Source organism: Streptomyces sp. LHD-70 (genome assembly GCF_031157275.1).
In the GTDB taxonomy this organism is placed as follows: domain Bacteria; phylum Actinomycetota; class Actinomycetes; order Streptomycetales; family Streptomycetaceae; genus Streptomyces.
Genome location: NZ_JAVIFW010000015.1, coordinates 55,456 through 111,626 on the forward strand (window position 1 = coordinate 55,456; position 56,171 = coordinate 111,626).

The following is a 56,171-nucleotide window of genomic DNA, read 5'->3' on the forward strand; positions in this document are numbered from 1 at the left end:
CGCGAAGCGGCGGTCACCATGGATCAGACCCGGGCGCAGGCACGCATCGTGCTCGACGGGGCCGAGGGCCGGCTCATCGGCGCGGAGGGCGACGGCGGCCGGGTCCTGCGGCACGTACTGGACCTGGCCTGCACGGCGCTCGCCGCCGAGCAGGCCGGCGCAGCCGAGCGATGCCTGGAGATCACGGTCGCCTACGCCAAGGAGCGCATCCAGTTCGGCCGGCCGATCGGCTCCTTCCAGGCGCTCAAGCACCGGCTGGCGGACGCGTACGTGCTGGTGGAGTCGGCGCGGTCGGCCGCGCTCGGCGCGGCCGCCGCGGCCGCCGCAGGCTCACCGGAGCTGACCCGCTGCGCGGCCGTCGCCAAATCCGCCTGCTCGGAGGCGTTTTCGGCGGTGGCGGGCGAGACGATCCAGTTGCACGGCGGCATCGGCGTCACCTGGGAACACGATGCCCAGCGCTACTTCAAGCGCGCACACGGCTCGGCCCAGCTGTTCGGCCCACCGGCGTGGCACCGGGGCCGGCTCGCCAAGGACCTGGGGCTGACCACGGCCTGACCGAGCACCGCCCAAGTGGTCGTGGGGAGTGCTGGTCGCCCCGTGGGCTGCTGTTCGCCTGTCCTCCATCAGGCCCCCGAAGTTCACGGTCCTCACCGGCCCTGGAGCGGGGTCGGCGGTGAGCTCCAGGACGCGGGCGACCACGACGTATCGGCTCGACCGCGGGACGCGGGACGTGAAAGGGAACGGAATCCCGCTGACCGGGAACTGCCGCCTGCGCCGCACCGCCTCGGCCTGCCACTCTTCCGACCAGCTGTAGTTCCGTGCCCGCGCCCCGAGGGGCGAGGGAGGCAGGGAGGACGTGAGTTCATGCGCGGCGCGCCGACGATCGCCCGGCTCGCGGACTGGTCGGCAGAGCAGTACGGGGATGAGGAGGCCCCCGTCTCCGGCGAGGACCGCTGGACTTTCGCGGAGTTGCGTGACCGGGTGGCGCGGGCGGTGATGGCGCAGAGGGTGCGCCCCTTGCGACTCGGTGGCCGTGTGGGCACCCAACAGCGCCCGCTGGGTGGTGGCCGCGATGGGAGCGGTGGCGGCGGGCCCGGTGTTGGTCCCGCTGAACACCCGCTACAGGCCGCCCGAGGCCGCCGACATCCTGCGCCGCTCCCGCATCCGGCTGCTCTTCACCGAGCACGACTTTCTGGGACGGACGGCGCTGATGGCGGGTTCACCATGTACCCGGCGGAGGTGGAGCAGGTGTTGCGCGGCCATCCGGCCGTCGTGAACGCGGCGGTCGTGGGCGCGCCGGACGGGCAGCTCGGGGAGGTCGGCGTCGCGTACTGCGTTCCGGCGGCCGGGGCACTGATCGACGCGGCGGAACTGACCGCGTGCACAAGGCCCCGCGCGCCTTCCACTCCGTGGCGGAACTCCCACACAAGGCGTCGGCTGAGGTCGACAAGGGCGCCCTGCGGAGGCTGGCACGCGAACGAACACCCCCCCTTCCTTTGGTCACCAGTCAGGAGCCGGAACATGAGCGACACCAGCAACACCCCCGAGTCCGTCGACGTCGTGGTCGTCGGCGCGGGCGTCACGGGCCTGTACGCCGTGCACCGGCTGCACGGTCTTGGCTACAGCGTGCGCGGCTTCGAGCGCGGGGACGACGTGGGCGGCGTTTGGTACTGGAACCGCTACCCGGGCGCCCGTTGCGACGTGGAGTCCGTGGACTACTCGTACTCCTTCGACGAGAGCCTCCAGCAGGAGTGGGACTGGAGCGAGAAGTACGCCACCCAGCCGGAGATCATGCGCTATCTGTGCCATGTGGCGGACCGCTTCGACATCCGCCGCAGCTACACCTTCCGTACAGCGGTGACATCGGCCGAACTGGACGAGAAGACGCTGCGCTGGACGGTGCGCACGGACGGCGGCGAGGTGCTGGTGTCCCGGTTCTGCGTGTTCGCGGTCGGCTGCCTGTCCAGCACCCATCGCCCCGGGATACCGGGTATCGAGAAGTTCGCCGGCGCGACGTATCACACCGGTGAATGGCCGCACGAGGGCGTGGACTTCGCCAGCCTGCGGGTCGGTGTGATCGGCACCGGCTCCTCCGGCATCCAGTCCATCCCGCTGATCGCCGGGCAGGCCGCGCATCTGACCGTCTTCCAGCGCAGCGCCAACTACAGCATCCCGGCCGGCAACAAGCCGCTGGACGAGGAGGCCCGCCGGGAGCAGAAGGCGGGGTACGCCGAGCGGCGCCGCCTTTCACGGCTCAGTGGCGGCGGCTCCCCGCACATGGCGCACCCCGGCAGGACGCTGGAGGTGGGCGAGGAAGAGCGGCGGGCCGCTTTCGAGAAGCGCTGGGAGCTGGGCGGCGTCCTGTACTCCAAGACGTTCCCCGACCAGCTCAGCGACCGGGCGGCCAACGACGCGGCACGTGCGTTCTGGGAGGAGAAGGTCCGCGCACGGATCAACGATCCGGCCGTCGCCGACCTCCTTGTCCCCACCGACCATCCGATCGGCACCAAGCGCATCGTGACCGACTCGGACTACTACGAGACGTACAACCGCGACAACGTACGCCTGGTCGGCCTGCGCGGGAACGCGATCGAGCGGATCGACGAGCGCGGGATCGTGCTGGCGGACGGTGAGCACGTCGGGTTGGACGCGATCGTCTTCGCGACCGGCTTCGACGCGATGACCGGCGCGGTCGACAGCATCGAGGTGCGCGGCCGGGGCGGGCGGCTCCTCAAGGACGCCTGGAGCGCGGGTCCGCGCACGTACCTCGGTCTCGGCGTTAACGGCTTCCCTAACTTCTTCAACCTCACCGGCCCCGGCAGCCCGTCCGTCCTGACCAATGTGGTCCTGGCGGGCGAGCAGCACGGCGAGTGGCTGGCCGTCTGCCTGCGCCACCTTGACGAGCACGGGTACGCGGCCATCGAGGCGACCGAGCAGGCGGTGGAGGACTGGGTCACCGAGTGCGCCGACCGCGCGGCGGCCACCCTGATGGTTTCGGCGAACTCCTGGTACCTGGGTGCCAACATCCCGGGCAAGCCGCGGGTGTTCATGCCGTTCGTCGGTGGGTTCGGGGTGTACGGGCAGATCATCGCGGATGTCGCGGACTCCGGGTACAAGGGGTTCGACCTGATCCCTGGCTGACCTGTCCGTGACACGAGTGTGAGCCCCCGTCCTCCTCCGGGAGGCCGGGGCTTCACGCATGCGCGCCCGTCGTCGGGGATATCAGTCCGCGTCGAGCGCCCTGCGCAGGGCGGCGAACGCGGTCTCGGTGGCCGCGGCTACCTCGGGCAGGGCGGCGGCCATCGACAGGAAGCCGTGGAACATGCCCGCGTAGTGGTGGGCCTCCACGGGGACTCCGGCCGTGGTGAGGGCCGCCGCGTACGCCAGGCCCTCGTCGCGCAGGGGGTCGAGGCCGGCGGTGACGACGTATGCCGGCGGGAGGCCGGAGAGGTTGGTGCGGGCCAGGGGGGTGGCGTAGAAGGTGGCCCGGTCCGCGAGGTCCGGCAAGTAGCTGTCCCAGTACCAGCGCAGGTGGTCGGAGGTGAGGAAGTACCCCTGGCCGTTCTCCCGGTGGGAAGGCTGGGAGCAGGTGGGGTCGAGCATCGGGTAATAGAGCGCCTGGCAGGCGATCTCGGGGCCGCCCCGGTCGCGGGAGAGCAGGGTGAGGACGGTGGCGAGGTTGGCGCCCGCGCTGTCCCCGGCGACGGCGATGCGGCGGCCCGGGTACGTCTTCGCAGTCCACAGCAGGGCCGTGTACGCGTCCTCGGGGGCGGCGGGGAAGGGGTGTTCGGGGGCGCGGCGGTAGTCCACGGAGACGACGACCGCGCCCGTGGCGACTGCGATCGACCGGCAGAAACCGTCGTGGCTGTCGAGGTCGCACAGGACGAAGCCGCCGCCGTGGCAGTACAGGATCACCGGGGCGTCCGCGTGGACTGCCTGATCGTAGACGCGTACGGGGACGCCGTCGGCGTCCCCGTCCCGGACGCGGGTGACGGGAAGCGGGGGGACGGCTGGCCTGGGGCGGGCAGCGAAGAAGGCGCGTACCTCGGCGATGTCCGTCAACTCCGTTCCCAGCGGGGGGAAGTTGGCGGTGGCCAGGTCGATGACCTCCTGGACCTCGGGGCTCGGCCGGGTCACGCGTCCGCTCCCTTCTGGGGGAAGACCGGCATCCGTCCGGCCGACGCCCCTCCGTCCACGGCGAGCTCGGCACCGGACAGGTACGACGAGTCGTCGGAGGCGAGGAACGCGACGAGGCGGGCGACCTCCTCGGGTTCTCCCACGCGTCCGAGGGGCGCGCCTGGGTGCTCCTTGGTCCTCAGGTGGGCGGCCATCTCCGTGGCGATGGCCCCGGGGTGGACGGAGTTGACACGGATGCCGTCCGCGCCGAGCTCCAGGGCGGCCGTCTTGGTGAGGCCGCGCAGCCCCCACTTTGCGGCCCCGTACGCGCCATGTCCCCACATGCCCTGCAGCCCGGCCTGCGAGGAGATGTTGACAATGGATCCGCCGCCGTTCGGCTTCATCGCCCCGGCGACGGCGCGGATGCCGAGGAACGGGCCGATCAGGTCGACCCGAAGGATCGCCTCCAGGCGGGCCGGGTCCTCCTCGACGATGGGCGAGGTGGTGTAGATCGCGGCGTTGTTGACGAGCACGTCGAGCCGGCCAAAGCCGTCGACGGCGGCGGCCACGGCGGCCTGCCATGCCTTCTCGTCGGTCACGTCGTGCCGTATGAAGCGGGCGGCGGAGCCGATGGACGCGGCCGTCGCCTCGCCCTCCTTCTCCAGTACGTCTGTGAGGACGACCTTCGCCCCGAGGGCGGCGAGCAGGCGGGCCTCGGCCTCGCCCATACCGCGTGCCGCGCCGGTGACGAGCACGACTTTTCCTGTCAGATCGACGGACATCAGCGGTTCTCCTGGTTGCGGATGCTCGGAAGGAGCCTCGTGTCGCGCCGACACGGGGCCCCGTCGAGCCTGCCCGTACCAGGCCCTACGGCGGCAGCGTGCTTTCCCGGTGAGTGGGAAGCTCCGCGTGCCGCCGGCCGGATCCGCTGCCAGCATCGCTGCCACCTGCATACACCGGCACACGGGAGGTTCCGGAATGAGCGGACGGGCGGACGGCAAAGTCGTCGTCGTGACGGGCGGGGCACGCGGGCTGGGCGCCGCGCACGCGCGTCGACTGGTCGCGGAGGGCGCGAAGGTGGTGATCGGCGACGTCCTCGTGAAGGAGGGCGAGGCCCTCGCGGATGAACTGGGCCCGCAGAACGCCCTGTTCATGGAACTGGACGTCACCAGCGAGGTGTCCTGGAACGCGGCCGTCACACGTACGGAAGAGGTGTGCGGCAAAGTCACAGGCCTGGTGAACAATGCTGGCCTGGTCCATCGCTGTCCCATCGAGGAGCTGGCCGAGGCCGACTACCGGCGGGTGATCGACGTCAACGAGATCGGCGTCTTCCTCGGCATGAAGGCCGTGTTGCCGTCGATGCGGGCGGCCGGCGGCGGCTCGATCGTCAACATCTCCTCACTGGGCGGGATCATCGCGTTCCCGTACATCCTCAGCTACACGGCCTCCAAGTGGGCCGTGCGCGGCATGACGAAGGCGGCGGCGCAGGAGTTCGCCCCGTACAACATTCGCGTCAACTCCGTGCATCCCGGCGTCGTAGCCACCGATATGACGGCGGACTCCGAGCACTCGCACGAGGCGGTGAAGCGCCAGCCAATCCCGCGGGAGGCCCAGCCCGCCGAGATCTCGAACATGGTGCTGTACCTGCTGTCGGACGAAGCGAGCTACTCGACAGGCTCAGAGTTCGTGGTGGACGGCGGATACGCCAGCCAGTGAGCGGCTGAGCAGCGCGAACCCAGGGCTCGACGGAGGGGGTTGGCCGACGTGGTCCGCCCCCTTTCCCGTGACGGAAACCGCTCACGAACCACCTTCACGCGCCCGGTCCCCCTGTTTGCCCACCCACTCTCACGGGTTACGCGACTGCACTCGCTTGCCACCGTGGGCTTCCAGGCGGGCGAGCAGCGTTTGCGGTACGTCCTCGTCGAGGTAGACGACGAGGAGGTCTTCGTCGGTGGACTGTGGTTCAACGGCGGCGTCGTGGACGAGTTCAAGGTGCCAGGAAGCGTCCGGCCAGCCGACCATCAACAGATCGTGCTTGTCCGGTCGGCCTGCGCTCTCGGCTCGGAACAATACGCTCAGCCCAAGCCCGCTGATCCAGAAGTGTTCCGCAGCAGCGAGGTCACGCGACGGCCGGGCGATGCGGATGTGGTTCTGGTCGGTGCGCGGGCCTACGGGATGCCGTTGACGGTCTCGCACCGTGCGGCGGTGTCGGCTGTACCTGTTTCGCCGTCACAGTCGTCGGTTTGCCGTCCGCCGTCGAGGCGGTCATTGGCCGGGCCCGCTCGCAGTGTGTCGTCGCCGTTGCCGCCGACGAGCTGGTCCCGCCCGCCTGCGTCACCGACCGTCGTGGTGAAGAAGAAATCGGTGTTGTCGCCGAAGAGCTGGTCGTTGCCTCCACGACCTGTGATCAGGTCGTCCCCCGCCTCGGTGGGATCGCCGACCGTGGAACTGTCACCCAGGAGGAACTCGTCCGCGCTCCCGCCGATGATCCTGTCTCTGCCCGCCCCAAGCGCCGCGCCTCCATCGGGCTCAGCGATGTTGTGATCTCCGACCACAAAGAAGCCGCCGTCGGCGCCAAGGTTCAGGAGGTCATCACCACCACTGCCGATGGAGTTGCCCCCGAACGCTTCGCTGTCGCCGATGAGGTCGTCGAGGCCAGGGCCTCCATCGAGGAGATCATCGCCGGCACCTTCGGCGTTGCCGACGAACGCGATCGAGTCACCGATCATGGAGTCCTCGCCCGGGCCGCCGTACATGCGGTCGTTGCCACCGCCGGTGGCGGGCTCGCCGGAGCTGTCGCCGACCATGCGGTCATTGCCCGGGCCGCCGTAGACGATGTCGTTGCCGCCGCCGATGGCGGGCATGCCGCTGCCGCGCAGGAACCGGACGTCGCCACGGAGCTGGTCGTCGCCGGCGCCGCCGTCAAGCTTGTCATCTCCGAGGCCGCCGTTGATCTGGGCGTCGTTTCCGCCGCGCCCGCAGATCAGGTCGTTGCCCCCGAAACCCTGGATGATGTCGTCGCCGTTGGACCCGATGATGACGTCGCTGCCCTCGGTTCCATTGATGGTTCCCGAACCTGTGATGGTTGCCGGGCGGCCGAAGCACGTGGGCTGAGTCGCGCTTGCCGCAACCGGGGGAAGCCCCAGCGTGAGAAGCGTGGCCGTGGCGAGGCCGGTCGTGAGAACCCACCGGGCCGGGCGGCAGGATCTGCTCACCCGCGGTGGTTGGGGAACGGGACGCACGGCCATATGAAACCTCCGACTGCTGGACAAGGCCGCCCGGGTGGGGCGCTGTTGAGGCAGGGCGGATCACGGCTGCGTGATCTATTTCGCAACATATCGGGCCTTCTCGTCGAGCCGAGGGCAATCGGGGTCTTGCATTCGGGTGAGCAATCGGGCGAAGCGTTCAGCCAGTACGTCGTCGGTGACGATTCAGGCGCCTGGTCATCAGCGTGATGGCGGCCCAGGTGATGAGGACATGTCACCGCCGTGATCACCACGCTCGGCGCGTTCCTGGCCCACCAGGAGTTCCCGGCCATCGCCGCTGGATACCGCCAACTCCTGGCCTGGGCACGCTCTTTCGGTGCCCTGCGCCGAGCCGGAGTGGAGTGCACCGGTTCCTACGGATCGGCCCTGGCACGCTTCCTGAGCCGGGAGCACATCCAGGTCGTCGAGGTCAATCAGCCCGATCGCGCCACGCGCCGCAAGCGCGGCAAGACCGACGCCGTCGATGCGGAGGCCGCCGCCCGCGCGGTGCTGTCCGGACGCGCTGACGTCACGCCCAAGACCGGCGAGGGCCCGGCCGCCGACATGCGCGTGCTGCGGCTGGCGAAGGAGTCGGCCGTCAAGGCCCGCACACGGGCGAAGAATCAGCTCAAGGCCGTGCTGCTCGGAGTCGATCCCGCGCTGCGCGAGGCACTCTCCAAGCTCACCAATGCGGCACTGATCGCCAGGTGCGCCGACCTTCCCGACGCCGGCGACGCGGCCGTCTTCACGCTCCGGCTGCTGGCCCGGCGCATCCAACAGCTGACCGCCGAGGTGAAGGAGCTCGCTCGCCGGGTCACCAAGGCCGTCCGACACCGCCATCCGCAGCTTCTGGACATCATCGGCGTTGGGCCCGAGAGTGCCGCTGCCCTGCTGATCGCCGCCGGCGACAACCCGGAGCGGCTGGCCAGCGAAGCATCGTTCGCTGCCCTGTGCGGCGTCAGCCCCGTCGAACAGTCTTCCGGAAAGACCCAGCGTCGGAGGCTCAACCGCGGGGGCAACCGGCAGACCAACGCCGCCCTCTACCGCATCGTCGTGACCCGCCTCCGCCGCGATCCCCGCACACGCCTCTACCTCGAACGACGCACGAAACAAGGCATGTCGAAACGCGAGATCATCCGCTGCCTCAAACGCTACGTCGCCCGCGAGATATACCGCCACATCCAGCCGACCTCGCCCCTTGATGCCTCGTCTTCTGCCGCTTGACGCAACATAGGGGCATCCTCAACACCCACCTGGCCGCCGGGCTGAAACGGTACGAGGCCGAGCACGACTGGCTCACCACCATCCGACTCCCGCCCTATGCACCCGACTTGAACCCTGTCGAGGCCGTCTGGTCACTCGTACGCAGAGCGATGGCCAACACCGCCTTCGACACACCCGACGACCTCGATCGCAAGCTCCGCCGCGAGTTACGCAGAATCCAGCTTCAGCCCCACCTGATCGACGGCTGCCTCACCGCCACCGGCCTGACCCTTACGACCCCGACCCCACCCTGAAAACCTCAGTAGATGATTGAGTCCGATGTTCTGAGACGCCTGCCACTCTGCATGCACTTTCGAGCTCAGCTCGGCCGCCCTCCACTCGGAGGAGAGGCCCAAGTATGGATGCTCAGATCGTCCTAGGGATTCTGGCAGCGGCTGGCGCCGTGTCTATCTTCTTGTTCGCCTTGAAGGGCCTGCTTGACCAGGTCCCTGATGTGATTCGGTCATGGCGTCGCATCGTGGTTGAAGTCCGGCGTCCCCACTCGGACCCTGGGCCCGAGCAAGAGGATCACCGCCCGTCCTCTGCAGACGTCGATGGCTCGTGATGGCAGGTCAGGCAGGATGCACTCGCCCGGGATTCGGGATGGTGGGCCCTGGAAATGCCGTGACGGTGCCCTGTTGAGAGAGGTTGGCCCGCAGCCGTTCGTTGTCGAGGGTGAGGACCTGGACGTGCTGGGCAAGCGTGTCGACGGACCGAAGGTCGGTGATCTCCTCATGGCGGGCGCGACGTGCTTCGCGGAGTTGGCCCTGAAGCTCTCGGATGCGCTCGCGCAGGGTCGCGGGAACGTCGGTGCCGGGGCGTTCGTCGACGCGGTGCCGGAAGGTCTCCAGGGCGTCGGTGGCTCGGTAGGCGGTCGCCCGTGAAATGCCCGCTTCGCGGGCGAGGGAGGCGACCGTGAGGCTGCCATCGCTGTGCTGTGGTTCGCCGGTCAGGAGCCGGTCCATGGCCTGGATCAGTGCCGCGTGAACCGCGGGTGTGACGCTCATCGTGCGGTCTCCTCGGTCTGGTCGCGCATGTGTTGCAGCTGCTCGATCTGCTGGTGCACTGCGGCCTTCTGGAGGCTGGTCAGGGGGCAGATGGACAGCGCAATCTTCTCGGGCCCGAAGTGGTAGTTCTGCCGCAGATAGATGATCTTCCCGACCACCTCGACGTGGGTGGCATTGGGGCTGTGCTTCGGGGCCTTCGAGCGGGTCCGCAGGCCGTCGATGCCCTCGGCCTGATAGCGGCGGTACCAGCCGTAGTACGCCTGCCGACTGATCCCGAAGTACCGGCAGGACATGGCGACGTTGCCGGTGACCTCGAGGAGTCGATCTTCGTGCCTTCGTCGCCACCGACCTGTGGGGCTCCATGGGCGAGCCGAAGGACGCCTGGGACAGGCGGATCAAGGCCCTCGGCCCGTACGCGGTCACGATGAATGTGCTGCGCGTCACCGGCAACGCGGCCGTGAAGTTCCTGCACTGTCTCCCCGCCGTCCACGACCTGCGCACGAGGGCCGGCAAGGACATCTACGAGAGCCACGGACTGACCGCCCTCGAAGTGACCGACGAGATCTTCGAGTCGGAGCACTCGATCGTCTTCGACGATGCCGAGAACCGGCTGCACACGATCAAGGCCATGATGGTCGCGACGCTGAGCTAGTGCAGAATCGGCCCGTGCCCGTTTCCGTGCCAGATCTGCTCGCCGCACCCGCCCTGCGGCTCCGCGCCCTGAACAGCCACTGCCACGACGCGGACCGGCGGATCGCCTGGGTCTCCACGACGGAGCTGCCCGACCCGCTGCCGTTCCTGCGCGGTGACGAGCTCGTGATGACGACCGGCATGCTGGATCGGGACGACGCCCAATGGGCCAGGCTCATCGAACGGCTCGCGGAGCTGCCCGTGGCCGCGCTGTGCTTCGGCACCGGTCTCGTGCACCAGGAAGTGCCGCCCGCCGTCGTCGAGGCCGCGGACCGGGCCGGTCTCGCCCTCGTCGGCTCACCGGTCGAGGTGCCCTTCGCGCAGATCAGCCGCTGGGTCGCCGACCGGATCTTCGCGGAGCGGTACGACGCGGTGAGGTCGGCCGCCACCCTGCAGGACCGGCTCGTACGGGAGCTGCTGTCCGGCAACGGGCTGCGCGGGCTGCTGCGGCAGCTGCACCGGCAGGCTGGGGCCGGTCCGGTCGCCGTGGTCGAGCCGGGCGGCCGCGTGCTGGCACGGCACCCGGCCTCGTCCACCTGGCCCGAGGACAAGGCCGCCGGTACGGACGGCCGTGCGCCGCAGGCCGCGGGGGCGTCCGTACCCATCACGGTGGACGGCGTGCCCGTGGCCGAGCTGCGCACCCAGCGCCCCACGCCGCGGCCGGACATCCTGTCGTTCGCCACCAGCATCCTCGGCCTCGAAGTGGCCCGTCACCAGGCCGTGCTCACCGGGCGGCGGGAACTCCTCGGCCAGCTGCTCGAAGACGTCCTGCACCGTACGGTCTCCGACAGTGACGCCCGCCGCCGGCTCGCCGCGTACGGCCTTGCCCTGGAGGGGCAGCACGCGGTCGTGGTCGCGCGGATCGGCGGCGACCCCGCGCGGCTGCGTAGCCTGCCGTGGACGCTGCAGCCGCTCCTGGAGCGGGCCGGCGACCGGCTGCCCACCGCCCTGATCGAGGACACCGTGATGGTCGTCGTGCCGGACGGCGTCGACGCCGAGGGCGCTGCCCGTACCGTCGCCGACCACCTCAGCGTCCTCGACCCGCGGGTCCGGGTCGGCGTGGGGGAACCGCGCCGGGGCGTGACCGGGCTGCGGCTCGGCTACTTCGAGGCCCTCCAGGCGGCGCGGTCCGGACCGGGCGTGCACCGGGCGGCGCCGCTCAGCATCATCGGACTGCTCATGGGCAATCTGGACCTGCCGCTGCGGGAGTTGGGGCACTCCGTGCTCGCGCCGCTGCTGCGCCACGACGAGGCGCACCGGGCCGCGCTCGTTCCCACTCTGCGGGCGTACCTCGCCCACGACTGCTCGCCCGGCGCGACCGCCGACGAGCTGACCCTGCACCGCAACAGCCTGCGCTACCGCTTGCAGCTGATCGAGCAGCTCACCGGCCGTGACCTCGACCGCCTGCCCGACCGGATGGAGCTGTGGCTCGCGCTCGCGGCACTGGAGGCGGATCCCGACAGCGCACCCGCCGACCCGGTTCAGCGAGACACCGAGGAGGAGTGAGACGCCCCGCGGGGTGTCTCACTCCCCCTCAGGGCGTCTCCGTACGGCCTGGGGAAGCGTCCGCCACGCTGAGGATGGTGCGGTCCGGAACGTGGGCGGTGTCGCGGCGGGCCAGCAGCCAGTAGAGCGCGGCCGGGACGACCAGGCCGACGATCCAGGAGACGTCCGTGCCGCCGAGCGGCGCCACCAGCGGGCCGGTGTAGAAACCCGTTACCAGGAACGGGAGTTGGACCAGCAGGCCGATGCCGTAGACCGTGAGGGCCTTCCAGCGCCAGGCCCCGTAGCGGCCGTGCGGGTCGCTCAGGGCCGGCAGGTCGTACCGCTCCTTGGCGATGAGGTAGTAGTCGACGAGGTTGATCGCCGACCAGGGGGTGAACGCCGTCAGGAGGAACAGCAGGAAGTCCTTGAAGGAGGACAGGAAGCTGTCCTTGCCGAGGAGGGCGACCGCGGTGCCCGCGAGCATGATTCCGGCGATGTAGACGGCGCGGCCGCGTGGGGAGAGCGTGCGCTGGCCGCGGAATCCGCTGATGCCCGTCACCAACGACATGAAGCCGCCGTAGGTGTTGAGCACATTGATCGTCAACTTGCCGAGGGCGATGACGAAGTAGAGGAACGAGGCCATGAGGCCCGCGCCGCCCAGCCCGATCACGTACCCGACCTGGTTGTCGACGAAGGCTCCGCCGGCCGAGGCCGCCGCGAGGGCGCCGAAGGCCATCGACCACTGGGAGCCGAGGGCGGAGCCGGCGAGCGTCCACCAGAACGTCGCACGGCCGGAGGTCGTACGCGGCAGATAGCGCGAGTAGTCCGCGACGTACGGCCCGAAGGCGAGCTGCCAGGACGCGGAGAGCGAGACGGCGAGCAAGAAGAGCGGCAGGTCGAAGGCGCGGTCGGCGAGCAGAGCGGAGACGTCGGCGCGCTCCACGAGCCGGATGCCCAGGTAGACGAAGGCGAGCGCGCAGACGACGCTGGCGATCCGCCCGAGCGCGTGGATCAGGCGGTAGCCGACCGCCGCCGTGACCGCGGTGGCCAGGGCGAACACGACGATGCCCGTGGTGTCGCCGAGGTGCGTGAGCTCACCGACTGCCTGCCCGGCGAGCACGCTCCCGCTGGCGAAGAAGCCGACGTACATGACGATGACGAGGGCCAGCGGGACGACCGCGCCGCGCACCCCGAACTGGGCACGACTGGAGATCATTTGGGGCAGCCCGAGGCGCGGCCCCTGCGCGGAGTGCAGCGCCATGACCGCGCCGCCCAGCAGGTTGCCGACCAGCAGGCCGACGATCGACCAGAAGGCCCCGCCGCCGAAGACGACGGCAAGGGCGCCCGTGACGACCGCGGTGATCTGGAGGTTCGCGCCCAGCCACAGGGTGAACTGGCTGAAAGCGGTGCCGTGCCGTTCGGAATCGGGAACCACGTCGATCGAGTGCTGTTCTACGACGCCTGCCATGTGTGTACCCCTCTTCTGGAGAAGTTCGGAACGGGGAGTGGCGGAAAGGGGTGTGGTGGAAAGCGGTGTTGCAGACCGGGAGTTCGTGGCCCGCGCAGGGGTCGCGGTTGGTTCAGCCCAGGTCGCCGGCGAGCCACTGCGACACCACGTCGTCCGCGTGCTCGTTCAGAGCCGGGCTCGGAGCCGTCGCCGCAGCCTCGTCGGGCGCGGCGCACGCGGGGTCCAGGCGGGCGGGACCGAAGTGCGCCGGCTGCCGCAGGAACGGCGTGCGGCCGAGCACCGGGTGATCGAACGCGCCGATCAGGCCCCGCTGTTGGATCTGTTCGCTGCGCACCGCGTCGGTCAGCTCCCAGATCGGGCCGGCCGGAACCCCCGCCTCCTGCGCGAGCTTCAGGGCCTGCGCCGTGGTGAGCCGGGACGACCAGGTCTCGGTGATCTCCCGCATCTGCTCGACGTGGCGTGAGCGGGCGGAGTCATCACAGAACCGAGGGTCCTGCGGCAAGTCGGGCCGCCCTACCAGTCCGGCGAACCGCCGGAAGACCGCGTCGCTCGCCACGGCGAGGGCCACGAGCCCGTCGGCGGTCCGGTACGTGTCGAAGGGGGTGGAGACCGGATGCCGGTTGCCGACCCGGCCCGGCAGCTGCCCCGTGGCGGTGAGCAGGCTCATCGCGGTCACCTGCAGGGACACCAAGGAATCGAGCATCGCGACGTCGATGTACCGGCCCTGGCCACTGCGCTCCCGGTCGAACAGCGCCGCGTTGACGGCCCACGAGGCGAAGAGACCGGCCAGCAGGTCGCCGACCGACTCCCCCACCCTGGTGGGCGGCCCGTCGGACGTACCGGTACCCGCCATCAGACCGGACATCGCCTGCACGATCAGGTCGTACGCGGGGTGCTCCCGCATCGGGCCGCTCTGCCCGAAGCCGGAGATGCTCGCGTACACCAGGCGCGGGTTGAGCGCCGCGAGCGTCGGGTGGTCGATGCCGAGCCGCTGCGCGACGCCGGGGCGGAAGTTCTCGACGACGACGTCGGCGCGCTCGGCGAGGCGCAGCAGCAGCGCGTGGTCGTCCGGATTCTTCAGATCGAGGGCGATGCTCCGCTTGCCCCGGTTGAGCTGGGCGAAGTAAACGCTCTCGCCCTCTTGGAACGGCCCGAGGTGCCGGGCGTCGTCGCCGCCCGGCGGTTCGACCTTGACCACGTCGGCTCCGAGGTCCGCCAGCAGCGCCGTGCAGTACGGGCCGGCCAGTACCCGGCTGAGATCGAGCACGCGCAGGCCCTGGAGAACGCTCATCGCTTCCTCCCTTTCGGTCGGTGAATCGCATCGTGGTCTGCGGAACGTATGCGGGGCCCGAGCGGAGAGTCGATGTGCGGGTGCACGACCATCGCGCGAAGCTTCGTGCGCACGCACGTTGGCGGGCCGGGTTCCAGTACGCCGGAATGTAGGCCGTGTACGCCGGCGGAACCGGGCCGCCCCGGCCCCTGGGCACTCGTGTCAATGCCGATCCGCGCTTCCGCACCGTGGAAGATCCGCGCACCCGCCATACCGCAGCAGTCACTGCACCGCGCACCCCCGTAGAAGGAGCACACCATGACGTCCACGCCGTACCTGCTGTCACCTATGTACGACGAGTTCCGCGCGGCGGCCCGCACCGTCGCCGAGAAGGAGCTCGGGCCGCGGGCGGCGGAGGTCGACGAGCGGGGCGGATTCCCGCACGACAACTACGCGACACTCGTGGCCGCCGGGCTGCACGCGCCCGGCATTCCCGAGGAGTACGGCGGCGACGGGGTGGACGCCATCGCCTCCGCGATCGCGATCGAGGAGGTCGCCCGCGTGTGCGCCTCGTCGTCCACGGTCCAGACCTCCAACAAGCTCGGCGTCGTGCCACTACTGCTCGCGGGAACGGAGGAGCAGCAGCAGCGATATCTGCCCGAAGTCGCCGCGGGCGAGGCGCTGTTGGCGTACGCGATCAGCGAGCGTGAGGCGGGCAGCGACGTCGCCGCGATGCGCTGCAGGGCGGTGGCCGACGGCGACGACTGGGTGCTCGACGGTGTCAAGACCTGGATCACCTCGGCCGGTGTCGCCAAGTATCTGATCGTCTTCGCGGTCACCGACCCCGAGGAGGGGTCCCGCGGGATCTCGGCGTTCGTCGTGCACGCCGACGACGCCGGCATCTCCTACGGCGAGCCCGAGCGCAAGATGGGCCTGAAGGGCTCGGTCACGCGCGAGGTGTACTTCGACCGCTGCCGGATTCCGGGCGACCGCCTCCTCGGCGATCGGGGCAAGGGGCTGAGGCTCGCCCTGGGCACCCTCGACCACACACGGGTGTCGGTCGGCGCACAGGCCCTGGGTATCGCGCAGGGAGCCCTCGACGTCGCGGTCGACTACGTGCGGGAGCGGCGGCAGTTCGGCCAGGCCGTCGCCGACTTCCAGGGCGTCCAGTTCATGCTCGCCGACATGGCGACGAAGGTGGAGTCGGCCCGGCAGATGGTCTACGCGGCGGGGGCCCGCAGCCACGCGCGCTCGTCCGACCTGACGTACTTCGGGGCCGCCGCCAAGTGCCTCGCCTCCGACGTCGCCATGGCTGTGACCACCGACGCGGTGCAACTGCTCGGCGGTTACGGCTACACCAAGGACTTCCCCGTCGAGCGCATGATGCGCGACGCGAAGATCACGCAGATCTACGAGGGCACCAACCAAATCCAGCGGATCGTGATGGCCCGTCAACTGTTGCGCACCCGGTGAGCGAGGCACGGGGCGCTGCGCAAACGGAACCGTCAACTCTGAGAGAAGGTCATGATTTTGAGGATCGTTGTCTGTGTGAAGTACGTGCCCGACGCCACCGGCGGCCGGCACTTCACCGATGACCTGACCGTCGACCGCGACGATGTCGACGGCCTGCTGTCGGAGCTCGACGAGTACGCGGTCGAGCAGGCCCTGCAGATTGCGGAGGAGTGTCAACGGGCCGGTGCCGACGCGGAGATCACCGTCCTGACGGTGGGCCCGGAGGACGCCAAGGACGCGCTGCGCAAGGCGCTGTCCATGGGCGCCGACAAGGCTGTGCACGTCGAGGACGACGACCTGCACGGCACCGACGTCATGGGTACGTCCCTGGTGCTCGCCAAGGCCATCGAGAAGACCGGGTACGACCTGGTCATCGCCGGTATGGCGTCCACCGACGGCACCATGGGTGTGCTGCCGGCGATCCTCGCGGAGCGCCTCGGTGTCCCGCAGGTCACGCTGCTGTCCGAGGTCTCGGTCGAGGACGGCACCGTCAAGGGCCGTCGTGACGGTGACACCGCGTCCGAGCAGCTGGAGGCGTCGCTTCCGGCCGTCGTGTCGGTGACGGACCAGTCGGGCGAGGCCCGCTACCCGTCGTTCAAGGGCATCATGGCCGCCAAGAAGAAGCCGGTGGAGTCCCTGGACCTGGACGACCTGGACATCGAGGCCGAGGAAGTCGGTCTGGAGGGTGCCTGGACCAAGGTCGACGAGGCGGCTGAGCGTCCGGCCCGTACCGCAGGCACGATCGTCAAGGACGAGGACGAGGGCGGCAAGCAACTGGCCGCCTTTCTCGCGGAGCGCAAATTCGTGTGACGCAGCCTCGCGGGCCAGAAGTTCATCTGAGCCCCGCAGAGCCCGGTCAAGCCCCTCACCGTTTTCTTCGCAACGCAGGAGAGAAGAAGTCCCATGGCTGAAGTTCTGGTCTACGTCGACCACGTGGACGGTGCCGTCCGCAAGCCCACCCTTGAACTGCTGACGCTGGCCCGCCGCCTGGGCGAGCCCGTCGCCGTCGCCCTCGGCAACGGCGCCGCCGACACCGCCGCCGCGCTCGCCGAGCACGGCGCGGTCAAGGTCCTCACCAGCGACGCCGCCGAGTTCGCCGACTACCTCGTCGTGCCGAAGGTGGACGCACTGCAGGCCGCGTACGAGGCCGTCCAGCCCGCCGCCGTACTGGTGCCCTCGTCCGCCGAGGCCAAGGAGATCGCCGCGCGTCTGGCGGTCCGTATCAAGTCCGGCATCATCACCGACGCCGTCGACCTGGAGGCGGGTGACGAGGGCCCGGTCGCGACGCAGTCCGCGTTCGCCGCGTCCTTCACCACCAAGTCCCGCATCACGCAGGGCACTCCGGTCATCACGGTCAAGCCGAACTCGGCCGCCGTGGAGGCCGCTCCGGCCGCCGGTGCGGTCGAGGCCCTGGCCGTCACGTTCTCGGACGCCGCCTCGGGTACGAAGGTGATCGCGCGCACGCCGCGTGAGTCGACCGGCCGTCCGGAGCTGACCGAGGCCGCGATCGTGGTCTCCGGTGGCCGTGGCGTCAACGGCGCGGAGAACTTCGCGATCATCGAGGCCCTCGCCGACTCGCTCGGTGCGGCCGTCGGCGCCTCGCGTGCCGCGGTGGACGCGGGCTGGTACCCGCACTCGAACCAGGTGGGTCAGACCGGCAAGTCGGTCTCGCCGCAGCTGTACATCGCGTCCGGCATCTCGGGTGCGATCCAGCACCGTGCCGGTATGCAGACCTCGAAGACGATCGTGGCGATCAACAAGGACGCCGAGGCCCCGATCTTCGACCTGGTCGACTACGGCGTCGTGGGTGACCTCTTCGAGGTCGTCCCGCAGCTCACCGAAGAGGCCAACTCCCGCAAGGGCTGAGCTGGCCTCGAAGGAGGCGCTGGTGCCGGCCGGGACGTGGAGGTCGGTGCCCGTCGACAGTGAGGGTCAACTCGCCGACCGCGATGTCGAGGATGTCGACCGTGCTCACGGGATGGGATCGGAGGTGCTGCTGAGGCCGCGTGCATCGCCAGGCTAGTGACGCGCCGGACACCGGCGCTCACGGTGGTCATGCTCTCGCAGTCGATCGTCGCGGTCACGCTCGGCCTGATCGTCGTCGCCACCGGGAATGGAGTGCGGTGGGCCCGGTGCTGTAGTTCGCCGTCGCCGCCGGATCGGTGGGGGCGGGTGCCCTGATCGCTTTTTGTCGGGAGCGTTCCCGTGGGCCTCGCTTTCGGCTCTCGCCTGAGTCGGGCTGGCCGACGTCGCGGTTACTGTAAATGACCCGACTTCCGAGTCGGTTCGCATACCGCTGCGGGCACAACGGGCTAGCCACCCCAAGGCGCAGAGGGCATCAACCGCGCTCGCACCTCGTCCCGAGGGGCCGTCTTGCGTTTCCGGGACCCGGACGAGGTCGTTAGGCGTCGTGTGACGAGACAGCGTGGCCGGATTGGCACTCCCATGACCGTCTTCAACGTGCCCCGGCAGTCGCCTGATCTGCGACGCCAGGGCTACTGCCCCACCTGTCAGGCACTGCAGGGCGAGCGCTGCTTCGGCCGGGTCTCTAACGGCGTTCACAGCAAGCGGCTGGAGAGGAACGGCCTCGCCGTCACCTCGCTGCCGCCGATGCCCGGTGCTCGCCGACGGCGGCGCCGCCAGTCATGAGACCGCCCGCCTCACCCGGCGTCGCAACTGGCATTCACGACGCGCTGGGATGCCCCACGTGTCACACCCTGGTCGACGCCTATCAGGTCCTGGCCAGCAAGTTCCCCGGCAGCATCGCCGCGACGAACGCGATGCTGGTCGAGCAGTCTGGCTCAGCCGCCGCACTCTGCAGAATCACCGGCCGTCTCTCGTACACCGCGGCGTTCTCGCCGCGGGCGTCGGGCTGACGGGGGTGCCGCTCGCGCCCCCACCTGCCCCGGCCGGGCCGTTCCCGTCGTCGCGCGCGTGGCTGGCCGGCCTTACGGTCACCTGCCGCAGCTGCCACCGCATCCTGCAGGAGCTGGTGGAACTCGCCCACGGCGGCTGGAAAGTCCAGATCGGCATCCACGACCTGGCCGGCCGGCTGCACGTGGACGAGTCGACCGTGCGGGCTCACCTCCGGGGCGGACGCTCCACCCGGAGACAGCACAGCCTCAAGGCACAGAGGCTGGTCAAATTCGAGGCCGCCGGCCACACCGTGAGCCACGCGGTTCAGAAGAAGCGGGTGCGCGGCCCGGACATCTACACGCTCGCACCGGGCGAGAGCCACTCGACGGTCCCGGTCGGCCGGGAAGCCGCTTTGAGCGCGACGGAGCGGCAGCACCCCGCAGACGACCATGGGTTCGAGGGGGAACTGTCTGCGGAAAAGGCCGAGTTCAAGCAGGTCCAGCCCGCGAGTGACGACGAGTTCGTGGAGGGCTTGGTCGCGCGGCTGGCAGGCAGAACCACCTGGTTCCGTGACGATCACCCGCAGGCGCGGTGGTTCGTACACGTGGTGGCCGACCTCATCCGTGGCGGGTGGCCGGAGGAGATCCTGATGGAGCGGCTGTGCCTCGTACCCGTCGCACCTGCTCGGCCGGCCATGCAGCGCTGATTCCTCTCAGTGCCGAGCACCGACCGGGAAGCCGTTTTCGGAGCGATCGCAAGCTCGTCGAGTGTGGCACCGAAGGCGATGGTGGGAGGGCGTAACCCTCCCCGCACGGCGGCCGTTCGCCCGTCATAGGCCGAGTTGCCGCGTACGAGCATCAGCCGAGTCTGTTCACTTCCCACGTTCACCTGCAGGACCGTAGCCGCCGCCACTGACAATTCGACGCGGAGACCGGTGCCTATGTGATCGCGGACCGCGCGCAAGTCGCTCAGGCCTTCGAGTTCCGAAGATACGTCCCGGCTGAAATGCCGAGGCGGCCGCCAGCGCCGCCCTGCGAAGCAGATCTTCGAGGCCAACGCCGAGCCCCCCGTCGCCTGAACCAACCACACCCGTACGGAAGTTGGGAAAGACGCGTTGTTTGAAGACGAGATCTGGCCAGTCGCGGCACGGGATGCATTCACTCTGGGCCAGATTGCCGGTGCGGAGACGGGCGAGAGACCGCCCCCCGGGGGCTCCGCGGGCACTCCCCCGGAGCCCTCAAGTCCCGCCCCTGTTCGGGACGGCCCTTTGCTGTACCGGTGTGCCCTCTGGCCCGCTTCCGGGCGGCATTGTCAGACCCTCCCCTACTGTGCTGTCTCGCCCGTTTGGCGGGCCGAACTCCCGTCTTTTCATGGGCTTTTGTGAATTGCGGCGCAAGCCTCTACGGTAACTCCCGGTTTGCGTGTAAACGCCCAACTACCTCTGAAAATAGAGGGTTGGCCCCGTTAGGAGAGGTGGTCTGGCGTGCCCGAATCGGAGGATGCCCTCTTCCCGAAAGTAAGAGTGCGGGTCCGGCAGGACGCCGACCCGGTTGATCTTGAGGACGTCCTCGCCGGCGCAGCGCCGGGTGAGTGCAGGGCCGTGACGCTCCCGGAACTCCTCGCGGCTCTGCATCTCCTGGATGCCTACATCCCGGTGAACTCGGGCGCCGAGGCGATGATCCGCCGCCTGGTGGCCGCACTGGCCGCGCGTATCGGCGGCCTGGACCACGGGGCCGACGAGGAATGGGAGGACGCACTCGACGAGCTTCTCAAGGCCGGCCGCCTCAACAAAGCAGCCGTGGACGCCTACTTCACCACGCAGGTCTTCGACCTCGCGCACCCCACGCGTCCGTTGCTTCAGCACCCGGACCTCGCCGCCGAATGCTCGAAGTCGGCTAGCCCGGCTAAGCTGCACTTCGACCGGTCCTCGGGCAACAACGCCGCCTGGTGGGACCACACCCCCGAGACCCAGCCCCTGGACCCGCTCACCGCTCTGGAAGGCATCCTGCTGTGGCGCGGCTACGGACCCTGCGGACTCGGGGGGCAGCGCACGCACCGCGTCCACCGCACAACCGTCCTCGGTGGACTCATCAACCAGTAGCAGATCGCCAGTTGACACCACCATGAACCCGCAGATCAGCGGCCAAATCCTATATTTGAGCCCCACACGCTCCGGGCGGGCCGAGAGGACGATGCGCACGGGGTCCGTCTCCCAGTTCTCGAGAGTCGGGCGGTGACGGCGGAGGGCGGAGGGCTGGAGCCGCGCCCCGGCCCGGGCAGTCAGGGCACAGCATCGCCAGTCGTCACAGCGATGCGTTCGGGCCGGGGCGCGGCGGCTCGGGGAACGTGCCCACGTCAGCCGGCACGCTGTCCTCACCGCAAGCAGCGGGCAGCCGCCGGGCGATCAGGGGCCGCATGAATTTTTGGTGCCGCTCCCGGAGTTCCACTTCATCGCGCTCGCTCTCCGAAGCCGCAGTGCCCCCGCAGCCCCCTGGGCGGAGGGAGTCAGTCGTCGTAGGTGTAGAAGCCCCCGCCGGTCTTGCGGCCGAGCGTGCCCGCGGCGACCATCCGGCGCAGCAGCGGAGGCGGGGCGTACAGCGGCTCCTTGAACTCCTCGTACATCGACTCCGCGATGGACTGGGCGGTGTCCAGACCGATCAGGTCGAGCAGGCGCAGGGGTCCCATGGGGTGGGCGCAGCCGAGGACCATGCCGTTGTCGATGTCCTCGGCGGAGGCGAGGCCGGACTCGAGCATCCGGACGGCGGAGATCAGATACGGGACCAGGAGTGCGTTGACGACGAAGCCGGAGCGGTCGCGAGCGCGGATCGCGGTCTTGCCCAGCCTTGTGGTGACGAACGCGGTGGCACGTTCGACGACGTCGTCCGAGGTGATTTGGGTGGGAATGATCTCGACGAGCTTCTGCACCGGGACCGGGTTGAAGAAATGCAGGCCGACGACGTGGTCCGGCCGCCTGGTGAGCGCCGCGAGTTCCATGATGGGTATGGACGAGGTGTTGGAGGCGATGATCGCATCGGGGGAGTCGAGGACCTTGTCCAGGTGGTGAGTGTGGTGGTCTTCACCTCGAGCCGTTCGGCCACGGCCTCGATGACCAGGTGGTGGTCGGCGAAGTCGCCCAGATCACTGGTGAAGGCGAGGCGTGCCAGGGCGGCGTCCCGGTCACCTTCGGAGAACTTGCCGCTGCGGACACCGCGGTCCAGGGAGGCGGTGAGGCGGGCCTTGCCGGCTGCGGCGGCCTCGGCGTTGATCTCGCCGACCAGGACGTCGAGGCCCGCGCGGGCGCAGACCTCGGCGATTCCGGAGCCCATCAGGCCGCAGCCGACGACCCCTACTGTGCTGATTTGACCCATCGGGGGCAGTCCTTTCTCGTAGACATGACGGCTGGAGCGGTCGGCATCGTCGACTTACCACTCATCGCCGCGGGGGAGGTCGCAGGGGCGGAAAACGAGTTCCCGCGGGCCTGGCCCGACATCCACGGCCAGACGCACAAGCGCTCCGACGTGCACGGTTTCCGGGGGGACAGCGATGACCCGGGAGTGCACCCGGAATCCCTCGCTCATGGCGATGACGGCGAGGGCGCGCGGTCTACCGGCACTCCGGCCGACGACCTTGATGTGGCGGACGACGCCGGTGCCGCCACTGCGTTCCCAGGCCATGTCGGTGGAGGTGCAGATGGGGCACAGCAGGCGTCGAAAGAGTGCGGTGCGGCACCAGCGGCAGCGCTGGAAGTACAGCTCGCCGCCCCGCACCCCGTCCAGGGGTACCTGGCCGGGGCGGTCCGAGTCCGTGTGCGGTGCGACGCTCGAAACGCCGTCCCGTTCAGTGGGCTCATTGTCCGCGGTCTTGGTCGCTGCATGGAACACGGTGTCATCTCCCTGCACGCAACCGGAGGAATGGGAAGCGTTCCGCGACGGGAGGCGGTCGCCCACCTCGTCACGGCTGTGGCACGTCGGCACGTCATGGCGTCCGTGACCATCGAGAGATTATGGCACTGAGTTCCACTTGTAAAGGAACTGAGTTCCCTGTGCTGCCACGGGCAGCGAAGGGGCGGTGCGGTCAGCTTTCGTCGAGCGTGGCCTCGATCTCCCGGACCACACGCCACATCGGCGTCCGGCGTTTGGCGATCAGAACGACGACATCGTCCGTCTCCTGCCCGCCGGCACCTGGAACCTCCGCTCCCAAACCCCTGGAGTTCTGTACGAACTCCAGGGCGTGGTCCATGCGGGCCGCGACGTCCCCCCGCCCGCCGGAACGGAGCCACGACCGGAGCGCGTTGTTGTGGGCCGCAACCACCGAGGCCGCGATCACGTCGGCCCGCAGGGTTCCGTCGGACCATCCGGCAAAGCGACGCCGCAGGTAGTCAGCGAGGGTGCGCTCGTAGCGCCAGACCACGGACAGCTCGTGGGTGCGCAGTCCGGGAACGCTCTTGGTCAGGCGGTATCGCTGCACGGAGAAGGACGGGTTGAGTGCGTACATTCGCAGCACCAGGCGAGCGGCGTCGCAGACCCGGGCCACGGGCTCCTCCTCGCCGGTCCCCTGCTGGAGAAACTCTGTCATCTCGGCGAGGCACCGCTCGTGATCGGGAAAGACCACGTCCTCCTTCGACGGGAAATAGCGGAAGAAGGACCGTCTTCCCACCCCGGCGAGGGCGACGATGTCGTCGATCGTGGTCTGTTCGAACCCGCGCCCCAGGAACAGTTCGAAGGCCGCCGCGATCAGGGCGTCCCGCATCGATGGCTTCGCGGGGCCGTTGCCGACGCCGCCGCCGTGTCCCTGCACCTCACTCATGCGGGGAACATAACACCGGTCGAAGCCGCTGCCGGGTGGGCCGGGGTACTCCGACCAGAGGGCCGAGGACTGGATTCATGGCACTGAGTGTGCATACTTGAGGGTACTGAGTGCCATCTTTTGATCGCCGCTGTGGCCGGGGAACCGGCCGGGACAGACTGGGGTATGCCTGCCATGAGTCAGGATTTCGACCTGTACCGTCCGGCCGAGGAGCACGACATGCTCCGTGACGCGGTGCGTGCGCTCGCCGAGGCGAAGATCGCGCCGTTCGCCGCCGCGGTCGACGAGGAGGCCCGTTTCCCGCAGGAGGCCCTCGACGCGCTGACGGCGAACGACCTGCACGCCGTGCACGTGCCCGAGGCGTACGGCGGCGCGGGTGCCGACGCGCTCGCCACGGTGATCGTGATCGAGGAGGTGGCGCGGGTGTGCGCCTCGTCCTCGTTGATCCCGGCGGTGAACAAGCTGGGCTCGCTGCCGGTGATCCTGTCCGGTTCCGAGGAGCTGAAGAAGAAGTACATGGCGCCGCTGGCCAAGGGCGACGGGATGTTCTCGTACTGCCTGTCCGAGCCGGACGCGGGCTCGGACGCCGCGGGGATGAAGACCAAGGCCGTGCGCGACGGCGACTTCTGGGTGCTCAACGGTGTGAAGCGCTGGATCACCAACGCCGGTGTCTCGGAGTACTACACCGTGATGGCCGTGACCGACCCCGAGAAGCGGTCGAAGGGCATAAGCGCGTTCGTCGTGGAGAAGGGCGACGAGGGCGTGTCCTTCGGCGCCCCGGAGAAGAAGCTCGGCATCAAGGGCTCGCCGACCCGTGAGGTCTACCTCGACAACGTCCGCATCCCCGCAGACCGCATGATCGGCGCCGAGGGCACCGGCTTCGCCACCGCGATGAAGACCCTGGACCACACCCGCATCACCATCGCGGCGCAGGCCCTCGGCATCGCGCAGGGCGCTCTCGACTACGCCAAGGGCTACGTCCAGGAGCGCAAGCAGTTCGGCAAGCCGATCGGCGACTTCCAGGGCGTGCAGTTCATGCTCGCCGACATGGCCATGAAGGTCGAGGCCGCCCGGCAGCTGACGTACGCGGCCGCCGCGAAGTCGGAGCGCGGCGATGCGGATCTGACGTTCCAGGGCGCGGCCGCCAAGTGCTTCGCCTCGGACGTCGCCATGGAGGTCACCACCGACGCCGTCCAGCTCCTCGGTGGTTACGGCTACACCCGGGACTACCCGGTCGAGCGCATGATGCGCGACGCCAAGATCACCCAGATCTACGAGGGCACCAACCAGGTCCAGCGCATCGTCATGGCCCGCAATCTGCCGTAGTTCACCGACCCGGCACGGACCCGCGCCGGCGGGGAAAAGTATCGATCACTGTGAAGGGACGCCCAGTGAGCTTGAGGATCGTTGTCTGTGTGAAGTACGTGCCCGACGCCACCGGCGACCGGCACTTCGCCGAGGACCTGACCGTCGACCGTGACGACGTGGACGGCCTGCTGTCGGAGCTGGACGAGTATGCCGTCGAGCAGGCCCTGCAGATCGCCGACGAGGCCGATGACGCGGAGATCACCGTGCTGACAGTGGGCCCGGAGGACGCCAAGGACGCGCTGCGCAAGGCGTTGTCGATGGGCGCGGACAAGGCCGTGCACGTGGAGGACGAGGACCTGCACGGCACCGACGCCCTGGGCACCTCCCTGGTGTTGGCCAAGGCCATCGAGCACACCGGATACGACCTGGTGTTCTGTGGTATGTCCTCGACTGACGGCACGATGGGTGTGCTGCCGGCGCTGCTGGCCGAGCGGCTGGGCGTCCCGCAGGTCACCCTGCTCTCCGAGGTCTCGGTCGCCGATGGCGTGGTCACGGGCCGCCGGGACGGGGATGCCGCCACCGAGCAGCTTCAGGCCTCCCTGCCGACGGTGGTGTCGGTGACCGACCAGTCCGGCGAGGCCCGCTACCCCTCGTTCAAGGGGATCATGGCGGCCAAGAAGAAGCCGGTGGAGTCGTTGGACCTGTCCGACCTGGACCTGGAGGCCGAGCAGGTCGGCCTGGCGGGCGCCTGGACCACGGTGGACTCCGCTGCCCAGCGCCCGGCCCGCACCGCCGGCACGATCGTCAAGGACGAGGACGAGGGCGGCAAGCAGCTCGCGGAGTTCCTCGCGGGCCAAAAATTCATCTGAGCTTCGGCACCCTTCCCGACCGCCACCAGAACGCTTCGTTACCCGCAGGAGAACCATTCCCATGGCTGAAGTTCTCGTCTATGTCGACCACGCCAGCGGCGCCGTCCGCAAGCCGACCCTCGAACTGTTGACCCTGGCCCGCCGGATCGGTGAGCCGGTAGCCGTCGCTCTCGGCTCCGGCGCCGAGAACACCGCCGCCGCGCTGGCCGAGCACGGCGCGGTCAAGGTACTGACCGCCGACGCGCCGGAGTTCGCCGAATACCTGGTGGTGCCGAAGGTGGACGCGCTGCAGGCCGCCTACGAGGCAGTCTCCCCGGCGGCGGTGCTGGTGCCGTCCTCCGCCGAAGGCAAGGAGATCGCGGCCCGTCTCGCGGTCCGTATCGGCTCCGGCATCATCACCGACGCCGTCGACCTTCAGGCCGGCGACGAGGGCCCGGTCGCGACCCAGTCCGCGTTCGCCGCCTCCTTCACCACCAAGTCCCGGGTCACCACGGGCACCCCGGTCATCACCGTCAAGCCCAACTCGGCCCCGGTCGAGCCGGCCCCGGCCGCCAGCGCGGTTGAGACCCTCGCTGTGACCTTCTCCGACCAGGCCACCGGCACCAAGGTCACCTCCCGCACACCGCAGGAGTCCACCGGCCGTCCGGAGCTGACCGAGGCCGCGATCGTCGTCTCCGGCGGCCGCGGCGTGGGCGGCGCCGAGCACTTCGGCGTCATCGAGGCGCTGGCCGACGCCCTCGGCGCGGCGGTCGGCGCCTCCCGGGCGGCGGTGGACGCCGGCTGGTACCCGCACTCCCACCAGGTCGGCCAGACCGGCAAGTCGGTCTCCCCGCAGCTGTACATCGCGTCGGGCATCTCCGGCGCGATCCAGCACCGGGCCGGCATGCAGACGTCCAAGACCATCGTGGCGATCAACAAGGACGCCGAGGCCCCGATCTTCGACCTCGTCGACTACGGCGTCGTCGGCGACCTCTTCGACGTCGTCCCGCAGCTGACCGAAGAAGTCAAGACCCGCAAGGGCTGAGCCGATCGCCGATGCCATGGGAACACAGCACGGAAACCCCGAGAAGGACGGTGTCGATCCCGGCGTCCTTCAGGTCGTCGACGCGGTCGAGGCCTCGTTCGACCGCGTCGTCAGCAGCGCCGTGGATGCGATCTGGGAACAGGTGCCCGCGTACGGAGCGAGTCCGGACGAACGGCTCCACAGCGATCTGACCGCGCACGTGCGGGTCATCTTCCGAGCGCTGCTGACCAGCTTGCGGGAGGGCCGGCCTGCCCGGCGCGGAGATTTCCCGATCACCGCGGCTCAGGCGATGCACCGCGTCCACCAGGGCATTTCGCTGTCGGACTTCCTCCAGGCCTTCCGTATCGCACAGCTCACGCTGTGGGAGGGCGTGCTCGAGGTGGCGCAGGACGACCCGCGGACCCGCCAGGCCGCGCTGTCGCTCGTGGGGCACCTCATGCATGTGATCGAGGTGGGCAGCTCGGCTGCCGCGGAGGCGTACCTGGATGCCCAGCAGCATCGGCTGGCCGAGAGCGACCGGGTCCGCCGCGATCTGCTCGAGGACCTCCTTGCCCGCCGCGACCTCTCCCATGGGCCGAAGCAGGCGATGCTGCGCACGGCGGGGCTCGAGCCGGGGGTGCGGCTGGTCGTGGCGTCGGCCACGTCGATCGTGCCGCTGGCGGACGACCGTACGCTGCGCGACGCGGTGACCGCCGTGCGCAGGCATGTGTCCGCCGGTGCGCAGGGCCTCCTGGTCGTGCGGCAGGACGAGATCGTCGGCGTCGCGCCGGTGCCGCCCGGCGGGGCGCGGGCGGTTGTACACAACCTCGAGCGCGTCATCGCGGAGCTCGCCCGCGATGGCGTGCGGCTGAAGCTGGGGATCAGCACGGTTCACACCGGACCCGTCGAGGTGCCCGAGGCCTATGCCGAGGCCTGCGTCGCCAGAGACGGGCTCGGCGGGGAACCGGGGGTACTCGCGCTGGCCCTGCTATCGAGCTTCGACTATCTGGTGCTGCGCGACGACGAGACCGCGCGGCGGCTGATCCGGCCGGAGGTGCGGCGGTTCGTCGAGGACGACCTTACGCGAGGCGGTGCGCTGATCTCGACGCTGCTCGAGTACATCGCCAGTGACCTCAACGCCAAGATCGCAGCGCATCGACTCCACATGCACGTGAACACCGCGTATTACCGGCTGGAGCGGATCGCCGAGCGCACCGGGTGCGACCTGCGCCGTTTCGCCGACGTCCTGGAGCTGTTGATCGCCGTGCGGCTGCTGGGCGTTCACAGCTCGGCAACACCGCTGTCGCAAACTTTGTGAACCGTCCACGACCCACCTTGTGGTCCGACCACTAACCGTGATCGCGGCCGAGCCGTCACGGTAGGGGCGTTCCCCGAACGCTCACCCGGAGGTCCGGATGCTCAACCTCGCCGTTCTGCTCGAAGACACAGCACGAGAGGTCCCCGACCGGGTCGCGGTGGTACAGGCCGAGGCGCATTGGTCCTACGCCGAGATCGACGCGGCCGCGAACCAGGTGGCGGGCGGTCTCGCAGCCCGCGGCATCGGGCCGGGAGACCGGGTCGCGCTGAGCTGCCCGAACCTGCCGTACGTCCCGATCGTCTACTACGGGATCCTCAAGGCGGGCGCCACGGTCGTGCCCCTGAACATCCTGCTGACCGAACGCGAGATCTCCTACCACCTCGAGGACTCCGGGGCGAAGGCGTACTTCTGCTTCGAGGGCAGCGACGCGCTGCCGACGGGCAAGGCCGGTTCCGCGGCGTTCGAGGCGACTCCGGGATGCGAGCACTTCATCGTGATCACCGCGGACCCGGTCGGCCGGTCCCCCTTCTCCTCGGCGGATTCCCTCGCCGAGTTTCGGCACAGCCGGCCCACGGAATTCGACACGGTGCCGACCGGCGAGACCGACACGGCCGTCGTGCTCTACACGAGCGGCACCACGGGCAGGCCCAAGGGCGCGGAACTGACCCACAGCAACATGGTGCACAACGCGCTGCTGATGAACCGGCTGTGCGACATGAACGAGCAGGACGTCCATCTGATCACCCTGCCGCTGTTCCACTCCTTCGGCCAGACAGTGCAGATGAACGCCGGCTTCGCCAGCGGGGCCACCGCGGTGCTGCTGCCCCGGTTCGACGCCGGGCAGGCACTGGAGCTCATGGAGCGTGAGCAGGTCACCTTCTTCGCGGGCGTGCCCACGATGTACTGGGCGCTGTTGAACTGCGAGTCGGCGGACCGGCCCGACCTGAAGCGCATCACGAGCAGTCTGCGGGTGTGCGTCTCCGCCGGTTCGGCCCTGCCTCTGGAGGTGCTCAGGGCATTCGAGGAACGGTTTGGTGTGCCGATCCTCGAAGGATACGGACTGTCCGAGACCAGCCCGATCGCCACGTTCAACCGCGGCCGTGCACGCCGCCCCGGCTCCATCGGACTGCCGGTGTGGGGCGTCGAGGTGAAGGTCGTCCGTGCCGACGGATCGGAAGCCGATGTCGAGGAGCCGGGAGAGATCTGCGTCCGCGGCCACAACGTGATGAAGGGGTATCTGGACCGACCGGAGGCGACCGCCGAGGCGATCGACCGGCAGGGATGGTTCCGCACCGGCGACGTCGGCAAGCGGGACCGGGACGGCTACCTGTTCATCGTGGACCGCAAGAAGGACCTCATCATCCGCGGTGGGTTCAACGTCTACCCGCGGGAGCTCGAGGAGGTCCTGATGACCCACCCCGATGTGAGCCTCGTCGCCGTCGCGGGCATCCCGCACGAGAGCCACGGCGAGGAGGTCAAAGCCTTCGTCATCCGCCGCCCCGGCGCGACCACCGACGAGGACGAGCTGGTCGCGTGGTGCAGGCGGAACATGGCGGGGTACAAGTACCCGCGCATCGTGGAGTTCCGCGACTCCCTGCCGATGACCAGCACCGGGAAGATCCTCAAGCGTGAGCTGGTCAGCCGGACGGGAAGCGCCGGCGCGGCTGGCTGAAGACCTCTCCCTTGCAGAACCCGAAGGCGGCCGACAGGGCGCCTCGTACACCAGGGCCTCGCCGCCGTCGCCGTGCAAGGCGCCGTCGCGTACGTCGAAGTGCCAGTCGCTGCCGTACTTCGACTCCGCGTCGGCGATCCGCCGGAGCCTGGCGTCGCCGACCACCCTCACCACTTCCGCAAGAGCCGAGTTTCCGGCACACCCAGGGGCCCGCGGCGGCGAGGAGCTTTCGAAACATGCCCCAGCTGCCTGAAACCCGGTGCCCACACCCGGGGATCAACCTCATCGATGAGGTAACCCACCACTGGCTACGGGCGATCACCGTCACCCGCGTGCTCGGTCTGGGCGTCGGTGAGGTCGCCGCGTGCGGTGAGTCGCAGGCAGGGAGAAGCGGTCGGGCACCGACGGCGGCCGGTAGCAGCCCACCACCACGCCTGCCTTCCGGCACGCCCTTGCCCAGGTCACGGCGGCCTCCGGCGAGGGCCCGCGGACAGACACCATGGCCGCGTCCGGCACGCTCGCCTCCTGGCCCGGCGGCGACCAGGCCCGCCGACAGCCGCCGGGCCACCTGGCAGGCCCGGGCAGCGCTCTGTGGCTCCTCGCGTAGCAGGTGCAGTGCGCCCAGCGCCGCGCCTCGTATCGTCAAGGCCTGAGCGGGCCCGCGGCGAACGCATCGGCCGGCCGCCCGCGATGACGAGAGAGCAGGTTCAGCACGCGCGGGGCTAGCTGACGGACCCGGAGAACACGATCACGTCCATCGCCAATCTCTTGGGCGTCTCCAGGACCACGCTCTACAAGTACGTGCCGGAACTGGCGGCAGGGCGGGACTCCTAAGGCGTGTTTGAGATGTGGTCACAGTGCTTGCCCTATCAGGGCGGGTTGGACGGTGGCCTCGTAGCGGACCGCGAGTTTGTCGTACCGAGTCGCGACGCCTCTGGCCTGCTTCAGCAGGCCGATCCGGTTCTCGGCCTTGTGCCTGCGCTTGCACTTTTCGCGGTCGAAGCCGGGTGGGCGTCCGCCTGCCGAGCCCCGGCCAGGCGATGTCCGGCCTGGTCACGCTTCTCCGGAATGGTGTGCGGGATCTGCCGTCGGCGCAGGTACTCACGGATCTCGCGAGAGGAGTATGCGACGCCTCGGCGCACACAGCCGCCGTCTCCGCCGACAACGACGGCACGGCGGGCATCCCGCAGCAGGCCGGGTCCCCCGACGATCGGCCCGCACCCGCCGCAAGCGGCAAGCGGCAAGCGGCAAGCGGCAAGCGGCAAGCGGCAAGCGGCAAGCGAACGAACAGAAGGCACAGTGAACACCCTCGCTGAGCGTGTACATCCTGATCTGGCCCGTCATCGTGGCCGGAGTGCTGTACACGATCTGCCGCGGTTTCGTCCGTGAGTGGCTTGAGGCCCGCCGTAAGGGACAACATCTGATCTGAGCGCATGCATGCCGCGCCCGCCCGACAACGGGCATCGCCACCGCAGTTGGCGATGCCCGTCGTCGCGTCGCTCACCGTGCCGCTCGCGGGCCCCGTACCGCCAGTGCCCGTTCACGTCAGCCCTGCGCCGCGGATGTCGGCACGGGGGCGGTCACCTGATTCTTCGTCATGAGCGTGACGAGGTCGAACACCACGGTGGCGGCGGCGAGGCAGGTGATTTCGGCGTGATCGTATGCCGGTGCGACCTCGACCACGTCACCGCCGATGATGTCGAGTCCGTCGAGGCTGCGGAGCAGGCTCAGCAGCTCGCGGCTGTTGAACCCGCCCATCTCCGGAGTACCCGTTCCAGGAGCGAAGGCGGGGTCGAGCACATCGATGTCGATCGAGATGTAGACCGGTGCGTCGCCCACCCGTCGTCGTACGACATCCGCTGCGCCGTCGATCCCGATCACGTCGAGGTCCCCGGCACGGATGGCACGGAAGCCGAAGGCCTTGTCGTTCACGAGATCCAGCTGGTCGTAGAGCGGCCCGCGGATACCCAGGTGTATGGACTTGTCCTCGGCGAGCAGCCCTTCTTCGAAGGCGCGGCGGAACACCGTGCCGTGCGTGACCGGAGAGTTGAAGTACGTGTCCCAGGTGTCGAGGTGTGCGTCGAAATGGACCAGGGCGAGCGGACCGTGCTTGTCCCTGGCCGCGCGGAGCATGGGCAACGCGATGGTGTGGTCACCCCCGATCGCCACGATGCGCCGGTCGAGGTGTCCCGCGACGTCGCGGGCGTAGCGCTCGATCTGGGCGACCGATTCGTCGATGCTGAAGGGCGTACAGGGGACGTCGCCGGCATCGACGGCCTGGACGGTTTCCAGCGGCGCGGTGCCGAGTTCGACATGGAACCTCGGTCGCAGGTGACGCGAGGCCTGACGCACGCCCATCGGTCCGAAGCGGGCGCCCGGCCGGTACGACGTGCCTCCGTCGAACGGCACGCCCAGGACCGCGATGTCGTAGTCGTCGACCGAGCCGATGTCGGGAATCCGGGCGAAGGTACCCAGGCCGGCGAAGCGCGGGACCTTCGTGGCGTCCAGGGAGCCGATCGGAGCGGGCCGGTTGTCGTGGTGCATCACGGTCTCCATTCAGTTCGTGGTGGTGGGGGCGAGGGACGGGCCGGACGGCTCGGCCGGGCGCTCGGTGCCCGCGGCGGTGTCGCTGAGTGACCGATTCCGGGTCTCGACGCCCCAGGCCAGCGTGGCCAGCAGCCCGACGACCGACACGACGGCGCCGATGAGGAGCGGCAGATTCCGGCTCTCGGCCAGGGCGAACGGCATCAGGTAGGTGGCCGCGGCCGCCCCGATGCGGGAAAGCGCGGTCCCCACACCGACGGCGGTGGCGCGGACCTCGGTCGGGAAGAGTTCGTTGGGGTAGACGACCTCGAGGAAGCTGGAGCCGCCCGAGGCGAGCGCGAAGACGCAGACCGCGGCGAAGGTGACCCAGCTCGGTAGCCCGGGCATCAGACCGGGGACGGCCAGGGCGACCGCGATGATCCCGAAGGACCACAGCAACAGCGCCCGCCTGCCGATGCGCTCGACCAGCCAGAGTCCGGGAACGCCGCCGATGACGAACAGCGCTGCGAGGAAGACCTCCGCGGCGGTACCGCTGATTCCCATGCCCGCCAGCAAGTCGGGGGCGAACGAGTAGAGAGCGAACAGCGGGATCACCTGAGCGGTCCAGAAGACACCGACGAACACGGTGCGTCTGAGATACGGGGAGCGGAACACCGTGGTGTAGCCGGCCTTGGCGACCGCTGGTTCCTCGGCCACGTCCGCCACGCCGTACTGCGGACCGAAGACCTTCTTGACCGCCCGCTCGGCCTCCTCCGTACGGCCCTTGCTGAGCAGCCAGCGTGGCGACTCCGGCGTGCCGAGCCGCAGGAACAGGGTCACCACGGCGAACACCGCGGGGCTGGCGAGCATGAAGCGCCAGGCGTCCGCGCCGAGTCCTTCGATGCTCACGCCCACGACATACGCGGCGGCGGCGCCGAGCGCCCAGACCACGAAGGTGGCACCGAGCAGCCGGCCGCGGAACCGCCGTGGGACGTACTCCGCCAACAGCGACGTGGCGATCGGATAGTCGGCACCGATGGCCGCCCCGAGGAGGAAGCGCAGGAGCACGAGCTGCCAGACCTCGGTCGCGAAGGCTGACAGCACCGAGAACAGCGCCAGCGCCGCGAGGTCGGCGATGTACATGATGTGCCGGCCGATCTTGTCGGTGACGTATCCGAAGACCGCCCCACCGAAGAAGATGCCGACCAGGCTGGCGGCCGCGACCAGGCCCTTGTCGCCGGTGGTCATGTCAAGGGCCGGCGTGAGTGTCGTGAAGGCGACACCGATGATCGCGATCGCGTACCCGTCGATGAACGGTCCGCCCGACGAGTAGGCGGTCAGTTTCTTGTGGAAGCGCGTCAGCGGTGCGTCGTCGATGAGATTCGATCGAGCAGTCATGGAGGAGTCCCTGGCTCGCGGTGGCCATGCCGAGGTGCTGCACCAGGTGTACGTCGGTTTCACTTGCGTCGTGCAGACGCACAGCGCTCAAAGTTCCCTCGCCGGCTTGTACATTCGCTCAACACTGCTGTACGGACGGTCAAGCCCGGCCTATCGTCGTCCCATGCCGATAGCGGTGGGTGAGTTGCTCGAGATGCCGCACCTGCGGCTGAGACTCCACTCGGGGGCCGGGGCCTTGGGCCGGACCGTCGCGTGGACACATACAACAGACCTGCCCGAGCCGTGGCGTTGGGTCGCCGGCGGCGAGCTCCTCATGACGAACGGCATGCCGATTCCCCGGAGCGCTTCCGGCCAGGAGGAGTTGGTCCGACAGCTGGTCGAGCACGGTGCCGCGGCGCTGGCCATCGGCGAGCGGATGTACGCCCCGCCGCTGACCAAGCGGCTGGCGCGGGCGAGCGAGGAACTGGGCTTCCCGGTGCTCTGGATCGCTTACCCCATGCCGTTCGTCGCGATCTCCCGCGCGGTCGCCGAGGCGACCCTCCTGGAACAGTCCCAGCGTCTGATCCGGACCGAGCGCATCTACCAGGCGCTGCAGCAGATCTCCTCGCAGACCGCCGGCCTCAGGATGCTGACCAGTGCCCTCTCCCGCGAGCTCGGCTGCGAGATCCGGGTGTGCGACCGGGCGACCGGCCACGACTGGTACCCGGGCGTCGCACCGCTCTCCGCGCAGATCCGCACCGCCCTGACCGGGCGTCGCGGAAGGCTGCGTGCCGGCGTCGTCGCAGCCCCTCTGGAGGGAGACCGTCGCGTGCTCCTGGTCGACGTACCGACGCACCCGGACGCGGTGCTCGTCGCCCTTCCCGAGCCCACCGAGCAGCCGGATGCGCTGCTGATGCAGCACGCCGCGACGGTGTGTGGCCTGGCGCTCTCCCAAGCCCGCCTGACCATCGAGCACGACCGCAGGACCGGTGCGGAGCTGTTGCTACAGATCCTCGATGCCCAGCTGGCCCCGGCCGTAGCCGGGCGGCAATTGGCAGGGCTCGGCCTCGCGCTCGAGGAAGCGGTGTGCGTGGTGGCACGGAACGACGAACCGGATCTGCTCAGAAACGTGCACCTGAACCTGTGGCGGGCGGCTGTCGGGCACGCCACGGTGCACCGCGGCAGGGGCACCTCGCTCACGCTGCTGCCCGACGCGGCCGTGCCGGTGCTGGTCCAGGCGCTCGGGCCAGGTGGCCAGGCGGGTGTCAGCGATCTGATAGCCCGTGCCGACCGCGTCATCGACGCCGTACGAGAGGCCACTTGGGCGCTCGACACCGCGGGAGAGGAGGGCGTGCCACTGCTGCGTTACGCCGAGGCCGATCCGCTCCTCGGTCCGCGCAACCCTGTCGAGGCACGGGCCCTCGCCGATCGTGTACTCGGCCGTGTACTCGCACTGCCGTCCGCGCAGGCCGGCGAACTGCTGACGACCCTGCGGACGTTCCTCGAAGAGGGCAGGTCCTGGCAGCGGACGGCCGCGGCCCTGCACGTTCACCGGCAGACCGTGCGCTACCGCGTTCGCCGCGTCGAGGAACTGACGGGGAAGCGGGTCGCCGACACCGGTGATCTGGCCGCGCTCTGGCTCGCGGTGAAGGCCATCTGAAAGTTCGGCGTCCGGCGACCGCGAGGACGATGCGCTCCACGGCCGTGTGTCTCAGAGCCGGTTGCGTGCGCCGTCCGCGCCGCGGCGATTGTTCCCTCCGGTAGTTCGTCAGCCCGGCCAGGATCAGCTCCGCGGCGGTACCGGCGGACAGCAGGAACCCGGCTGTCGATCCATGGGCCTGGCTGGCGTGCTTCCGCCGAGGGCGGTCCACAGCGCCTGGCCGACGACGAGGGCGCAGGCGAGCGTCGTCATGAGGGTGGCGGTCCTGCCCTGCGGGGCACGTCTGCCTCGGCGATGACGAACAGCGTCACGATCACGCCGCCGACCCCGCATCGCGCGCAGACCGGGGCCCACCGTGACCATCACGACCGAAGTCGCGGCGACGAGCGCGCCCGAGGCAACGAGGACGATCGCACAGCAGCCGGCGTGCCCGCAGGGACAGCCGGTCGGGGACGAAGACGTTCAGGATCGCGGTGGCGACCGAGCCGATGTTCATCCCGCCTTAGACGATTCCTGTCGACAGTTCCAGGCCGCGGTCCCGCATGAACAGGGTCAGCGCCGTCAAGGTCGACCCGAAGAACGCCCCGCCCAGAAACATGCCCAGGGGGAGGATCACGATTCGAAGGCGGAGTAGGCTCCGCACGGCCGCGGGCTCCGTGCCGGCAGCCGCCGCACGGTGCCTCGGCAGAGCCGCCGTCCGATGGAAGGCGAAGGCCACCACGAACGCAGGGGCGAGCAGGCCCGTGGCCGACAACGGGGCGCCGGCGCCGAAAGCCGTGGCCAGCAGGCCGATCACCACTGACCCCAGCACGAACGCCGACTCGTCCGCCACGGACTCGTAACTCATGACAATCGACAGGAGCCGGTCGCGCCGGCCGGCAGCGGGAGTTCCGGCGGTCACGAGAGTGATCAGGCGCGTCCGCGACAGCGGAAACCTGCGGAGCGCTCGCACCGACGAGGAATCCGACGGCGGCCACCCAGATGATCGACACTGCTGAGTACGTCATCAGTACGAAGCCGACCAGACCGGCGACATTGACGGCAGAGCCGATCAGCAGGACCCGGCGCTGACCGTACCGGTCTGCGAACGAGCCGGTCATCGGGCCGAAGACCGCCGTGCCGATGCCCGTCACCGCCGACACCGCGCCGCTCTGAGCGAGTGAGCCCGAACGTCCGAGACCAGCGTGAGTGTCCCGACCACGGTCATAGCGAACGGCAGCCGGGTGCCGAATGCGAGGAGGAAGAACTCGTATCCGACGAGATCCAGCAGGGCGCGGGCCCTGGACCGGGTGCGTGGAGTCGGGCGAGGGTTGCGATCTCTTTCTCGGTGAATGCCACGTTGCGGGCTGCCACTGACAGCAGCCCCACGCCGACACGGATCCGGTTCGTGCACGTGGGGACGGTGGCTGGTGCGCGGGGCATGAGGACGCCGAGCGCGCCGTCGTGTCCGGCCATGGTGACCACCTTCGTCGAGACGTCAATCCGATCCGGAGATGACGGCAGGGATACGTGCCCGGGGTCGGGGTTCCGGACACGCATCCCTTTTCGCCGCGCTGCGTCACCTCATGCGAGGTGCGTTGTCAGTGCAGCGTGATCCAGACGGTCTTGAGCTGGGTGTACTGCTCGAAGGCCTCAAGGCCGTTGTCTCGGCCGCCGAATCCGGACGTCTTGTAGCCGCCGAAGGGGGTGCCGATGTCGCCTTCGCTGTACCCGTTGATGGCGACGGTGCCGGCTCGGACGCCGCGGGCCAGTTTGAGGGCCCGGTCGATGTCGTGCGACCAGACGGTGGCGGCAAGGCCGTAATCGGTGTCGTTGGCGAGAGCGAGGGCTTCCTCGTCGGTGTCGAAAGACAGCACTGCCACGACAGGGCCGAAGATCTCCTCTCGGGCCACGGCCATGCCCGGTGTGACGTTGTCGATGACGGTGGGTGCGACGAACCAACCACCGGTGTCCTGGTGCAGCTGCTCGCCTCCGGCGACGACCGTGGCGCCGTCGTCCTTGGCCTGCTTGATGTAGCCCAGGACCCGGGTGAGAGCGGAGGCCTCGATGAGCGGGCCGATCGCCGTCTCGGGGTCGGTCGGTTCGGCGACGCGGCGTTGGCTGGCTTCCTTGGCCAGGGCGGCGACGAACTCGTCCTTGATGGAGGAGTGGACGAGGATTCTGGATCCGGCGGTGCAGTTCTGGCCGGCGTTCCAGAACGCGGCGTCGGCGAGGTCGGCCGCCACCTCGGTGATGCGGTCGGCGTTGTCGGCGGTGACGATCTGAGGGCTCTTGCCGCCGCACTCCAGAACGATGTTCTTGAGATTGCTGTCGGCCGCGTACCGCAGGAACTCGCGCCCGACTTCCGTCGAACCCGTGAAGGAGACGACGTCGACGTCGCGGTGCAGGCCCAGGGCCTTGCCGGTGACATGGCCGAGGCCGGGGACGACGTTGAGAACACCGGCCGGAATGCCTGCCTGAGTGGCGAGTTCTGCGATACGAAGGGTCGTCAGGGAGGCGAGCTCCGGGGGCTTGACGACCACCGAGTTCCCGGCCGCGAGTGCGGGAGCCAGTTTCCACGCGAGCATCGCGGCCGGGAAGTTCCAGGGGAGGACGGCGCCGACGACGCCGATGGGTTCACGCACGATCAGACCGACGTGTTCGGGGCCGGTGGGTGAGGTCTTGCCGTAGACCTTGTCGATGGCCTCGGCGTACCAGCGGAAGGTGGTGACGACGTCGGGCAGGTCGAAGTCGCGGCAGTCGGCGATGGGCTTGCCGGCGTCGATGGACTCCGTGAGGGCCAGTTCCTCACGGTGCTCCTCGATCAGGTCGGCGAGCTTGAGGATGATCGTCTTGCGCTCTGAGGGCGGGAGTTGACTCCAGACGCCGCTGTTGAACGCAGCGCGAGCCGAATTGACCGCACGGTCGACATCCCCGGCACTGCAGGCGGCAATGGGCGTCAGGACCTTGCCGGTTGCGGGGGCGAGGGACTCGAACGTCGCACCGTCGGCAGCGTCGGTAAAGACTCCTTCGATGAATGCCTGGGTGCGAATGCTGGGTGGGAGTGCTGCTGTCATGGGATGCCCTTTCGGGGGTGCAGCTCAGTGCAGGGCAGCGGTGTGCCCGGCGAGCTGGGGGAAGACCTGGTCGCGGGTGCGTTCCCACTGCAGGCGCAGGTCCTGGTAGGTGCGGTAGCCGTCCGGAGTGGGCTGCACGGGCGAGTTGACCTCGACCACCGCGTCCACTCCTTCGCGCGCGGTGGCGAAGGCGCCTGATCCGATGCCGGCCAGGATGGCCGCGCCGATGGAGGGTGCCTCGACGCGGAGAGCCGGAATCAGGGAGTGGCCCAGGACGTCGGCCTTGATCTGGTTCCAGGTGGTGCTGCGCGCCTCGCCGTCGGAGATCGTCATGCTGGTCACCTTCAGGCCTCGCTCCGTCAGCGCCTGGAGCAGGGCCGGGTATTGGTAGGCGATGCCTTCGAGGGTGGAGCGAACGAAGTGTGGCAGCCCGTGGTGTCCGGAGATCCCGTGGAACACGGCGCGCACGTGGTCGTCCTGCACCGGAACGCTGGCGCCTTCGATGTACGGGAAGCACAGCAGGCCGTCGCTGCCCGGGCCCACCTTGTCGGTGGCTGCGATGAGTTCTTCGTAAGTGGAGTTACCGCCGAAGGCACCGCGTAGCCAGCGCAGAGTGGTTCCGCTGCCGACCGCGACCATCTCGTGGAGGTAGCAATCGGGGACGACGTGCGGCATCAGTCCGGTCAGACCGGTCGGGTCGAACACGGGCCGCTGCGCGACCGCGCGCCAGCTCATGGAGGAACCGGTGCCGATGCTGACGTCGCCAGCGTCGATGACGCCGGAGCCCAGCGCGGCGGCCGGGTCGTCGCCGCCTCCGGCCACCAGCAGGGTGCCGGGGGTCAGGCCGATCTCGTGCGCTGCGGCGCCGAGTTCAGTCCGTACCTGCCAGGGCTGGTACTTGACGTCAGGCAGTAGCTCGCGGGGTATCCCGTACACGTCGCACAGGTCCTCGCTCCAGGTTCCGGTGCGCCAGTCGTTGAGGATGCTGCGGGTCGGGCCGGTCGGGTCGGTGCCGATGTCGCCGGTCAGACGGTGGGCGAGATAGTCCTTCGGCTGCAGCGCGTGCCGGACCCGACGCCACAGGTTCGGCTGGTGACGTCGCGTCCACAGCAGGTTGGGCAGCACGAGCCCGGGGATGGGGAGCGTTCCGGTCATATCGACGAGGCGTTGACGCCCGAGGCGGTTGTACGCCGCGGACGTCTCGTCGGGGTCGCGCCGGTCGGTCCAGTGGATGACCGGCGCGAGAGCCTGGCCCCGCTCGTCGGTCAGCACGGCGATGTCGCGCTGACCGACGAGACACAGGGCCGCAACGTCCGCCGGAGCGACGTCGGCCTGTGCGAGGACCGCGGGTACGGCCAGGGCGAGAGCCTGGTACCAGTCCTCGGGATCGTTCTGAGCCCATCCCGGGTGCGGCCGGTGCATGGGGTAGAACTGCTCCGAGATGGCCACCACGCCCCGCTCCGGGTGCACCAGAGCGGCCTTCAGGCAGGAAGACCCGACGTCGGCTCCGATGAGCCAGTGACGACTCATGCCGGAACGGAAACCGTCTGCGGCGCCGGCAGCGGCTCGGGAGCGCCGGGGAACTGCGCGCGCCAGTACGAGGCGATCCACTCGACCTGCTCCTTGGGCAGCTCGTCCACCTCTTCCTTGAGCTGCCTCGCCGACAGGTACACCTCGCAGGCACCCTCGACCACCGAGGCGGTGTGGAAGGCGTGCTCGAGGTCGGCGCCGATGGCCAGGAGGCCGTGGAAGCGCATGAACGTCGCACCGCGGTCCTCAAGGGCGGCCGCGGTGAAGTCGGCCATCTGGTCGGTCTCGGGCTGCGAGTAGGGCGAGGTGTACACGGCGCCGCCGGTCGCCTCGACCAGACCGGTCAGGATGGGCGGCAGGGTCCAGCCGAGGCTGGCGAAGGTCATCACGGCCTTGCCGTGCGTGTGGACGATGGCGCCGATGTCCGGGCGACGCTTGCAGATCAGCGTGTGCATCGGCACCTCGGAAGTGGGAGCACGGCGCCCTTCGACCTGCTCGCCGTCGAGGCTGACCACCGCGATGTCCTCGGGCTCCAGGAAGTCGTACTGAGTGCCGGTCGGCGTGCAGGCCAGGAGCTCGGGCTCACCGGGGATGCGCATGCTGATGTTGCCGGCCGTGGAGTACACGAGGCGCTCGGACTGGAGCTTGCGAGCGAACGTGACGACCTTCTGTCGGGTCTCGAGCCACTTCGTTGTCATGGTGTGTGTTCCTTCGTTGTTGATAGGGGTTCAGGAGGATCGGTCGCGCGCCGTGCGGCGTCGGCCGAAGACTGTGGTGGCGGCGGACTTGAGGGCGGGGCCGCCGAGGGCAACCTTGATCAGCAGGGGGATGTCCTTCCGACTGATCTGCACCCGTGCCGGCCAGGCGCCCATGACGCCTTCCATCTCGATTCCGGCCTTGGTGTACCGGAGCTTCGTCGGCTCGAACGGGAGCTCGCCGATCGGTGAGCTGACTTTCATGCGGTCTCTCCCTGCGAGTGGATCCAGGCCTTGGCAGCCGCGGCCCCTTCGGTGGCACGGTCGGTGGCCCCGTCGACGGTCAGGGGCTGAACGAAGGTGACACCGTCAGCGTCGTCGAACAGAGCCCCTTCGACGTTGCGGTTGGGGCGGGCATCGGCGGCGAGGACGATTCCGTCGCACGTGATTCCGGTGACGTCGGCGCCGTTGTGTACTCGGACGCCTTCGACGCGGTGGGTGCCCAGGACTTCGATACGACCGTCGGGGAACCGTTCGTCTGCCCAGTCGACATTGCCCAGGCCGAGGATGGTGCCCCCTCCGTGCCTGAGTTCGACGGCCAGGCGGGCGGCCCAGGTGTCGTGTCCGACGATCAGCGGGCGCTGCCAGAGGGCGACGCCGCTGGTGAGGAGGTGTTCGACGACCGTGGCCGGCAGGACGCCCGCGGGCCGCTGTCCGGTGATGCCGAGGTCGGCCTGGGTCGCGGGGCGGCGGCCCCCGGCGTAGAAGAGCCGGTCGCCGGACAGCCACTCGACGCCCAGAGGCGAGACCAACAGCAGCCTGCGGTCCTGCCAGCGCATCGCAATGGCGCCCAGGCGCAGCTCGACCCCGGCCGCCTCGGCCTGCGCGGTCAGCTTTTGCACATGTGGCTCGTCCCACCCTGTCTCGCCCCCGGTGACGGGGATGCGATCGACGAGGACCACATGGGCGTTGGTGCCCTGGGCCAGGGCCAAGGCACAGCCCAGGCCACTGGGCCCGGCGCCGACGACAAAATAGGTGCTCATGATCCGACGGTCCCTCGAGTGGTGTGCAGAACGGTCGCCGGATCAGCGCCGGTATGCAGAGCGGTCATGAAGGAGATTCCGGCCAGGCACAGCGACCCCTGGCAGCGGCCGTAGCCGGCGCCCGTGCGCTTGCGCACGCCCTCGATCGACCTAGCGGGCACCGGACCGGTGAGTGCTGCTTCGATCTCCGCAGAGCTGACTTGCTCGCAGGCGCACACGACCATCCCGGACAACGGGTTCTCCGCGACCAACTGCTCGGGGTGCTCACTGGTACGCAACTTGGGTACGGGCGGGAGGACTTGCTGGGCGGAGGCGCTGTCCGGAGCGTCCAGGCCGGCCTTGCGCAGAAGATCGAGCGTGTAGTCGGCAGCGGCTGGGGAGATGCTCACTCCGGCCGAACGGTCCGTGCAGTGAACCAAGTTGGGGACCTCGGCGTCGAAACGGAGCCGGTGCTGCTCGTCGCCTGCGGGCCGGTTGGCCGCGAATGTCTTCATGACATAGGCGTCACGGACCTCCGGCACCAGCCGTGCGGCCTGCTCTACGACGGCCTCGATGGTCTCGGCGTCCGTGCTGCGGTCGTCCGGGTCTTCGATGTCGTGTGCGGTGGGCCCGAGGAGAACGGAGCCGTGTGTGGTCGGTACGACGTTGGTGCCCTTGGTGTCAGGCAGGTGGGTGCAGAACACGATCGACGACAGCCGCTGTCCGAATGAGCGGTCGACCACCGCGTACTGGCCCTTGCGGGGCCAGCTGATCAGCGGCTCGCCGCCGGCCAGACGGCTGATTTCGGCCGCCCCCACCCCTGCCGCGTTCACCACGAAACGGGCTGTCAGCCGCGATCGGTTCGTGGTGACCAGGAGAACTTCGTCGCTGTCTCGGTCAACAGCGATCACCCGCTCCGCGAATCGGAAGTCGCATCCGTTCGTCGCGGCCAGCCGTGCGTAGGCGGCGGTCAGCCGCATGGGGTCGATGATGCCTTCATCGGGTAGGAGGAGTCCCGCTACGGCTTGCGGGCTGACCAGCGGTTCCCGTTCACGGACCTGCCCTGCTTCCAGGGCCTCGACGGCCACTCCGCAGGCGACGACTTCGTCGCGAGTGTGCTCAAGGCGTTCGGCCTCGTCGGCGTCCAGAGCGACCATGACCCCGCCGATCCGGCGGTACGGCACGTCAAGGCGGGTACACAGCTCCTCCCACAACGGCGCGCTCGCGTTGATCAGCTGGGTCTCCAGCGTCTCGGGGGCACCGTAATAGGAGACGGCCACGCCGGCGTTGCCCTTGGAGGCATGCTCCGCGACGTCGTTCTCGGCCTCGATCAGGCCGACGCGCACCTCGGTGCGAGCCAGCCGTTCAGCGACGGCTGTTCCGAGAACACCGCCCCCGACGATCAAGACGTCGTAGTCCGCTTGCGGCGACATCGTGGACCTCACTTCCCCGGGACCCCTGCGAGCCGCCGGGATTCCCCATCCAGTGGGACAAATACAACTCTTCGATCGGGCTTTATGTTCATTCAAACGCTCGATCGCTCTGCAATGAACACTAAACACCCAATGAACGAACACGCAACCCTTGACAAGTGAACCTCTCAGGTGTTCGCTTACGTCTACTTCGAAAAGGTGCGCCAGGTCACACTTGCCGTGACTGGTTGCCCGGAGGGTCAGTAGTCGCAATACACACCAGAGCAGCGCAACACGCACCTCTGGGCCGGGGATGCCCGCACGCGTCACTGATCCGATGCAGCGCGGAAGAGGATCGAGGCGCGTATCCGCAGCGCGACGCCAGTGCCCGATCCCCGAAGAGAAGGGCACGCGTGATGACGCAGCCTCTTTCCGACGAGAACTCACCCGCCACAAGGCGCACGACTCCCGGCCCTCCTCACCCGCAGGAACGCCGGGCGACGCGCCAGGACCACGGCCTGGAGAAGAACGCCCTCGGGGCGCCCGCGATCGTCTTCTACATCATTGCCGCGGCTTCACCGCTGACCGGCGTGGTCGCGATCGTGCCGATCATGATCGGCACAGGGAACGGCGTCGGCACGCCCGCCAGCTTTCTGATCGCGGCCTGCCTGCTCCTGGTGTTCGCCGTCGGCTACCTGGCGATGAGTCGGCACGTCACCAATGCCGGTGCCCTGTACGCGTACGTCACCATGGGGCTGGGCCGCACACCCGGCCTTGGAACGGCATCCGTCACGGTCTTCGCGTACAGCTGTATCCAGTTCTCGCTGTACGGCGGATTCGGCTACTACCTGTCGTCGCTGCTCAACCGAGCCACCGGCGCGTCCGTCCCCTGGTGGACCTGCGCGGCGTTCGCGATGCTCTGCTGTCTCCTCATCGGGCTGCGCGGCGTGCACGCGGGTGGCAGAGTGCTCGGCGTCCTGATCTGCCTCGAATGCGCCATGCTCCTCACCCTCGGGCTTGGAGTGATCTTCCACCCCAACTCCTCGACACCAACCGACTTCAGTGCCGAACCGTTCACCCTTCCGGCGATCGCCGCCGCAGGCGTGGGCATCTCCATCATGTTCGCCCAAACGACCTTCATCGGCTTCGAAGGCAGTGCCATCTACAGCGAGGAGGCCAAGAAGCCGTCCCGCACCATCCCGCGGGCCACGTACTTCTCTGTCGTCTTCATGGCTGTCGTCTACGCCGTCACGTCCTACCTCATCATCGCCGGCACTGGCACCGACAAGGCCCAGAGCATCGCCCAGAGGGAATCCGGCAGCCTGGTGTTCTTCGTCAGCGACCGTGCCATGGGCTCCTGGGCCTCGGACGTGTTCCAGGTGTTGATCATCACGTCAATCTTCGCGGCGATCGTCACCTTCCACAACAACCTCTCCCGATACCTCTATGCGCTGGGCCGACAAGGGCTGGTGTGGGAGCGCCTCGGACATACGCTTCCGGGTCGCAGGACGCCCTACATCGCAGCGATCGCCCAGACCGCAAGCGCCGCCGTCGTAGTCGGTCTGTTCGCCGTGCTGGGCCTGGATCCCTACACGACGCTCTTCACCTGGCTGGCAGGCATCGGGACCGTCGGCATCATCGGCGCCCAGGTCGTTGCCGCCCTTGCGATCCTCGTGTTCTTCCGCCGTACCAAGGTGGACCAGCGCACATGGCACACTCGCATCGCACCGGCGATCGCCGTCGCCGGAATGATGGGCATGTTCATCGTGGCCCTCTCCAGCCTCGACCTGCTGCTGGGCGCCTCTACCGGTCTGACCGCACTCCTGGTGGGGCTCCTCGCCCTCAGCGCCGCCGCAGGAACCGGGTACGCCTTCTGGCTACGCCGCCACTCTGCCGAAAAATACGAGCGGATGCGGATCATGCTCTCCACGAAGGATTCTTGACAGGCCGACCAAACACCTCGCACCGGCAATGTTCGTTCGACCATGGAATGGTGAACGTGCGAACATTGCTGGTGCGCGGGCGCGTGCCCGCCGCTCTAAGGGAACCACCCCACACAGGAGGCCGAGTCAGTGATCGACCCATGGCACGTCGGGCCAGCCCACGCATGTCCCGCCAACCCCTCGGCAGGCCCACGCAGAGCCTCCACACCTGCCGGAACCGCTTCCGGCAGGATCATCGCCGAAGCCACGCTTCCCGAGAAGAGCGAGGGTTAGAGGTGTCCGCACCGCAATCAGACGGCACGCGCTGGGACGCCCCCTCGCGCCGAGGGCGGATCCTGGAGATTCTCGACACCGAGGACTTCGTCAGCGTGAAGGACCTGTCCGAGGAGTTCGGCCTCACCGAAATGTCGGTCAGGCGCGACCTCACCGCCATGGTGAACGAGGGCCTCATCACCCGGGTCCGCGGCGGCGCCTCCAAACCGCCGGCTACCGCCGGCTCCCCCCAGTACTCCCAGGCGGCCAGCCGCAACGCGCACGCCAAGCGCCTCATCGCTGCCCGCGCGGTGGAGCTGATCGACCCGGGTTCCTCGCTGTTCTTCTACTCCGGAACCACCGTGGCACGCGTCGCCGCGAGCCTCCCCAAGGACCTGCACTCCACCCTCACCATCGCCACGAACTCGCTGCCCGTCATCGAAGAGGTCAGCACCTGGCAAGATCCACACCTCGTGGCTGTCGGGGGAACCTATCTCCCCTCGTACATGACATTCGTCGGCCCTCAGGCCGTCCAAGCGGTCGAAGGCATGAACACCTCCGTGGCGGTCATCGGATGCGACGGTCTGAGCGCCGACGGTGGACTCACCACTCCTCACCAACTCGTCGCAGAGATCGGTGCCACCATCGCCCGTCAAGCCGCCCGCACCATCGTCGTCGCCGACTCCAGCAAGATCGGCAAACGTGGATTCACGCAGATTGCGCCCATCAGTGCCGTCAACGTTCTGGTCACCGACGCCGGTGCTGACGAAAAGGAACTCGACCGGCTGCGGGAAGCTGGCATCGACATCGTCATCGCCTAGCGAGCTCGTGCATGGTTGGCGGTGGTGCGTACGGAACTGGGCAGTCCTCGTCCGGCGGGTCGGGTGCGGTCATGGGCGCTGCCCAACAGACCCGCCAGGCGCTGCTGCCCGCCCGAATGCCGACCGCCGGCCCAACTCCCCACCCCTCAGACCAGGTTGGAAAGGTCGTCCCAGCGGGACCTCAGCGAGGCGGACTCGGCCTGCCGTCCGCCCACGACCAGGTGGGACGCCGAGCGAATCAGGCTCACACCGCTGTGGTGCCGAGCCTGAACCGGGGGTTGGGGCCTGACTCGCCCACCGCGAGGTCGGCCAGCATGCGGCCGAGGAGCGGCGTGAACTTGAAGCCGTGCCCCGAGCAGGCCGTGCCGATCACCAGGGGGCCGATCCGGTCGAGTAGGAAGTCCTCGTCGGCGGTGTTGGTGTAGAGGCAGGTCGTCTCGCTGCTGACCGTCGGCTCGACGCCCGGAAGGTGCTCGGCTGCGAACCCCAGGACTCGGCGACGCGCGTCCGCGTCGACGACACCGTCACGACCGTCCGGGGTCACCTCGCGCCCGCCGAGGTGTTCAGCCACCTTCACGCCTTCGTCAGCGGTCGGCATGCCGTACACGATGCCGCCGTCCTCACCCTGGAAGCTGAAGGCGGGCCATATGTCCGAGGGGGCGCGGGGCGGTAGATGGAAGACCTGCTCCTGAGTGACCGTCAGCTCGGGGAGCTTCACCACGTGGTCGAGGAGCCGGCTCGTCCATGGGCCCACCGTGACGACGGCGACCGGCGCGGTGAACGTGCCGGACGGGGTGTGGGCGCGCGCCCGGTCCGCGTCGACCTCCAGTGCCGTCACGGGGGTGGAGTGCCTGATGTCGCAGCCGAACCGCTCCGCCTGACGCTGTAGGGCCGGCAGCGTCGCGTCGGGGTCGACGCGCGACGCGCCCGGGTGGAACAGCACATCACCCGGAAGACGAAGCTGCGGCCAGCGCCCGGCGGCCTCCGCCTCCGTGAGCCGCTCGAACGCGGCTCCCTCGGCGGTGAGCGCGGCGGCCGCGCGATCGAGCCGGTCGGTGCGGCCTCCGTCGACCGCGCCGACCGTGGTGATCAGGTCAGCGCCCGTCTCCGATTCGAGCTGATCCCACATGCGCAGCGCTTCCACCGCCATCCCCACGTACAGCGGGTCGGGGTAGGCGAGCCGCAGCAGACGCGACCGGCCGTGCGAACTCCCGCGCCGGTGGCCGGGTTCGAAGCGTTCCAGAAGGCAGACGCGGTGGCCGAGTGAGGCGAGCTGCCAGGCGGTGGCCGACCCGGCGGCGCCGCCGCCGATGACGAGCACGTCGTATGCGCGTGAGGGCCTGGGCAGGGTCATGTCGATGAGGTTCCTCTCCGTGTTCGATGCGTTCGGCCAGTGGCGGAGTCACACTGCGATCCGGTCTCGGTGTCTTCGATACGTCGACGCTCCCGGGCCGAGCCCGGAGGCAGGGGTCAGAGGTCCAGGGCGAGGCGCGGTCCGCGGGCCCGGCCGACGCAGATCATCATCGTGTCGTTCGCGGCGCGTTCTTCCGGTGACAGAAGGCTGTCCCGGTGGTCGGGAACCCCGGCGACCACCTTCGTCTCGCAGGTGCCGCAGATGCCCTCCCGGCAGGAGTTCGGCACGTCGATCCCGTGGTCCTCCAGCGCGTCCAGGATCGATCGGCCGGCCGGCACGGTGACGCTGCGACCGGTCCGGCGCAGGACCACTTCGAACGCTTCATCGTCCGTTGCGTCCACGTCGTGCACCTTCGCCGTGAAGCGCTCCGCGTGGAGCGTGCCGGGCGGCCAGGTCCCACACACCTGCTCCACGGCGGCCAGCAGCGGTTCAGGGCCGCAGCAGAACACCGACGTGCCCGACGCAGGCGGCCCCAGGTAGGCATCCAGGTCGAGAAGCCCGTACTCGTCCTGCGGCCGAACCAGGACGCGCTCGCCGTGCCGGGAGAGGTCCGCCAGGAAGGCCATGCTCGACCGGGACCGGCCGCCGTACAGCAGGGACCAGTCGGCACCGGAGGAGGCGACGCTCTCGATCATCGGGAGAAGCGGGGTGATCCCGATGCCTCCGGCGATGAACCGGTACCGGAGGGCGGTGTCTTCGGGGAGTGCGAAGTTGTTGCGTGGGCCGGTGACATCGACGTGGTCACCGGGGCGCAGGACTTCGTGCACCTCGCGCGAGCCGCCGCGCGACACAGGTTCCCGCAGGACCGAGAGGCGCCAGATGGACCGGTCGGCGGGGGAACCGCTGAGCGAGTACTGGCGGGTAAGGCCGTTCGGCAGGTGCAGGTCCAGATGCGCTCCCGGTGTCCAGGGCGGCAGGTGCGCGCCGTCGGCCCGGGACAGGTGGACGGAGAGCACGCCCTCGGCTTCCCACACCAGTGCGGTCACGCGCAGGCGCAACGACTGTTCGTCGCCCGGCGCCCGCATCACGGCACCCAGCCCAAGACGCCGTGTCCGGCCGCGCCAAGCCGGACGACCGCGACCTGTGAGTCCGCGCCGTCCGGCCGGCGCAGGTTCACCCGCATGGGATCGTCGCCCTCGAGCACCATCGCGTCGGAGTCGGCCAGCAGGTGCCGGTCCTCGACCAGGACGTGGCCGCCCGAGGCGATCAGGACCACCAGTTCGTTCTCTCCGCGGTGCACCGTCGGCGCACCACTCGGGTCGACGAACTCCACGGCAGGGACGACGGACCCGGTGTCGGCGGAGACCTCCAGGGTCGCGCCGCCCGGCAGTGCCTCGGCGATCCGGCGCACCGCGGGCGGTGGTTCAGGACGCTCCTCGGCGTCGGTCAGCAGCTGTATCTGCCACTGCCACCGTTCACGTCGCGGGGTGTCCGGGGACGCGGCGACCTCCCGGCAGCCGACGGCCACCCGCCGATGAGCGTTGGCGCGCAGCACGAGCCTCATCGTCGTACCTCCTTCCGTCTGGTGAGGGGTCGTCCTTGGCCGGCGAGGGTTGTCATCGCACGGCCGCCAGGAAGGCCTTCGTCCGTGGGTGCTGGGGCTCCGTGATGACCTGTTTCGCCGGTCCCACCTCGACCGCCTGTCCCGCGTCGAAGAAGACGACCCGGTCGGCGACGTCACGGGCGAAGCCCATCTCATGGGTGACGACGATCATGGTCATGCCGGATTCGGCGAGGTCGCGCATCACGGTGAGGACGTCACCGACGAGTTCGGGGTCGAGTGCCGACGTCGGTTCGTCGAAGAGCATCAGCTTGGGGCGCATGCACAGGGCGCGGGCGATCGCGACGCGCTGCTGCTGGCCGCCGGACAGATGGCGGGGGTAGGCGTCGGCCTTGTCGGCGAGCCCCACCTGTTCGAGCAGGGCGAGGGCCCGCCCGGTGGCCTCGGCCCTGGGCTCCTTGAGTGCCCGCAGCGGTGCCTCGATGAGGTTCTGGAGGACCGTCATGTGAGGGAAGAGGTTGAAGTGCTGGAAGACCATGCCGATCTCGGTGCGCTGCCTGCAGATCTCCCGGTCGCCGAGTTCGTGCAGTTTGCTGCCGCGCCGCTGGTAGCCCACGACCTGTCCGCCGACCCAGATGCGGCCGCCGTCGACGGTCTCCAGATGGTTGATGCAGCGCAGAAAGGTGCTCTTGCCCGAGCCCGAGGGACCGATGAGACACACCACCTCGCCGCGCCGGACCTCCAGATCCACACCCTTGAGGACTTCGAGCGGCCCGAAGCGTTTGCGGACCTTTTCGGCGCGCACCATCGGGGGTTCCTGTTCCGCAGTGAGGTCCGCTGCGGCTCCCCGCCGGACCGTGTCGGGTCTGTTCATCCTGGGGTCCTCCCGGTGGCCAACGACGTGTGTGTACGCAGGAGTTGGCGGAACTGCTGGAGCGGGGTGGGCGCGAGGGTGCGGTTGCCGCGGGAGAACCGCCGCTCGACGTAGAACTGGCCGATCGTGAGGACGGTGGTGACGGCGAGGTACCAGACGCTCGCGACAATGAGGAGCGGGATCGTCTGGAAGTTGCGTGCGTACAGGATCTGCGCGGAGTAGAGGAGATCCGGCACGGCGAGCACGCTCACCAGGGCTGTGGTCTTGAGCATGCCGATGGTCTCGTTGCCCGTCGGCGGGATGATGACGCGCATGGCCTGCGGCAGGATCACCCGCCACATGGTCTGCACCTTCGTCAGCCCGAGCGCCCCGGCCGCCTCGCCCTGACCGTGGTCGACGGACTGGACGCCGGCCCGCACGATCTCCGACATGTACGCGGCCTCGTTGAGCCCGAGTCCGAGGAGAGCCGCCAGCATCGGCGTGATGAGTTGGTTGGCGTCAAGCGAGACACCCGGGATCCCGAACGTCAACTGCGGGTACAGCGCTGCCAAGTTGTACCAGAACAGCAGTTGGACGAGCACGGGTGTGCCGCGGAAGAAGGAGACGTACAGGAAGGCCGCCGACCGCACGACCGGGTTGGCGGAGAGCCGCATCACCGCGAGCACGACACCGAGGACGATGCCGATGGCCATGCAGATCGCGGTGAGTTCGAGGGTGACGAGCAGGCCTTTGCCGATCGACACATCGCGCAGGTAGGTGTTCACGACGTCCCAGCCGAACCGGGGATTGGTAAACACGGAGCGCAAGGTCGCCGCGGCGATGAGGAGGAGGACGATCGCGGTCACCCAGCGACCGGGGTGCCGCTTGGACACGACGGTGAGGCCGTCGGCCGGCACGCCCTCGGACCGTCCGGGCCGACCGGCTGTGCCGTCGGCGAGGAGTTGCGGCGCCGACGGCTCGGCGTCGTGTGCGGATCTGCGCTCCGGACGAGCGGTGAAGCCGGTCATGTCAGCTCCCGCCCTTGATGCGTGAGGCCCCCGAGATCTGCCACTTCTTCATGAGCGCGTCCATCGTGCCGTCGGACAGGATCGCCTTGACCGCGGCCTCCAGAGCCGGCTTGAGGGGTGAGTTCTTGGGGACGGCGAGGCCGTAGCGGTCGGGTGCGTAAAGCGGCCCGTCGACGAGTTCGAACTTGCCGCCCGACGCCTCTGCCTGCATGGCGAGGGAGATCGTGTCGGCCATGACGGCGTCGACGCGGCCGCTGACGACCGCGAGGTTCGCGCCGTCCTGGGACGGGAACAGCTCGATCGCGACTGGCTTCCTGCCCGCCTCCGCGCAGGACTTGGAGATCTCGGGGAGCTGGCTGAGCCCCTGCACCGACCCCTTCTGCGCGGAAACGGCGTGTCCGCACAGGGACTTCGGCGCCATCTTCAGCCCGAGCGGGTTGCCGGTCTTGACCGCGATTCCGGTGCCGCCCCGCAGATACGTCACGAAGTCGACGGTCTTGGCACGCTCCGGGGTGACCGAGAACGCGGAGGCCCCGATGTCGTACTTCTTGGCGGCGAGGCCCGGGAGGATGCTGTCGAAGCCGGCGTTGACGTGTCGGACCTTCAGGCCGAGCTTGGCTCCCAGGACGTCGGTGAGGTCGATGTCGAAGCCGGTGATCGTCTTGTTGTCGGTGTCGAAATACTCGAAGGGGCGGTAGGAGGCATCGCTCGCCACCACGAGCGTGCCCTTGGTCTTCACCTCCGCGGGGAGCAGGGCGGCGGCCGCCTCGTCGACTTCGACCTCGGGCACGGTGGCCGCCGGGTTCTTGGCTTTCGGGGCGGCGCCGTCCCCTTCCGCCGATGCGTCGGTACAGCCGGCGGTGGTCAGGAGGGCGACGAGCGTCAGCCCGACGGTCAGAGCGGGGAGCCGGATCGATTGGCGCATGGATGTGCCTTTCCGGTGCAGTGAGAGGGCGTGCTTCGGAGCGGCTGAGGGTGGGGTGCGGCCGTGGCAGGGCCGGCCTGGGCGAGGTCGGCCCGCCTTGGGCGGGGCCGGGTCGAGTCAGCGGCCGGTGGCGCCGGACGTGCCGGGCGTGGTGTCGGCCGCGAGGTGGTACAGGGTGTCGCCGAGGTCCACGAGGGGTGGCCTGCGGGCGATGGCGACGATGCCGTCACGGTGTGCGAGGACGGGCGCGGGGGAGCGGTCGAGTTCCTCGACGGGGTGGACACGGCCGATCAGTTCGCCCGCCTTGACCTCGTCGCCGAGGCGAGCGACGGGCTCGAACAGGCCGCGCAGCGGGGTGTGGACGGCGCCGTCCACGAGCAGATCGATCCAACGAGTGGGCGCGGCGGCCGGTGTGCCGGCAGGCGCGTCGAGAATGCCGGCGGCGGCCAGCACGCGGCGCAGCCCGTGGACGGCGTCGCCGACGACCGGTGGGGTCACCTCGCCGCCGCCGTCCAGCTCGGTGGAGATCATCGGGACCCCGGCGTCGTCGGCCGCGGTCGAGAAGGAACCGGGCTCGAATCGCGCAGGGACGACGGCCGACCAGGCGAGCCCCATCGCCTCGGTCATCCGCCGCTTGGCGTCCCACGCCCGGGAGTTGGGCCCCGAGTAGACGAACGCCGACGGCACGTAGTGCGTGGTGGACCCGCCCGAGTGGAGGTCGAGTGCCAGGTCGGCGTGGGGGAGGAGTTCGGTGACGACGGCGTGGGCGATCTGGGCGGTGGGGCCGCCGCGCGCGTTGCCCGGGTAGACGCGGTTGAGATTCTGACCGTCGAGCGGCGAGACACGGCCGGCCGCTCGTACGGCCGGAAGGTTCAGGGCGGGCAGGACGATGATCCGGCCGTTCACCTGCGCGGGATCCACCTCCCGCAGCAGTCGGTGGAGGACCACCTGGCCCTCGTACTCGTCGCCGTGCGTGCCCGCGACGAGCAGTGCCGTGGGGCCGGGCCCGCCGGAGAGCACGGCGACCGGCACGGGGATGACTCCGGCATCGTGACGGTTGTCGGAGTGCGTGAGGTGGAGGGCGCCGATCTGACGGCCCTGGGCGCCGAGGTCGATGCCCTGTAGTGCGGCACGGCGTCCACGTCCTTCTGCCACCGGGGTGCTCGGTCTGCCGCCGGCGCTGTCGGCCGTCACCGCGATCAGCCCCCCACCGGGTCGGCCACGGCCCGCGGGGCCTTGAAGGCCCGGTCCGTCCGCGTGGCGTCGGCCTGCTCCTCGGCAAGCAACCGGGCAAGGATACGGCGGGCTTTGGCGACCCCGGCGTCCTGGCCGATGAGCACGTCGTGCTCGCCCGCCGCCCGCTCCCGCATACCGGCCTCCTGCCCGCGCAGCGCGTCGGCGTCCTCGCGCAGCACGGTCTCGAGCCCCGTCTCCAGCTCCCTGGTGACCCAGTCGGCGTCGACGGCGAAGTTCCGGCTGAACGCGTAGTAGTACCAGGTGGTCCTCTCGTCGATCGGGGTGATCCCGTTGAGGACCTTGATGAGATGGCCCTCCTCACGTGGGCGCCCCCGAGCGGTGATGCCGGAGTGCAGTACGTGGTAGCTCGGGACGTGGAACTCGGTGGCATGGAACCGGTCGTAGAGCCCCTCGGTACTCATGGTGCGCGCGTACAGAGGCGGCGCCTCGACGCCGGGCATGAGCCGGTCCACGGTGACGACCCGGCCGTCGACCTCGACGGTGATGCCGTGTTCGTAGATGTAGTCGTCGCCGACGGTCGACTTGTGCAGGAACGACTCGTGGGTGAGATCGAGCAGATTGTCGTGGATGAGGTCGTGCCGGCACTCGAAGAGCATGGTGTGGATGACGGTGGCCCAACGGGGGTCGCTCATCCAGTGGGTGTCCGGTACGAGGTTCCGGTCGGCGAGGTCGGCGTCGCCGGTCCAGACCCAGATCCATCCGTCCTTCTCGACGACCGGGTAGCTGCGCACGCGGGCGCGGCTGGGGACAGCCGACTGGGCGGGCACGCGCGTGCAGACGCCGTCGGGCCCGTACGCGAAGCCGTGGTAACCGCACTCGATGGAGTCCCCGACCGTGCGGCCGGCGGAGAGCGGATAGGCGCGGTGGGCGCAGCGGTCGGCCAGCGCTACGGCGGTGCCGTCGGTGGTGCGGTAGAGGACGAGGGGCTGCTCGCAGATGATGCGGCGTACAGGCTTGCCGGTCACCTCGGTGGACCATGCGGCGACGTACCAAGTGTTCAGGACAAACACGATCGAAGCCTCCTTGGATGCAGTGGATGCACTGTATACAGTGCATCCACGAGAGACAATGGGTCTGTGGGGATGGTTTTCTTCCCCCGGATGGACAGCAGGGACGGAGACGGAACGTGAAGCCATTGCGGAGCGACCCAAGGGACGCGCGACCCCTGGGGGTACGCGTCTACGAACGCCTCCGCGACGAGATCGTCTCGGGCGCGATGGAGGCCGACGCGCCGCTGGTCCAGGAGCAGTTGGCCGAGCGTCTCGGCGTCTCACGCACCCCGCTCCGCGACGCGCTGAACCGCCTCGCCCACGAGGACCTGGTCACGTGGATGCCGGGCAGCGGATACATCGTCAATGCCCTGAAACCGGACGACATCGCCGAGGTCTACCAGGTACGCCAGTCCCTGGAGACCCTGGCCCTTCGGCTGGCCTGCGGCAAACACGAGCGCGCCCAACTCTCGCGGCTCGTCGCCCTGATCGAGGACATGGCGGCGTCCGACCCGCTCGATGCGGTCGCCCAGTTCGAACTCAACCGAAGCTTCCACATGGCCCTCATCGAGCCATGCGGGAACACGCTTCTGCTTCGCATGATCGACACCCTCTGGGACCACCCGTTCAACCGCCGGATCACGCGCTCGTACGTCGACGATGCGGGCAACGTCCCGCTCATGGTCACCGAACATCGGGCGATGTTCGAGGCAGCCCGCACAGGCGACGAGGACCTCCTCGTCCGCCTGGCCACGAAGCACATGTACACGGGCTACCGGGCAACCCTGCCGGAGGACAGCGAAGTGGAACTGCTGCACGGAGAAGGGCCGTAGGGGGACGCCGGTGCTCGGTCGGTAGCGCCCCGTCGATGGCGGCTGCCTGCCGACCGTTCAACCACACCTCCGACGAACTGCCCGTCATCCGAGGGATGTTCCTGCGCACTCGGATCCGTGGCGGTGCCGTGGGTCAGTTGGCCGTGTGCACTTTGGCTAACGGACCCGATCGGCCGTCACTTCTTCTTCAGCTCCTCGGCGAGCATCACAAGGATGCCGCTGGGACCGCGGACGTACGTGAGCTTGTAGACATCCTCATAGGTCGCCACACCGCGAAGCGGACGGCATCCGTGCTTTGCGGCTGCGTCAAGGGCTTTGTCGATGTCGTCGGCCCCGATGCATCTGGCCGAAGCTCCGTACGAACATCTGGGTACTGCGTGACCGGAGCGCCCTGACGATGGAGGTGCATCCTCGCCCTGCTCAGTGGCGAAGACGTTGAGGCCTCACAGACATGCTGCCGGAGCAATCGTCGGCAGCAAAGGCCACGCAGTCTTGGGCACGAGTGCCTCGACGGCGGCGCCTACGCGGAAGACGGCTGTCTCGTCCAGCGGGTGGCCCACGATCTGGACCCCGGTCGGGACGCCATTGCCGGCGACGCCGCTGGGGACGGCGAGCACCGGGCAGCGGTTGGCGACGTTGAACGGGCTGGTCAGGTGCCCCTCCCAGTAGTGGTCGAGGTGGCGGTCGCCGACGTTCAGGCCGTCGAGGTAGTCGCCGTCCGCGTCGAGCGCCGTCACGGCGTTGGTCGGGCAGAGCAGCACGTCCACGTCCGCCATCGCGGTGGCCAACTCCCGTTGCAGCGCCGCGTCCAGGGCGAGCGACTCGACCAGTCCGACGTCCTCGGCGGCCCGGCGGGCGTCGGTGATGAAGCGTTGCGCGTACGGCGCGAGGGACGCCGCGTCTCCGCACTCGCGCTCCATAGCCGGGCCCAGGATCTGGCCGAAGTGGACGAAGATCGTGCGCCTGATCCGGCTCGACGTCCAGGGCAGGTCGACCGGTACGACGGTGGCGCCGGCCTGTTCGAGGCGGGCGGCGACGTCGAGTGTGGCGGCCTCGACCTCGGCCGCCACCGGGAAGTCGCCCAGCCGCACCGAGAGGCCGACCCGGACGCCCCGCACCGCCGCCACCGGGTCCTCGGGCAGCTCGACCGGCACGCCGTGCAGCCCCCAGGAGGCGTGATCCGCCGGGTGCA

At 69.2% G+C, this 56,171-nt stretch carries 51 protein-coding genes and 7 pseudogenes (2 of these 58 only partly in view); 26 read left to right on the forward strand and 32 right to left on the reverse strand.

Annotated elements, in window-relative coordinates; genetic code table 11:
• The 4 genes and pseudogenes from RCO28_RS26865 to RCO28_RS26875 all read left to right on the forward strand — a co-directional run.
• On the forward strand, positions 1-555 hold the 3' portion of the coding sequence (locus tag RCO28_RS26865; RefSeq protein WP_308943850.1) for an acyl-CoA dehydrogenase family protein. 519 nt of this gene lie to the left of the window's left edge; 555 of the gene's 1,074 nt are visible here — the last part of the coding sequence; its start codon lies off the left edge, out of view; the stop codon is at positions 553-555.
• Positions 556-1,063: 508 nt separating this feature from the next.
• Positions 1,064-1,276 (forward strand): hypothetical protein, encoded by a 213-nt coding sequence (locus RCO28_RS26870; protein ID WP_308943975.1) that lies wholly within the window; start codon positions 1,064-1,066, stop codon positions 1,274-1,276.
• Positions 1,225-1,368, forward strand: a pseudogene (gene entE, locus RCO28_RS39445) (2,3-dihydroxybenzoate-AMP ligase); the annotation flags it as partial. The gene RCO28_RS26870 and the pseudogene entE, both read left to right, overlap by 52 nt.
• A 153-nt stretch (positions 1,369-1,521) precedes the next feature.
• A complete protein-coding gene (locus RCO28_RS26875; RefSeq protein WP_308943851.1) occupies positions 1,522-3,141 on the forward strand; it encodes an NAD(P)/FAD-dependent oxidoreductase in 1,620 nt (539 codons plus the stop codon).
• Between the two features lie 81 nt (positions 3,142-3,222).
• Here RCO28_RS26875 and RCO28_RS26880 read toward each other — a convergent pair whose 3' ends face one another.
• Together RCO28_RS26880 and RCO28_RS26885 are read right to left on the reverse strand one after the other, a co-directional pair.
• Positions 3,223-4,137: an alpha/beta hydrolase gene (locus RCO28_RS26880; RefSeq protein WP_308943852.1), complete on the reverse strand. Its 915-nt coding sequence runs from the start codon at positions 4,135-4,137 to the stop codon at positions 3,223-3,225.
• Positions 4,134-4,898 (reverse strand): glucose 1-dehydrogenase, encoded by a 765-nt coding sequence (locus tag RCO28_RS26885; protein WP_308943853.1) that lies wholly within the window; start codon positions 4,896-4,898, stop codon positions 4,134-4,136. The genes RCO28_RS26880 and RCO28_RS26885 overlap by 4 nt, the downstream gene beginning before the upstream one ends.
• A gap of 196 nt (positions 4,899-5,094) precedes the next feature.
• Between RCO28_RS26885 and RCO28_RS26890 the strand changes: the two genes are divergently transcribed.
• Positions 5,095-5,832: a glucose 1-dehydrogenase gene (locus tag RCO28_RS26890; protein WP_308943854.1), complete on the forward strand. Its 738-nt coding sequence runs from the start codon at positions 5,095-5,097 to the stop codon at positions 5,830-5,832.
• Between the two features lie 132 nt (positions 5,833-5,964).
• Here RCO28_RS26890 and RCO28_RS26895 read toward each other — a convergent pair.
• Both RCO28_RS26895 and RCO28_RS26900 read right to left on the reverse strand, forming a co-directional pair.
• Positions 5,965-6,312: pseudogene (locus RCO28_RS26895) on the reverse strand (VOC family protein); the annotation flags it as partial.
• Complete coding sequence (locus RCO28_RS26900; RefSeq protein ID WP_308943855.1) at positions 6,285-7,331, reverse strand: calcium-binding protein; 1,047 nt, start codon at positions 7,329-7,331, stop codon at positions 6,285-6,287. The gene RCO28_RS26900 and the pseudogene RCO28_RS26895, both read right to left, overlap by 28 nt.
• Positions 7,332-7,604: 273 nt before the next feature.
• Here RCO28_RS26900 and RCO28_RS26905 point away from each other — a divergent pair, with 273 nt between their 5' ends.
• Together RCO28_RS26905 and RCO28_RS26910 are read left to right on the forward strand one after the other, a co-directional pair.
• Positions 7,605-8,585, forward strand: a complete 981-nt coding sequence (locus RCO28_RS26905) for an IS110 family transposase (RefSeq protein WP_308943856.1) — start codon at positions 7,605-7,607, stop codon at positions 8,583-8,585.
• A complete protein-coding gene (locus RCO28_RS26910) occupies positions 8,582-8,878 on the forward strand; it encodes a transposase (protein WP_308943857.1) in 297 nt (98 codons plus the stop codon). Before RCO28_RS26905 ends, RCO28_RS26910 begins: the two co-directional genes overlap by 4 nt.
• A 318-nt stretch (positions 8,879-9,196) precedes the next feature.
• Here RCO28_RS26910 and RCO28_RS26915 read toward each other — a convergent pair whose 3' ends face one another.
• Positions 9,197-9,631 (reverse strand): hypothetical protein, encoded by a 435-nt coding sequence (locus tag RCO28_RS26915; protein ID WP_308943858.1) that lies wholly within the window; start codon positions 9,629-9,631, stop codon positions 9,197-9,199.
• A complete protein-coding gene (locus tag RCO28_RS26920) occupies positions 9,628-9,924 on the reverse strand; it encodes a helix-turn-helix domain-containing protein (RefSeq protein WP_374991256.1) in 297 nt (98 codons plus the stop codon). Before RCO28_RS26920 ends, RCO28_RS26915 begins: the two co-directional genes overlap by 4 nt.
• Before the next feature lie 41 nt (positions 9,925-9,965).
• Here RCO28_RS26920 and RCO28_RS26925 point away from each other — a divergent pair.
• Positions 9,966-10,283, forward strand: a pseudogene (locus RCO28_RS26925) (ornithine carbamoyltransferase subunit F); the annotation flags it as partial.
• A gap of 14 nt (positions 10,284-10,297) precedes the next feature.
• A complete protein-coding gene (locus RCO28_RS26930; protein ID WP_308943859.1) occupies positions 10,298-11,827 on the forward strand; it encodes a PucR family transcriptional regulator ligand-binding domain-containing protein in 1,530 nt (509 codons plus the stop codon).
• A gap of 28 nt (positions 11,828-11,855) precedes the next feature.
• Here the strand turns inward: RCO28_RS26930 and RCO28_RS26935 are convergent, their stop codons facing one another.
• Positions 11,856-13,274, reverse strand: a complete 1,419-nt coding sequence (locus RCO28_RS26935; protein WP_308943860.1) for a cytosine permease — start codon at positions 13,272-13,274, stop codon at positions 11,856-11,858.
• Between the two features lie 112 nt (positions 13,275-13,386).
• A complete protein-coding gene (locus RCO28_RS26940; protein WP_308943861.1) occupies positions 13,387-14,565 on the reverse strand; it encodes a CoA transferase in 1,179 nt (392 codons plus the stop codon).
• A gap of 297 nt (positions 14,566-14,862) precedes the next feature.
• Between RCO28_RS26940 and RCO28_RS26945 the strand changes: the two genes are divergently transcribed.
• The 6 genes from RCO28_RS26945 to RCO28_RS26970 all read left to right on the forward strand — a co-directional run bounded on the left by RCO28_RS26945 (position 14,863) and on the right by RCO28_RS26970 (position 21,013).
• Positions 14,863-16,017: an acyl-CoA dehydrogenase family protein gene (locus RCO28_RS26945; protein ID WP_308943862.1), complete on the forward strand. Its 1,155-nt coding sequence runs from the start codon at positions 14,863-14,865 to the stop codon at positions 16,015-16,017.
• A 51-nt stretch (positions 16,018-16,068) separates the two neighbouring features.
• The gene (locus RCO28_RS26950; RefSeq protein WP_308943863.1) at positions 16,069-16,866 is read left to right on the forward strand and encodes an electron transfer flavoprotein subunit beta/FixA family protein; all 798 of its coding nucleotides are present in this window, start codon (positions 16,069-16,071) and stop codon (positions 16,864-16,866) included.
• A 93-nt stretch (positions 16,867-16,959) separates the two neighbouring features.
• On the forward strand, positions 16,960-17,922 hold the full coding sequence (locus RCO28_RS26955) for an electron transfer flavoprotein subunit alpha/FixB family protein (protein WP_308943864.1): 963 nt from the start codon (positions 16,960-16,962) through the stop codon (positions 17,920-17,922).
• A gap of 579 nt (positions 17,923-18,501) precedes the next feature.
• Positions 18,502-18,705: a hypothetical protein gene (locus RCO28_RS26960; RefSeq protein WP_308943865.1), complete on the forward strand. Its 204-nt coding sequence runs from the start codon at positions 18,502-18,504 to the stop codon at positions 18,703-18,705.
• Positions 18,706-19,048: 343 nt separating this feature from the next.
• Positions 19,049-19,618, forward strand: a complete 570-nt coding sequence (locus RCO28_RS26965; RefSeq protein ID WP_308943866.1) for a hypothetical protein — start codon at positions 19,049-19,051, stop codon at positions 19,616-19,618.
• A gap of 777 nt (positions 19,619-20,395) precedes the next feature.
• Entirely contained in the window at positions 20,396-21,013 is a 618-nt protein-coding gene (locus RCO28_RS26970) for a type I-E CRISPR-associated protein Cse1/CasA (RefSeq protein WP_308943867.1), read from the forward strand.
• Positions 21,014-21,417: 404 nt separating this feature from the next.
• Here the strand turns inward: RCO28_RS26970 and RCO28_RS26975 are convergent.
• The 3 genes and pseudogenes from RCO28_RS26975 to RCO28_RS26985 all read right to left on the reverse strand — a co-directional run bounded on the left by RCO28_RS26975 (position 21,418) and on the right by RCO28_RS26985 (position 23,718).
• A pseudogene (locus RCO28_RS26975) lies at positions 21,418-22,280 on the reverse strand (3-hydroxybutyryl-CoA dehydrogenase).
• Between the two features lie 54 nt (positions 22,281-22,334).
• Positions 22,335-22,586 (reverse strand): OB-fold domain-containing protein, encoded by a 252-nt coding sequence (locus tag RCO28_RS39450; RefSeq protein ID WP_374991261.1) that lies wholly within the window; start codon positions 22,584-22,586, stop codon positions 22,335-22,337.
• Between the two features lie 400 nt (positions 22,587-22,986).
• Positions 22,987-23,718, reverse strand: coding sequence for a TetR family transcriptional regulator (locus RCO28_RS26985; RefSeq protein WP_308943869.1), 732 nt, complete (start codon positions 23,716-23,718; stop codon positions 22,987-22,989).
• Between the two features lie 165 nt (positions 23,719-23,883).
• Between RCO28_RS26985 and RCO28_RS26990 the strand changes: the two genes are divergently transcribed.
• The 5 genes from RCO28_RS26990 to RCO28_RS27010 all read left to right on the forward strand — a co-directional run bounded on the left by RCO28_RS26990 (position 23,884) and on the right by RCO28_RS27010 (position 29,888).
• Positions 23,884-25,044 (forward strand): acyl-CoA dehydrogenase family protein, encoded by a 1,161-nt coding sequence (locus tag RCO28_RS26990; RefSeq protein WP_374991257.1) that lies wholly within the window; start codon positions 23,884-23,886, stop codon positions 25,042-25,044.
• 65 nt (positions 25,045-25,109) lie between these two features.
• The gene (locus RCO28_RS26995; RefSeq protein WP_308943871.1) at positions 25,110-25,895 is read left to right on the forward strand and encodes an electron transfer flavoprotein subunit beta/FixA family protein; all 786 of its coding nucleotides are present in this window, start codon (positions 25,110-25,112) and stop codon (positions 25,893-25,895) included.
• Positions 25,896-25,956: 61 nt separating this feature from the next.
• The gene (locus RCO28_RS27000) at positions 25,957-26,919 is read left to right on the forward strand and encodes an electron transfer flavoprotein subunit alpha/FixB family protein (RefSeq protein ID WP_308943872.1); all 963 of its coding nucleotides are present in this window, start codon (positions 25,957-25,959) and stop codon (positions 26,917-26,919) included.
• Positions 26,920-26,935: 16 nt separating this feature from the next.
• Positions 26,936-28,216, forward strand: coding sequence for a helix-turn-helix domain-containing protein (locus RCO28_RS27005; RefSeq protein WP_308943873.1), 1,281 nt, complete (start codon positions 26,936-26,938; stop codon positions 28,214-28,216).
• A gap of 97 nt (positions 28,217-28,313) precedes the next feature.
• Positions 28,314-29,888, forward strand: a complete 1,575-nt coding sequence (locus tag RCO28_RS27010) for a long-chain fatty acid--CoA ligase (protein WP_308943874.1) — start codon at positions 28,314-28,316, stop codon at positions 29,886-29,888.
• Between the two features lie 308 nt (positions 29,889-30,196).
• On the opposite strand, the pseudogene RCO28_RS27015 reads toward RCO28_RS27010, so the two are convergent.
• A pseudogene (locus RCO28_RS27015) lies at positions 30,197-30,522 on the reverse strand (aminotransferase class I/II-fold pyridoxal phosphate-dependent enzyme); the annotation flags it as partial.
• Between the two features lie 113 nt (positions 30,523-30,635).
• Here RCO28_RS27015 and RCO28_RS27020 point away from each other — a divergent pair.
• Together RCO28_RS27020 and RCO28_RS27030 are read left to right on the forward strand one after the other, a co-directional pair.
• Positions 30,636-30,722, forward strand: a complete 87-nt coding sequence (locus RCO28_RS27020) for a helix-turn-helix domain-containing protein (protein ID WP_308943976.1) — start codon at positions 30,636-30,638, stop codon at positions 30,720-30,722.
• Between the two features lie 484 nt (positions 30,723-31,206).
• Entirely contained in the window at positions 31,207-31,317 is a 111-nt protein-coding gene (locus RCO28_RS27030; protein WP_308943875.1) for a putative transporter small subunit, read from the forward strand.
• A 116-nt stretch (positions 31,318-31,433) separates the two neighbouring features.
• Here RCO28_RS27030 and speB read toward each other — a convergent pair whose 3' ends face one another.
• Both speB and RCO28_RS27040 read right to left on the reverse strand, forming a co-directional pair.
• Positions 31,434-32,432 carry an agmatinase gene (speB, locus tag RCO28_RS27035; RefSeq protein WP_308943876.1) on the reverse strand — a complete coding sequence of 333 codons (999 nt, stop codon included), beginning with the start codon at positions 32,430-32,432 and terminating at the stop codon, positions 31,434-31,436.
• Positions 32,433-32,444: 12 nt separating this feature from the next.
• Positions 32,445-33,809 carry an MFS transporter gene (locus RCO28_RS27040; RefSeq protein ID WP_308943877.1) on the reverse strand — a complete coding sequence of 455 codons (1,365 nt, stop codon included), beginning with the start codon at positions 33,807-33,809 and terminating at the stop codon, positions 32,445-32,447.
• Positions 33,810-33,972: 163 nt separating this feature from the next.
• Between RCO28_RS27040 and RCO28_RS27045 the strand changes: the two genes are divergently transcribed.
• Positions 33,973-35,448 (forward strand): PucR family transcriptional regulator ligand-binding domain-containing protein, encoded by a 1,476-nt coding sequence (locus tag RCO28_RS27045; RefSeq protein WP_308943878.1) that lies wholly within the window; start codon positions 33,973-33,975, stop codon positions 35,446-35,448.
• Between the two features lie 502 nt (positions 35,449-35,950).
• Here the strand turns inward: RCO28_RS27045 and RCO28_RS27050 are convergent.
• The 8 genes and pseudogenes from RCO28_RS27050 to RCO28_RS27080 all read right to left on the reverse strand — a co-directional run bounded on the left by RCO28_RS27050 (position 35,951) and on the right by RCO28_RS27080 (position 43,328).
• Positions 35,951-36,349: a hypothetical protein gene (locus RCO28_RS27050; RefSeq protein ID WP_308943879.1), complete on the reverse strand. Its 399-nt coding sequence runs from the start codon at positions 36,347-36,349 to the stop codon at positions 35,951-35,953.
• A 34-nt stretch (positions 36,350-36,383) separates the two neighbouring features.
• A pseudogene (locus tag RCO28_RS39455) lies at positions 36,384-37,010 on the reverse strand (hypothetical protein); the annotation flags it as partial.
• 18 nt (positions 37,011-37,028) lie between these two features.
• A complete protein-coding gene (locus RCO28_RS27055) occupies positions 37,029-38,504 on the reverse strand; it encodes an aldehyde dehydrogenase (RefSeq protein WP_308943880.1) in 1,476 nt (491 codons plus the stop codon).
• A gap of 24 nt (positions 38,505-38,528) precedes the next feature.
• Complete coding sequence (locus RCO28_RS27060; RefSeq protein WP_308943881.1) at positions 38,529-40,034, reverse strand: FGGY family carbohydrate kinase; 1,506 nt, start codon at positions 40,032-40,034, stop codon at positions 38,529-38,531.
• Positions 40,031-40,732, reverse strand: a complete 702-nt coding sequence (locus tag RCO28_RS27065; RefSeq protein ID WP_308943882.1) for a class II aldolase/adducin family protein — start codon at positions 40,730-40,732, stop codon at positions 40,031-40,033. The genes RCO28_RS27060 and RCO28_RS27065 overlap by 4 nt, the downstream gene beginning before the upstream one ends.
• Positions 40,733-40,762: 30 nt before the next feature.
• Positions 40,763-40,993 carry a hypothetical protein gene (locus RCO28_RS27070; RefSeq protein WP_308943883.1) on the reverse strand — a complete coding sequence of 77 codons (231 nt, stop codon included), beginning with the start codon at positions 40,991-40,993 and terminating at the stop codon, positions 40,763-40,765.
• Entirely contained in the window at positions 40,990-41,772 is a 783-nt protein-coding gene (locus RCO28_RS27075) for an FAD-dependent oxidoreductase (protein ID WP_308943884.1), read from the reverse strand. Before RCO28_RS27075 ends, RCO28_RS27070 begins: the two co-directional genes overlap by 4 nt.
• Positions 41,769-43,328 (reverse strand): FAD-dependent oxidoreductase, encoded by a 1,560-nt coding sequence (locus RCO28_RS27080; protein ID WP_308943885.1) that lies wholly within the window; start codon positions 43,326-43,328, stop codon positions 41,769-41,771. The genes RCO28_RS27075 and RCO28_RS27080 overlap by 4 nt, the downstream gene beginning before the upstream one ends.
• 251 nt (positions 43,329-43,579) lie before the next feature.
• On the opposite strand from RCO28_RS27080, the gene RCO28_RS27085 reads away from it, so the two are divergent.
• Both RCO28_RS27085 and RCO28_RS27090 read left to right on the forward strand, forming a co-directional pair.
• Positions 43,580-45,106, forward strand: coding sequence for an APC family permease (locus RCO28_RS27085; protein WP_308943886.1), 1,527 nt, complete (start codon positions 43,580-43,582; stop codon positions 45,104-45,106).
• A 164-nt stretch (positions 45,107-45,270) separates the two neighbouring features.
• Positions 45,271-46,179 carry a DeoR/GlpR family DNA-binding transcription regulator gene (locus RCO28_RS27090; protein ID WP_308943887.1) on the forward strand — a complete coding sequence of 303 codons (909 nt, stop codon included), beginning with the start codon at positions 45,271-45,273 and terminating at the stop codon, positions 46,177-46,179.
• Between the two features lie 244 nt (positions 46,180-46,423).
• Here the strand turns inward: RCO28_RS27090 and RCO28_RS27095 are convergent, their stop codons facing one another.
• From RCO28_RS27095 to RCO28_RS27130, 8 genes are all read right to left on the reverse strand, one after another.
• Positions 46,424-47,533 carry an FAD-dependent oxidoreductase gene (locus RCO28_RS27095; RefSeq protein ID WP_308943888.1) on the reverse strand — a complete coding sequence of 370 codons (1,110 nt, stop codon included), beginning with the start codon at positions 47,531-47,533 and terminating at the stop codon, positions 46,424-46,426.
• Between the two features lie 116 nt (positions 47,534-47,649).
• Positions 47,650-48,618, reverse strand: coding sequence for a PDR/VanB family oxidoreductase (locus tag RCO28_RS27100; protein WP_308943889.1), 969 nt, complete (start codon positions 48,616-48,618; stop codon positions 47,650-47,652).
• On the reverse strand, positions 48,618-49,097 hold the full coding sequence (locus tag RCO28_RS27105) for a hypothetical protein (RefSeq protein WP_308943890.1): 480 nt from the start codon (positions 49,095-49,097) through the stop codon (positions 48,618-48,620). Before RCO28_RS27105 ends, RCO28_RS27100 begins: the two co-directional genes overlap by 1 nt.
• 52 nt (positions 49,098-49,149) lie before the next feature.
• Entirely contained in the window at positions 49,150-49,902 is a 753-nt protein-coding gene (locus RCO28_RS27110; RefSeq protein ID WP_308943891.1) for an amino acid ABC transporter ATP-binding protein, read from the reverse strand.
• 62 nt (positions 49,903-49,964) lie between these two features.
• Complete coding sequence (locus RCO28_RS27115) at positions 49,965-50,975, reverse strand: amino acid ABC transporter permease (protein WP_308943892.1); 1,011 nt, start codon at positions 50,973-50,975, stop codon at positions 49,965-49,967.
• A gap of 1 nt (position 50,976) precedes the next feature.
• Entirely contained in the window at positions 50,977-51,900 is a 924-nt protein-coding gene (locus tag RCO28_RS27120) for an ABC transporter substrate-binding protein (protein ID WP_308943893.1), read from the reverse strand.
• A gap of 117 nt (positions 51,901-52,017) precedes the next feature.
• Complete coding sequence (locus RCO28_RS27125) at positions 52,018-53,055, reverse strand: succinylglutamate desuccinylase/aspartoacylase family protein (protein WP_308943894.1); 1,038 nt, start codon at positions 53,053-53,055, stop codon at positions 52,018-52,020.
• Positions 53,056-53,099: 44 nt separating this feature from the next.
• Positions 53,100-54,167, reverse strand: a complete 1,068-nt coding sequence (locus RCO28_RS27130; protein ID WP_308943895.1) for an aromatic ring-hydroxylating dioxygenase subunit alpha — start codon at positions 54,165-54,167, stop codon at positions 53,100-53,102.
• A 116-nt stretch (positions 54,168-54,283) separates the two neighbouring features.
• Here RCO28_RS27130 and RCO28_RS27135 point away from each other — a divergent pair, with 116 nt between their 5' ends.
• On the forward strand, positions 54,284-54,979 hold the full coding sequence (locus RCO28_RS27135) for a GntR family transcriptional regulator (RefSeq protein ID WP_308943896.1): 696 nt from the start codon (positions 54,284-54,286) through the stop codon (positions 54,977-54,979).
• A 176-nt stretch (positions 54,980-55,155) separates the two neighbouring features.
• On the opposite strand, the pseudogene RCO28_RS27140 reads toward RCO28_RS27135, so the two are convergent.
• Positions 55,156-55,368, reverse strand: a pseudogene (locus tag RCO28_RS27140) (VOC family protein); the annotation flags it as partial.
• 54 nt (positions 55,369-55,422) lie between these two features.
• A protein-coding gene (locus RCO28_RS27145) for an amidase (RefSeq protein ID WP_308943897.1) crosses the window boundary here: on the reverse strand, positions 55,423-56,171 show its 3' portion. Its footprint extends 721 nt past the window's final position; 749 of the gene's 1,470 nt are visible here — the last part of the coding sequence; the start codon falls outside the window, past its right edge — the gene reads right to left on this strand; it ends in the stop codon at positions 55,423-55,425.

What these genes read in the sequence shown, in the direction of transcription:
- RCO28_RS26875 (WP_308943851.1), top strand. Translation starts at nt 1,522, where the DNA reads ATGAGCGACACCAGCAACACCCCCGAGTCCGTCGACGTCGTGGTCGTC.
- RCO28_RS26885 (WP_308943853.1), bottom strand. Translation starts at nt 4,898, where the DNA reads ATGTCCGTCGATCTGACAGGAAAAGTCGTGCTCGTCACCGGCGCGGCA.
- RCO28_RS26890 (WP_308943854.1), top strand. Translation starts at nt 5,095, where the DNA reads ATGAGCGGACGGGCGGACGGCAAAGTCGTCGTCGTGACGGGCGGGGCA.
- RCO28_RS26915 (WP_308943858.1), bottom strand. Translation starts at nt 9,631, where the DNA reads ATGAGCGTCACACCCGCGGTTCACGCGGCACTGATCCAGGCCATGGAC.
- RCO28_RS26920 (WP_374991256.1), bottom strand. Translation starts at nt 9,924, where the DNA reads ATGTCCTGCCGGTACTTCGGGATCAGTCGGCAGGCGTACTACGGCTGG.
- RCO28_RS26935 (WP_308943860.1), bottom strand. Translation starts at nt 13,274, where the DNA reads ATGGCAGGCGTCGTAGAACAGCACTCGATCGACGTGGTTCCCGATTCC.
- RCO28_RS26940 (WP_308943861.1), bottom strand. Translation starts at nt 14,565, where the DNA reads ATGAGCGTTCTCCAGGGCCTGCGCGTGCTCGATCTCAGCCGGGTACTG.
- RCO28_RS26945 (WP_308943862.1), top strand. Translation starts at nt 14,863, where the DNA reads ATGACGTCCACGCCGTACCTGCTGTCACCTATGTACGACGAGTTCCGC.
- RCO28_RS26950 (WP_308943863.1), top strand. Translation starts at nt 16,069, where the DNA reads ATGATTTTGAGGATCGTTGTCTGTGTGAAGTACGTGCCCGACGCCACC.
- RCO28_RS26955 (WP_308943864.1), top strand. Translation starts at nt 16,960, where the DNA reads ATGGCTGAAGTTCTGGTCTACGTCGACCACGTGGACGGTGCCGTCCGC.
- RCO28_RS26960 (WP_308943865.1), top strand. Translation starts at nt 18,502, where the DNA reads ATGACCGTCTTCAACGTGCCCCGGCAGTCGCCTGATCTGCGACGCCAG.
- RCO28_RS39450 (WP_374991261.1), bottom strand. Translation starts at nt 22,586, where the DNA reads ATGGCCTGGGAACGCAGTGGCGGCACCGGCGTCGTCCGCCACATCAAG.
- RCO28_RS26985 (WP_308943869.1), bottom strand. Translation starts at nt 23,718, where the DNA reads ATGAGTGAGGTGCAGGGACACGGCGGCGGCGTCGGCAACGGCCCCGCG.
- RCO28_RS26990 (WP_374991257.1), top strand. Translation starts at nt 23,884, where the DNA reads ATGCCTGCCATGAGTCAGGATTTCGACCTGTACCGTCCGGCCGAGGAG.
- RCO28_RS27000 (WP_308943872.1), top strand. Translation starts at nt 25,957, where the DNA reads ATGGCTGAAGTTCTCGTCTATGTCGACCACGCCAGCGGCGCCGTCCGC.
- RCO28_RS27005 (WP_308943873.1), top strand. Translation starts at nt 26,936, where the DNA reads ATGGGAACACAGCACGGAAACCCCGAGAAGGACGGTGTCGATCCCGGC.
- RCO28_RS27010 (WP_308943874.1), top strand. Translation starts at nt 28,314, where the DNA reads ATGCTCAACCTCGCCGTTCTGCTCGAAGACACAGCACGAGAGGTCCCC.
- speB (WP_308943876.1), bottom strand. Translation starts at nt 32,432, where the DNA reads ATGCACCACGACAACCGGCCCGCTCCGATCGGCTCCCTGGACGCCACG.
- RCO28_RS27040 (WP_308943877.1), bottom strand. Translation starts at nt 33,809, where the DNA reads ATGACTGCTCGATCGAATCTCATCGACGACGCACCGCTGACGCGCTTC.
- RCO28_RS27045 (WP_308943878.1), top strand. Translation starts at nt 33,973, where the DNA reads ATGCCGATAGCGGTGGGTGAGTTGCTCGAGATGCCGCACCTGCGGCTG.
- RCO28_RS27055 (WP_308943880.1), bottom strand. Translation starts at nt 38,504, where the DNA reads ATGACAGCAGCACTCCCACCCAGCATTCGCACCCAGGCATTCATCGAA.
- RCO28_RS27060 (WP_308943881.1), bottom strand. Translation starts at nt 40,034, where the DNA reads ATGAGTCGTCACTGGCTCATCGGAGCCGACGTCGGGTCTTCCTGCCTG.
- RCO28_RS27065 (WP_308943882.1), bottom strand. Translation starts at nt 40,732, where the DNA reads ATGACAACGAAGTGGCTCGAGACCCGACAGAAGGTCGTCACGTTCGCT.
- RCO28_RS27070 (WP_308943883.1), bottom strand. Translation starts at nt 40,993, where the DNA reads ATGAAAGTCAGCTCACCGATCGGCGAGCTCCCGTTCGAGCCGACGAAG.
- RCO28_RS27075 (WP_308943884.1), bottom strand. Translation starts at nt 41,772, where the DNA reads ATGAGCACCTATTTTGTCGTCGGCGCCGGGCCCAGTGGCCTGGGCTGT.
- RCO28_RS27085 (WP_308943886.1), top strand. Translation starts at nt 43,580, where the DNA reads ATGACGCAGCCTCTTTCCGACGAGAACTCACCCGCCACAAGGCGCACG.
- RCO28_RS27090 (WP_308943887.1), top strand. Translation starts at nt 45,271, where the DNA reads ATGTCCCGCCAACCCCTCGGCAGGCCCACGCAGAGCCTCCACACCTGC.
- RCO28_RS27095 (WP_308943888.1), bottom strand. Translation starts at nt 47,533, where the DNA reads ATGACCCTGCCCAGGCCCTCACGCGCATACGACGTGCTCGTCATCGGC.
- RCO28_RS27100 (WP_308943889.1), bottom strand. Translation starts at nt 48,618, where the DNA reads ATGCGGGCGCCGGGCGACGAACAGTCGTTGCGCCTGCGCGTGACCGCA.
- RCO28_RS27105 (WP_308943890.1), bottom strand. Translation starts at nt 49,097, where the DNA reads ATGAGGCTCGTGCTGCGCGCCAACGCTCATCGGCGGGTGGCCGTCGGC.
- RCO28_RS27110 (WP_308943891.1), bottom strand. Translation starts at nt 49,902, where the DNA reads ATGGTGCGCGCCGAAAAGGTCCGCAAACGCTTCGGGCCGCTCGAAGTC.
- RCO28_RS27115 (WP_308943892.1), bottom strand. Translation starts at nt 50,975, where the DNA reads ATGACCGGCTTCACCGCTCGTCCGGAGCGCAGATCCGCACACGACGCC.
- RCO28_RS27120 (WP_308943893.1), bottom strand. Translation starts at nt 51,900, where the DNA reads ATGCGCCAATCGATCCGGCTCCCCGCTCTGACCGTCGGGCTGACGCTC.